At 67.4% G+C, this 56398-nt stretch carries 53 protein-coding genes, 1 pseudogene and 2 riboswitches; of the genes and pseudogenes, 25 read left to right on the forward strand and 29 right to left on the reverse strand.

The window, feature by feature from the left end:
* The first annotated feature begins 78 nt into the window (after positions 1 to 78).
* Positions 79 to 684 (forward strand): TetR/AcrR family transcriptional regulator, encoded by a 606-nt coding sequence (locus ACZYZ9_RS13515; protein WP_463826746.1) that lies wholly within the window; start codon positions 79 to 81, stop codon positions 682 to 684.
* Here the strand turns inward: ACZYZ9_RS13515 and ACZYZ9_RS13520 are convergent.
* The 5 genes from ACZYZ9_RS13520 to ACZYZ9_RS13540 form a co-directional block, all read right to left on the reverse strand.
* Positions 681 to 1766 (reverse strand): PE family protein, encoded by a 1086-nt coding sequence (locus ACZYZ9_RS13520; protein ID WP_463826747.1) that lies wholly within the window; start codon positions 1764 to 1766, stop codon positions 681 to 683. The two genes, ACZYZ9_RS13515 and ACZYZ9_RS13520, sit on opposite strands and share 4 nt — an antisense overlap.
* 152 nt (positions 1767 to 1918) lie before the next feature.
* Entirely contained in the window at positions 1919 to 4201 is a 2283-nt protein-coding gene (locus ACZYZ9_RS13525) for a PE family protein (protein ID WP_463826748.1), read from the reverse strand.
* Between the two features lie 205 nt (positions 4202 to 4406).
* Positions 4407 to 6287, reverse strand: coding sequence for an ABC transporter family substrate-binding protein (locus ACZYZ9_RS13530; RefSeq protein WP_463826825.1), 1881 nt, complete (start codon positions 6285 to 6287; stop codon positions 4407 to 4409).
* A 29-nt stretch (positions 6288 to 6316) separates the two neighbouring features.
* Positions 6317 to 8206 (reverse strand): translational GTPase TypA, encoded by a 1890-nt coding sequence (gene typA / locus ACZYZ9_RS13535; RefSeq protein ID WP_463826749.1) that lies wholly within the window; start codon positions 8204 to 8206, stop codon positions 6317 to 6319.
* 152 nt (positions 8207 to 8358) lie between these two features.
* Positions 8359 to 8742 carry a (deoxy)nucleoside triphosphate pyrophosphohydrolase gene (locus tag ACZYZ9_RS13540; RefSeq protein ID WP_463826750.1) on the reverse strand — a complete coding sequence of 128 codons (384 nt, stop codon included), beginning with the start codon at positions 8740 to 8742 and terminating at the stop codon, positions 8359 to 8361.
* Positions 8743 to 8768: 26 nt separating this feature from the next.
* On the opposite strand from ACZYZ9_RS13540, the gene ACZYZ9_RS13545 reads away from it, so the two are divergent.
* A complete protein-coding gene (locus ACZYZ9_RS13545) occupies positions 8769 to 9053 on the forward strand; it encodes a 4a-hydroxytetrahydrobiopterin dehydratase (RefSeq protein ID WP_463826751.1) in 285 nt (94 codons plus the stop codon).
* A 1-nt stretch (position 9054) separates the two neighbouring features.
* Here ACZYZ9_RS13545 and ACZYZ9_RS13550 read toward each other — a convergent pair whose 3' ends face one another.
* The gene (locus tag ACZYZ9_RS13550; RefSeq protein ID WP_463826826.1) at positions 9055 to 10305 is read right to left on the reverse strand and encodes a mannosyltransferase; all 1251 of its coding nucleotides are present in this window, start codon (positions 10303 to 10305) and stop codon (positions 9055 to 9057) included.
* Between the two features lie 203 nt (positions 10306 to 10508).
* Between ACZYZ9_RS13550 and ACZYZ9_RS13555 the strand changes: the two genes are divergently transcribed.
* Together ACZYZ9_RS13555 and ACZYZ9_RS13560 are read left to right on the forward strand one after the other, a co-directional pair.
* A complete protein-coding gene (locus ACZYZ9_RS13555; protein WP_463826752.1) occupies positions 10509 to 11255 on the forward strand; it encodes a hypothetical protein in 747 nt (248 codons plus the stop codon).
* 49 nt (positions 11256 to 11304) lie between these two features.
* On the forward strand, positions 11305 to 12342 hold the full coding sequence (locus ACZYZ9_RS13560) for an Rv1157c family protein (RefSeq protein ID WP_463826753.1): 1038 nt from the start codon (positions 11305 to 11307) through the stop codon (positions 12340 to 12342).
* A gap of 39 nt (positions 12343 to 12381) precedes the next feature.
* Here ACZYZ9_RS13560 and ACZYZ9_RS13565 read toward each other — a convergent pair whose 3' ends face one another.
* The 4 genes from ACZYZ9_RS13565 to ACZYZ9_RS13580 form a co-directional block, all read right to left on the reverse strand.
* A complete protein-coding gene (locus tag ACZYZ9_RS13565; protein WP_063892814.1) occupies positions 12382 to 12528 on the reverse strand; it encodes a hypothetical protein in 147 nt (48 codons plus the stop codon).
* On the reverse strand, positions 12525 to 13118 hold the full coding sequence (locus tag ACZYZ9_RS13570) for an HhH-GPD-type base excision DNA repair protein (protein ID WP_463826754.1): 594 nt from the start codon (positions 13116 to 13118) through the stop codon (positions 12525 to 12527). Before ACZYZ9_RS13570 ends, ACZYZ9_RS13565 begins: the two co-directional genes overlap by 4 nt.
* Before the next feature lie 116 nt (positions 13119 to 13234).
* Positions 13235 to 13408 (reverse strand): DUF5302 domain-containing protein, encoded by a 174-nt coding sequence (locus tag ACZYZ9_RS13575; RefSeq protein ID WP_463826755.1) that lies wholly within the window; start codon positions 13406 to 13408, stop codon positions 13235 to 13237.
* A gap of 10 nt (positions 13409 to 13418) precedes the next feature.
* Positions 13419 to 13862, reverse strand: a complete 444-nt coding sequence (locus tag ACZYZ9_RS13580; RefSeq protein ID WP_463826756.1) for a PPOX class F420-dependent oxidoreductase — start codon at positions 13860 to 13862, stop codon at positions 13419 to 13421.
* Positions 13863 to 13904: 42 nt separating this feature from the next.
* Here ACZYZ9_RS13580 and ACZYZ9_RS13585 point away from each other — a divergent pair, with 42 nt between their 5' ends.
* Entirely contained in the window at positions 13905 to 14420 is a 516-nt protein-coding gene (locus tag ACZYZ9_RS13585) for a DUF1697 domain-containing protein (protein WP_463826757.1), read from the forward strand.
* The gene (locus ACZYZ9_RS13590; RefSeq protein ID WP_463826758.1) at positions 14417 to 15256 is read left to right on the forward strand and encodes a class I SAM-dependent methyltransferase; all 840 of its coding nucleotides are present in this window, start codon (positions 14417 to 14419) and stop codon (positions 15254 to 15256) included. Before ACZYZ9_RS13585 ends, ACZYZ9_RS13590 begins: the two co-directional genes overlap by 4 nt.
* On the opposite strand, the gene ACZYZ9_RS13595 is transcribed toward ACZYZ9_RS13590, so the two are convergent.
* Complete coding sequence (locus ACZYZ9_RS13595) at positions 15234 to 15599, reverse strand: GntR family transcriptional regulator (RefSeq protein WP_463826759.1); 366 nt, start codon at positions 15597 to 15599, stop codon at positions 15234 to 15236. The genes ACZYZ9_RS13590 and ACZYZ9_RS13595 overlap by 23 nt on opposite strands.
* Positions 15600 to 15636: 37 nt before the next feature.
* Between ACZYZ9_RS13595 and ACZYZ9_RS13600 the strand changes: the two genes are divergently transcribed.
* Both ACZYZ9_RS13600 and ACZYZ9_RS13605 read left to right on the forward strand, forming a co-directional pair.
* Entirely contained in the window at positions 15637 to 16350 is a 714-nt protein-coding gene (locus ACZYZ9_RS13600) for an NAD-dependent deacylase (RefSeq protein ID WP_463826760.1), read from the forward strand.
* Positions 16351 to 16529: 179 nt separating this feature from the next.
* On the forward strand, positions 16530 to 17387 hold the full coding sequence (locus tag ACZYZ9_RS13605) for an endonuclease domain-containing protein (RefSeq protein ID WP_463826761.1): 858 nt from the start codon (positions 16530 to 16532) through the stop codon (positions 17385 to 17387).
* Between the two features lie 75 nt (positions 17388 to 17462).
* On the opposite strand, the gene ACZYZ9_RS13610 is transcribed toward ACZYZ9_RS13605, so the two are convergent.
* The 3 genes from ACZYZ9_RS13610 to ACZYZ9_RS13620 are packed head-to-tail and all read right to left on the reverse strand — an operon-like array spanning position 17463 to position 21146.
* Positions 17463 to 18095, reverse strand: a complete 633-nt coding sequence (locus ACZYZ9_RS13610) for a class I SAM-dependent methyltransferase (protein WP_463826762.1) — start codon at positions 18093 to 18095, stop codon at positions 17463 to 17465.
* Entirely contained in the window at positions 18092 to 18793 is a 702-nt protein-coding gene (locus ACZYZ9_RS13615; protein WP_463826763.1) for a TetR/AcrR family transcriptional regulator, read from the reverse strand. Before ACZYZ9_RS13615 ends, ACZYZ9_RS13610 begins: the two co-directional genes overlap by 4 nt.
* Positions 18786 to 21146: an MMPL family transporter gene (locus ACZYZ9_RS13620; RefSeq protein WP_463826764.1), complete on the reverse strand. Its 2361-nt coding sequence runs from the start codon at positions 21144 to 21146 to the stop codon at positions 18786 to 18788. The genes ACZYZ9_RS13615 and ACZYZ9_RS13620 overlap by 8 nt, the downstream gene beginning before the upstream one ends.
* A gap of 257 nt (positions 21147 to 21403) precedes the next feature.
* Here ACZYZ9_RS13620 and ACZYZ9_RS13625 point away from each other — a divergent pair, with 257 nt between their 5' ends.
* Positions 21404 to 21535 (forward strand): hypothetical protein, encoded by a 132-nt coding sequence (locus tag ACZYZ9_RS13625; protein WP_463826765.1) that lies wholly within the window; start codon positions 21404 to 21406, stop codon positions 21533 to 21535.
* A 249-nt stretch (positions 21536 to 21784) separates the two neighbouring features.
* Here ACZYZ9_RS13625 and ACZYZ9_RS13630 read toward each other — a convergent pair whose 3' ends face one another.
* Complete coding sequence (locus ACZYZ9_RS13630; RefSeq protein ID WP_463826766.1) at positions 21785 to 22537, reverse strand: 3-hydroxyacyl-CoA dehydrogenase; 753 nt, start codon at positions 22535 to 22537, stop codon at positions 21785 to 21787.
* A 47-nt stretch (positions 22538 to 22584) separates the two neighbouring features.
* Positions 22585 to 23664: a CaiB/BaiF CoA transferase family protein gene (locus tag ACZYZ9_RS13635; protein WP_463826767.1), complete on the reverse strand. Its 1080-nt coding sequence runs from the start codon at positions 23662 to 23664 to the stop codon at positions 22585 to 22587.
* A 102-nt stretch (positions 23665 to 23766) separates the two neighbouring features.
* Here ACZYZ9_RS13635 and ACZYZ9_RS13640 point away from each other — a divergent pair, with 102 nt between their 5' ends.
* Entirely contained in the window at positions 23767 to 24579 is an 813-nt protein-coding gene (locus tag ACZYZ9_RS13640) for an enoyl-CoA hydratase (protein WP_463826768.1), read from the forward strand.
* Between the two features lie 45 nt (positions 24580 to 24624).
* Complete coding sequence (locus ACZYZ9_RS13645; RefSeq protein ID WP_463826769.1) at positions 24625 to 26019, forward strand: DUF2867 domain-containing protein; 1395 nt, start codon at positions 24625 to 24627, stop codon at positions 26017 to 26019.
* Here the strand turns inward: ACZYZ9_RS13645 and ACZYZ9_RS13650 are convergent.
* The gene (locus ACZYZ9_RS13650; RefSeq protein WP_463826770.1) at positions 25982 to 26713 is read right to left on the reverse strand and encodes a lysostaphin resistance A-like protein; all 732 of its coding nucleotides are present in this window, start codon (positions 26711 to 26713) and stop codon (positions 25982 to 25984) included. The two genes, ACZYZ9_RS13645 and ACZYZ9_RS13650, sit on opposite strands and share 38 nt — an antisense overlap.
* On the reverse strand, positions 26710 to 27870 hold the full coding sequence (locus ACZYZ9_RS13655; protein ID WP_463826771.1) for an NAD(P)H-binding protein: 1161 nt from the start codon (positions 27868 to 27870) through the stop codon (positions 26710 to 26712). The genes ACZYZ9_RS13650 and ACZYZ9_RS13655 overlap by 4 nt, the downstream gene beginning before the upstream one ends.
* 289 nt (positions 27871 to 28159) lie before the next feature.
* On the opposite strand from ACZYZ9_RS13655, the gene ACZYZ9_RS13660 reads away from it, so the two are divergent.
* Both ACZYZ9_RS13660 and ACZYZ9_RS13665 read left to right on the forward strand, forming a co-directional pair.
* The gene (locus tag ACZYZ9_RS13660; protein ID WP_463826772.1) at positions 28160 to 28660 is read left to right on the forward strand and encodes an isoprenylcysteine carboxyl methyltransferase family protein; all 501 of its coding nucleotides are present in this window, start codon (positions 28160 to 28162) and stop codon (positions 28658 to 28660) included.
* Complete coding sequence (locus ACZYZ9_RS13665) at positions 28657 to 29673, forward strand: NAD(P)/FAD-dependent oxidoreductase (protein ID WP_463826773.1); 1017 nt, start codon at positions 28657 to 28659, stop codon at positions 29671 to 29673. The genes ACZYZ9_RS13660 and ACZYZ9_RS13665 overlap by 4 nt, the downstream gene beginning before the upstream one ends.
* A 188-nt stretch (positions 29674 to 29861) precedes the next feature.
* Here the strand turns inward: ACZYZ9_RS13665 and ACZYZ9_RS13670 are convergent, their stop codons facing one another.
* Together ACZYZ9_RS13670 and ACZYZ9_RS13675 are read right to left on the reverse strand one after the other, a co-directional pair.
* Positions 29862 to 30653, reverse strand: a complete 792-nt coding sequence (locus tag ACZYZ9_RS13670; RefSeq protein WP_463826774.1) for a crotonase/enoyl-CoA hydratase family protein — start codon at positions 30651 to 30653, stop codon at positions 29862 to 29864.
* Positions 30650 to 31798, reverse strand: a complete 1149-nt coding sequence (locus ACZYZ9_RS13675; RefSeq protein WP_463826775.1) for a thiolase family protein — start codon at positions 31796 to 31798, stop codon at positions 30650 to 30652. The genes ACZYZ9_RS13670 and ACZYZ9_RS13675 overlap by 4 nt, the downstream gene beginning before the upstream one ends.
* A 218-nt stretch (positions 31799 to 32016) precedes the next feature.
* Here ACZYZ9_RS13675 and ACZYZ9_RS13680 point away from each other — a divergent pair, with 218 nt between their 5' ends.
* The 3 genes from ACZYZ9_RS13680 (at position 32017) to ACZYZ9_RS13690 (ending at position 33668) form a co-directional block, all read left to right on the forward strand.
* Positions 32017 to 32268 carry a hypothetical protein gene (locus ACZYZ9_RS13680; protein WP_463826776.1) on the forward strand — a complete coding sequence of 84 codons (252 nt, stop codon included), beginning with the start codon at positions 32017 to 32019 and terminating at the stop codon, positions 32266 to 32268.
* A gap of 90 nt (positions 32269 to 32358) precedes the next feature.
* Entirely contained in the window at positions 32359 to 32898 is a 540-nt protein-coding gene (locus ACZYZ9_RS13685; protein ID WP_463826777.1) for a phenolic acid decarboxylase, read from the forward strand.
* Positions 32899 to 32924: 26 nt separating this feature from the next.
* The gene (locus tag ACZYZ9_RS13690) at positions 32925 to 33668 is read left to right on the forward strand and encodes an alpha/beta fold hydrolase (protein WP_463826778.1); all 744 of its coding nucleotides are present in this window, start codon (positions 32925 to 32927) and stop codon (positions 33666 to 33668) included.
* A gap of 10 nt (positions 33669 to 33678) precedes the next feature.
* On the opposite strand, the gene ACZYZ9_RS13695 is transcribed toward ACZYZ9_RS13690, so the two are convergent.
* The 7 genes from ACZYZ9_RS13695 to ACZYZ9_RS13725 form a co-directional block, all read right to left on the reverse strand.
* On the reverse strand, positions 33679 to 35163 hold the full coding sequence (locus ACZYZ9_RS13695; RefSeq protein WP_463826779.1) for an aldehyde dehydrogenase family protein: 1485 nt from the start codon (positions 35161 to 35163) through the stop codon (positions 33679 to 33681).
* A gap of 91 nt (positions 35164 to 35254) precedes the next feature.
* Positions 35255 to 36472 (reverse strand): cytochrome P450, encoded by a 1218-nt coding sequence (locus ACZYZ9_RS13700; protein WP_463826780.1) that lies wholly within the window; start codon positions 36470 to 36472, stop codon positions 35255 to 35257.
* Positions 36456 to 37460 carry an SDR family oxidoreductase gene (locus tag ACZYZ9_RS13705; RefSeq protein WP_463826781.1) on the reverse strand — a complete coding sequence of 335 codons (1005 nt, stop codon included), beginning with the start codon at positions 37458 to 37460 and terminating at the stop codon, positions 36456 to 36458. Before ACZYZ9_RS13705 ends, ACZYZ9_RS13700 begins: the two co-directional genes overlap by 17 nt.
* Complete coding sequence (locus ACZYZ9_RS13710) at positions 37453 to 38592, reverse strand: spirocyclase AveC family protein (RefSeq protein ID WP_463826782.1); 1140 nt, start codon at positions 38590 to 38592, stop codon at positions 37453 to 37455. The genes ACZYZ9_RS13705 and ACZYZ9_RS13710 overlap by 8 nt, the downstream gene beginning before the upstream one ends.
* A gap of 12 nt (positions 38593 to 38604) precedes the next feature.
* A complete protein-coding gene (locus ACZYZ9_RS13715; protein ID WP_463826783.1) occupies positions 38605 to 39717 on the reverse strand; it encodes an ABC transporter substrate-binding protein in 1113 nt (370 codons plus the stop codon).
* 84 nt (positions 39718 to 39801) lie between these two features.
* Positions 39802 to 40653 (reverse strand): AAA family ATPase, encoded by an 852-nt coding sequence (locus ACZYZ9_RS13720; protein ID WP_463826784.1) that lies wholly within the window; start codon positions 40651 to 40653, stop codon positions 39802 to 39804.
* A gap of 118 nt (positions 40654 to 40771) precedes the next feature.
* Positions 40772 to 42430 carry a nitric oxide reductase activation protein NorD gene (locus ACZYZ9_RS13725; protein ID WP_463826827.1) on the reverse strand — a complete coding sequence of 553 codons (1659 nt, stop codon included), beginning with the start codon at positions 42428 to 42430 and terminating at the stop codon, positions 40772 to 40774.
* A gap of 208 nt (positions 42431 to 42638) precedes the next feature.
* Here ACZYZ9_RS13725 and ACZYZ9_RS13730 point away from each other — a divergent pair, with 208 nt between their 5' ends.
* The 6 genes from ACZYZ9_RS13730 to metE all read left to right on the forward strand — a co-directional run bounded on the left by ACZYZ9_RS13730 (position 42639) and on the right by metE (position 50295).
* On the forward strand, positions 42639 to 43799 hold the full coding sequence (locus tag ACZYZ9_RS13730) for an acyl-CoA dehydrogenase family protein (RefSeq protein ID WP_463826785.1): 1161 nt from the start codon (positions 42639 to 42641) through the stop codon (positions 43797 to 43799).
* Positions 43796 to 44878 carry an acyl-CoA dehydrogenase family protein gene (locus tag ACZYZ9_RS13735; protein WP_463826786.1) on the forward strand — a complete coding sequence of 361 codons (1083 nt, stop codon included), beginning with the start codon at positions 43796 to 43798 and terminating at the stop codon, positions 44876 to 44878. Before ACZYZ9_RS13730 ends, ACZYZ9_RS13735 begins: the two co-directional genes overlap by 4 nt.
* Positions 44879 to 44880: 2 nt before the next feature.
* Entirely contained in the window at positions 44881 to 45528 is a 648-nt protein-coding gene (locus tag ACZYZ9_RS13740) for a nitroreductase family protein (RefSeq protein WP_463826787.1), read from the forward strand.
* 155 nt (positions 45529 to 45683) lie between these two features.
* On the forward strand, positions 45684 to 46943 hold the full coding sequence (locus ACZYZ9_RS13745) for a TetR/AcrR family transcriptional regulator (protein WP_463826788.1): 1260 nt from the start codon (positions 45684 to 45686) through the stop codon (positions 46941 to 46943).
* 41 nt (positions 46944 to 46984) lie between these two features.
* Positions 46985 to 47626 carry an NAD(P)H-binding protein gene (locus ACZYZ9_RS13750; RefSeq protein ID WP_463826789.1) on the forward strand — a complete coding sequence of 214 codons (642 nt, stop codon included), beginning with the start codon at positions 46985 to 46987 and terminating at the stop codon, positions 47624 to 47626.
* A 65-nt stretch (positions 47627 to 47691) separates the two neighbouring features.
* Positions 47692 to 47885, forward strand: a riboswitch (cobalamin riboswitch).
* Positions 47886 to 47943: 58 nt separating this feature from the next.
* Entirely contained in the window at positions 47944 to 50295 is a 2352-nt protein-coding gene (gene metE, locus ACZYZ9_RS13755) for a 5-methyltetrahydropteroyltriglutamate--homocysteine S-methyltransferase (protein ID WP_463826828.1), read from the forward strand.
* A gap of 255 nt (positions 50296 to 50550) precedes the next feature.
* On the opposite strand, the gene ACZYZ9_RS13760 is transcribed toward metE, so the two are convergent.
* Both ACZYZ9_RS13760 and ACZYZ9_RS13765 read right to left on the reverse strand, forming a co-directional pair.
* Entirely contained in the window at positions 50551 to 52275 is a 1725-nt protein-coding gene (locus tag ACZYZ9_RS13760) for a DUF3556 domain-containing protein (RefSeq protein ID WP_463826790.1), read from the reverse strand.
* 51 nt (positions 52276 to 52326) lie between these two features.
* Positions 52327 to 53799, reverse strand: a complete 1473-nt coding sequence (locus tag ACZYZ9_RS13765; protein ID WP_463826791.1) for a cobyric acid synthase — start codon at positions 53797 to 53799, stop codon at positions 52327 to 52329.
* Positions 53800 to 53885: 86 nt separating this feature from the next.
* Positions 53886 to 54103, forward strand: a riboswitch (cobalamin riboswitch).
* A 121-nt stretch (positions 54104 to 54224) separates the two neighbouring features.
* Between ACZYZ9_RS13765 and ACZYZ9_RS13770 the strand changes: the two genes are divergently transcribed.
* The 3 genes and pseudogenes from ACZYZ9_RS13770 to esxG form a co-directional block, all read left to right on the forward strand.
* Entirely contained in the window at positions 54225 to 55910 is a 1686-nt protein-coding gene (locus ACZYZ9_RS13770; RefSeq protein ID WP_463826792.1) for a PPE domain-containing protein, read from the forward strand.
* Positions 55911 to 55970: 60 nt separating this feature from the next.
* Entirely contained in the window at positions 55971 to 56279 is a 309-nt protein-coding gene (locus ACZYZ9_RS13775; RefSeq protein ID WP_463826793.1) for a PE family protein, read from the forward strand.
* A gap of 42 nt (positions 56280 to 56321) precedes the next feature.
* Positions 56322 to 56398 (forward strand): annotated as a pseudogene (esxG, locus tag ACZYZ9_RS13780) (type VII secretion system protein EsxG); the annotation flags it as partial.

A 56398-nucleotide genomic window follows, 5' to 3' on the forward strand; every position in this document is an offset into this window, starting at 1 on the left:
TGACGCTGGACGCTGGCGCCCACCCAGCTGCGGCCCCCGTAAACGACCAGTAGGAACGCCAACGGCTACTATCGTCAGATGTCGCAGGTGAGCCACACTGTCGGCCGGAGCCGCCGGCGCGGCGAAGTACTCGAGCGTGCGCTCTACGCCGCGACGGTGGCCGAACTGGCCGCTGTCGGATACGGCGGCCTGACGATGGAGGGCATAGCTGCGCGGGCCCACACCGGCAAGGCGGCGCTGTACCGGCGCTGGACCAGCAAGCACGACCTGGTACAGGCCGCGCTGATCCACACCGTGCCGCCACTGCCCGAGCCGAGACCCGGGCAGTCGGCCCGGGAGAACCTGCTGACGGTCTGCACGGCGCACAGCGACGTGCTGGCCGGCAAGACCGACTTTCCCGGCCTGCAGATCATCAGCCAGCTCATCCACGAACCCGAGTTGCGCGCGATCTTCGCCGACGCCGTGGTGGCGCCCCGCATGAAAATCATCGAGTCGATCTTGCAGACCGCGGTCCGCGACGGCGAACTGGATCCCGCCACCCTGACCCCGTTGACCGTGCGGATCGGCCCCGCCTTGATCAACCACCACTTCATGCTGACCGCCACGCCACCAACGCGGCGCGAGTTGGCGCTGATCGTGGATACCGTGATACCGCCCAAACCCGTTGCAGCGCAGGCGGATTAGGCGCTGAACGGCTCGGTGACCAGCCCGACGAAGTTGAGGCCGGCCGCCAGACCCTGACCGAAAGCTCCTGCAACGCCGCCGATTTGGCCGCCGTTGTAGGACTGCGCCCCGGTACCCTGCAACAGGGTGGACGTGAAGTTCGCCGGCTCCTCGACACCGAAGAACAGGTTCACCGCCTGCTCACCGGTACCCAGCAACAGGTTCCCGGCGTTGAAGCTACGGTTGAGCACCCCGTTGAAGGCGCTGTCGGTGCCGAAGAGTTGCTGCTCGAACGCCACCTGGTTGGCCACCAGCGCCTGATTGAAAGCGATCTCGTTGGCCAACAGGTTCGAGGTGAACCCGATGTGCGACGCCTCCAACTGTCCGAACGGGACCGACGGGATCCCCGCTATGGCCACCGTGGGCGCCAGACCCAGCACATTGGCCGGGACCGTCAAGCCTTGATAAAAGGCGCCGGCCAAACCGCCGACCTGCCCACCATTGAATGGTTGTGCGCCGCTACCCAGCAGCAGGCTGGAGGTGAAACCGGCCGGCTCGGGTGCACCGAAGAACAGGTTCACCGCCTGCTCTCCAGTACCCACCAACAGGTTGCCGACGTTGAAGCTGCGGTTCAGCACTCCGTTGAGTGCGCTGTCGGTGCCGAAGATCTGGCGCTCCAGCGCCACCTCGCTGGTCACCAGCGCTTTGTTGAACGCCAGCTCGTTGGCCACCAGGTTGGTGTTGAAACCGATGTGCAACTGCTCCAGCTGCTGCAGCGGCCCCGCGGCCGCGGCATTCGCGGCCGCCTGCAGCGGAGTGGCGTTGGCCGCCTCCGCACCGGCGTAGGCATTCGCGCCGGCCCGCAACACCTGCACAAACTGGTCGTGGAACTGCGTGGCCTGGGCACTGAGTTGCTGGAACGCCCGCCCGTGCGAATCGAACAATCCCGCGATCGCCGCTGAAATATCGTCGGCGCCGGCGGGTAGCACCCCCGTCGTCGCCCCCGCGACCGCCGAACTGGCCGCCCCGACCGCCGAACCGATACCGGCTAGATCGGTGGCCGCAGCCGCCACGAATTCCGGCACCGCCGCTACAAATGACATCGCACACCCCCGTTAGCGCCACTGCAGCCTCCCCGACTGCACATGTGGCTATCGACAATGAGCGAATGCTAGCGATATCCGTGGCGCCGGACCGGGGTTTTCTCTGAATTGCATTGGAAAATCCGGTGCAGCCCGCTGAGCAGCTGAGATCGCTACGTGCCGACCGAACCGCCGACGCTCACGCCGCCCGACAGGGCGGTGGACAGCTGGGTGAGCAACGCCGGCAATCCGCCGGTGAGCGTCAACTGAATCGGGAAGCCGAGCAGGCTGAGCAGCGCCGCGTCGAACAGCCACTTCTGTTCGAAGGCGCCGAGCAGGCCGCCGGTCTCCAACCCGCCGAAGACGTCGGCCTCGCCACCGAGTTGCAGGTCGCCGACGAATCCGCCGCCTACCGGCGCGCCGAGCAGCACATTGATGGTCTGCTGCCCCGCCCCGATCGTGAAGTTGATCATGTTCCCGAAGTTGTTCAGCGCGCCGTTCAGCGGACTGGCGGTGCCGAACAGGCCGACCTGCAACGCGATCTGGTTGGCCACCAGGTTCTGATTGAACTCCAGCTGGCTGGTGAGCAGGTTGGTGGCCAGGTCTGCCCGGAAGGCGCCGAACTGCTGCACCAGCGACGCATCGCCGCCCAGGGCCGCGTTGAGCAGCAACAGCTGGTCCACGATCCCGGTCAGGCCGCCGGTAGGGGCGATGCCCGGTACCGCGCCGCCGATGAGCAGGCTGCCAATGAAGTCGTAAGGCATCTCCGCACCCAGCAGCACGTTGACGGTTTGTTCTCCGGTGCCCAGCACCAGGTTGAACGCGTTGAAGCCGTTGCTGATGGCGCCGTTGAAGGCGAACTCGCTGCCGAACAGGGCCCGCTGCAGAGCGATTTCGCCGGAGACCAGGGCCTGGTTGAACGCCAGCTGCCCGTTGACAAAGCTGGCCAGCAAGCCGGTCTGGATCAGACCCGCCTGCGTCAGAGCCAAACTCGGCGCGCCGGCCGCGAGGTTCACCAGCGCGGCCACGCCGGAGAAGTCGCCGTTGACCGCCCCGGTGAAGGCAGCGTTGACCTGGGCGCCCAGCCCCGACAGCGCACCGTTGAAGTTGGCCGTCAGCGCCGGCAGATCCAGCCCGAACGAGCCCACCAGGGCGGGCAGGCCGACATTGAAGCCACCGCCCAGGCCGGCCAGTGCGGCATTGAAATCGCCGACCAGCCTGGCTCCGGTCTGGCTCAGCACGGACAGATCCGGCAATCCGAGGTTTCCGGACAACGCCCCGGTCAGGGCGGCGTTCAGTTGCGCGTTCAGACCCGAGAGCCCGGCGTTGAGGCTGGCCGCCAGGCCGGTGAGATTGAACGGGAATCCACCCGGCAGGGCGGGAAGTACCAAACCGAAGTTCAGCGCCGGCAGCCCGGCGATGAAGTCGCTGAACAATGCGGCGCCGGTCTGCGTCAGGGCCGAGAAGTCGGGCAGGCCGACACCGAAGTTGCCCGACAGGGCTGCGTTCAGCGCCGCGTTGAACCCGGCACCCAACCCGGAGAGCTGTCCGCTGACGTTCGCCGCCAGGGCAGGCAGGTTCACCCCGAAGCTGCCTGCCAGCGCCGAAAAGTCAGGCAGCCCCCCGGCAAACGCCCCGGTGAGCGCCGTACCCAACTGGGCGCCCAACGAGCTGCCGGTCTGAATCAGACCGTTCAGACCCGCGATCCCCGAATTCAATTGCGCGATCACCGAATTGCCCGTCTGCACCAGTACGGAAAGGTCCGGCAGACCCGCGCTGAGGTTCCCCGAGAGGGCGGCATTGAGTTGAGCGCCGAGGGCGGACAGGTTGCCGCCGAAGGCACCCGACAACCCGCCGAATCCGACGTTTCCGGTGCCGTTGACCGCCAGGCTGGCGTTGAAGTTAGCCGGAACCTGCGCTCCCACAAGAAGATTCAGGCCTTGCTGGCCCGCCCCCACAACGGAGTTGAATGCGTTGAAGCCGGCGTTGACCGCTCCGCCCAGTGCGTTGTCGGTACCGAAAATCAGTTGCTGTAAACCGAGCTCGGCGCCCACCAACGATTGGTTGAACCCGATTTCGGCGTTGACCAGGTTGGTGGTGAAAGCGGCGTGCGCCTGAGCGAACACGTCCAGCGGCGCGGCCGGCGCGGCTAACAGACCGGTCAGCGCCTGCGCGGCGCCGGCTTCGGCTGTCGCGTATGCGCTCGCCCCCGCGGCCACCGTCTGGACGAACCGCCCGTAGGACTGGGCCACTTGTGCGCTGAGCTCCTGGTAGCCCACCGCATTCTGGGAGAAGAGCGCCGCTATCGCCACCGATATCTCATCCTCGGCGGCGGACAGCAGCGCGGTGGTTGATCCCGCCGCGGCTGTATTGGCGGCGCCCAGCGCCGAGCCAATTCCTTCCAACTGCGACGCGAACGAGGCAACTATTTGTGGCTCGACAAAGACAGATGACATGGTGACCCCTCACCTAGCAAGACGCTGGTTGACCCCAACTCGCCATGTTGCCCCCGACGGCACCCGGGCGAACGTATCGCGGGTGTTGACCGCTCGAGCGAAATCCAAACCATATTTTTCGTAACAATTTGGCACGAGCGCAATTAGCCGCCGAAAGCCCCGGCCAGAGGGCCGTGTGGCGGTTGATTTTCCCTGGTGAGGGCCGTCAGGGGCCGGTCTTCACCCACTGGCCGGCGTCCCCGACGATGCCCACCGGGACCGCTCCGGTCAGGCTGACGTTCTGCACGCTCGGTCCCGCCCCGACGATCGTGGTGTCCTGCAGGATCGGCAGCACCGTCGACATGTTCCACAGCCGAGGTTCGACGGCGGTGATCACGTCGTTGATGTTCTTGCTGCCGTTGAGGGCGGCGTCGATATTGGACTCGAGGCTCGGATCGCAGGTTCCGGTGAGGTTGGACGGCGCCTTGACCAGCGCTCCCGGCTCCGGTGGGCGGCTGGAGGTCGTCGGTACCGGGGTCGTGGCCGGTCCGGCCGACGGGCTGGATGTCGTCGAGCCGGCCGGGCTGGTCGTCGACGCGATCGGCGGTGAGACCTGGGTCGCCTGCAGCGCGGCACAGCCGAACCGGGAGGCCAGCGACGCGGCAAGGTTTCCGCCGGCCTGATGCCAGCCGACCAGCGCGTCCACCTGGTGGTTGGTCAGGGCTTCGCGGTACAGCGTCACCGGATCCAGCGCCAGCACGCTGGCGGCGATGCCGACATTGCGCAGCTGGTCGGCAGCGGTGTTCGCGACTGCCACTGAGGTCGGGTCGTTGACCGCCACCCCGATCACCAGCGACAACTGCTTGCCGTCCCTGCTGATCCGGCCGTGAATGCCTTCCGATGGTCCGGTACTCACCGCAGCGCTGGGCGGCGTAGCGGATGCGGTCGTGGTGTCGACCTGGAAACCGGCGGCCTCCAACAGACCCAGCGCCGCGACCCTGCTCATCGCCGCGGGCGCCGTCGGGACATAGCCCGGGTCACTGGGCGAACGGATCAGAGCCTGGTCCAGGGTGACGGTGTTGTCACTGCCGGCCCCCACCGCCGCGAGCAGGTCGACGCCCAGCAGCCCCAGCACTGCTCTGCGGACCTGCACGTCGGCCAGCTTCGGTTCGTTCGCCCGCAGCGTCAGCTGCATGACGCGCGGTGTCACAATCCGCGCGGTCCGCACGTCGGGAATCGCCGACAGCTGGGCGAACGCAGCCGAACCACCGTGTACCTGGGCCACCTGGGTATCGCCGTTGCGCACCGAATCGGCCAGCGCGGCCGGCGCCCCGGCGCGGCGGAACTGGATCAAGGCGGGCTTGGCGGGGGCACCCCAGTACCGGTCGTTGCGCGCAATCAGGATCTCGTCGCGCTGCGGGTCGATGTTCTCCACCCGGAACTGGCCGCCCGTCACCGGCAGCGCACGGGCCAGCCCGGAGGCAAACCCGCCCGGCACGTCCTTGACGATGTGCGCCGGCAGCAGGTTGTTGAACAACTCCCGCCACGCCGGGTAGGGCTGGGCGAAGGTGACGACGGCCTGCTTACCGCCCTCGAGCGACTGCACCGACGTGATCAGGTCATACCCGGCCGGGTCGACCACTCCGGGCTGGCTGACCATTTGGCGCCACAGGTACCAGAAGTCGTCCGCGGCGATCGGCGCATTGTCGGTCCATTGCGCCTCGGGACGGATCTTGTAGGAGACGGTGAACGGGTTTTCGCTGGTCACTTCGGCGGACACCAGCAGGGTTGGATCCATTTCCCAGCGCGATCCCGTTGCGGCATTCGGGTCGGGCACCGGCCGGAAGGCGCTGGGCAGCACCAGCGCGCTGATCGCGGCGTTCACCGGGGACAGATCTGAGAGCAGATGCGGATTGAACCCGGCGCCGATCGAGTCGATGCCCATGATGATCTGGGTCGGGTGCTGCGGAGGGGGCGGCGTGTTGCGTGGGGTATCGGTGCTCTGCGGCGCCGGCGGCGGACTCACCGTGCAACCTGAGAGCACCAGACCGATCGCGGCCACCAGCACGCCGAGCACCACCAGGACGTAGCGGGCTCGGTGCAGCACGCCCCACAGCGTATCGAGCAGCACCCGGTTTAACCCCGAGCCTTCGCGCGCGACCGCGAGCGGGCCCGGGATGTCGCATCCAGTTCTACTTTGCGGACCCGGACGATCTCCGGGGTCACCTCGACGCATTCGTCGGCCGCACAGAATTCCATGGCCTGTTCCAGGTCGAGTTCCAGCGGCCTGGCCAGTGTCTCCATCACGTCGGCGGTCGAGGAACGCATGTTCGTCAACTTCTTCTCGCGGGTGACGTTGACGTCGAGATCCTCAGCGCGCGGATTGATCCCGACGACCATGCCTTCGTAGGTGTCCTGGCCCGGTTCGACGAAGAACTGGCCGCGGTCGGCGAGTTGCAGCATGGCGAACGGGGTGATGGTGCCGGTGCGGTCGGAGACCAGCGACCCGGTGTGCCGGGCGCGGATCTCGCCGGCCCAGGGCCGGTACCCGTCGAACACGGCGTTGGCGATGCCGGTGCCGCGGGTCAGGGTCAGGAAGTCGGTGCGGAAGCCGATCAGACCCCGGCTGGGCACGATGAAGTCCATCCGGACCCAACCGGCGGCGTGGTTCTTCATCTCCTCCATCCGGCCTTTGCGCCCGGCCATCAATTGGGTGATGGCGCCGACGAATTCTTCGGGACAGTCGATGGTCATCGCCTCGAACGGCTCGTGCAGCTTGCCGTCGATGGTGCGGGTCACTACCTGGGGCTTGCCGACGGTGAGCTCGAAACCCTCCCGGCGCATCTGCTCGACCAGCACCGCCAACGCCAGCTCACCGCGGCCCTGCACTTCCCAGGCGTCGGGCCGGCCGATGTCGACCACCCGGATGGAGACGTTGCCGACGAGTTCGGCGTCCAGGCGGTTGCGGACCATGCGGGCGGTCAGCTTGTGCCCGGAGACCTTGCCGGCCAGTGGCGAGGTGTTGGTGCCGATGGTGACCGAGATCGCCGGTTCGTCGACGGTGATGCGCGGCAACGCGTGCGCGTGGTCGGGGTCGGCCAGCGTGTCGCCGATCATGATCTCGGGCAGCCCGGCCACGGCGACGATGTCCCCGGCCACCGCCTCGCTGGTGGCACTGCGCTCGACGCCCTCGGTGGCCAGCAGTTCGGTGATCTTCGCGTTGGTGATGACCGGCAGTCCGTCCACCTCGCGCATCCACGCCACCTGCTGGCCCTTGCGCAGCTTGCCGTTGTAGATGCGCACCAGCGCGAGCCGGCCTAGGAAGGCTGACGCGTCCAGGTTGGTGACCAGGGCCTGCAGCGGCGCCTCGGGGTCACCGGTCGGAGCGGGGACGTGTTTCTCGAGGACTTCGAACAGCGGATCCAGGTTGGTGCCGTCCGGAACCTGTCCGTCCAGGGGTTGGGTGGTGCTGACGACCCCGGCCCGCCCCGATGCGTACAGCGTCGGCAAACCCAGCGCATGTTCGGCGGCGGCGGCGGCCTCGTCGTCGAGGTCGGTGGCGACATCGAGCAGCAGGTCGTGGCTGGCTTCGACCACTTCGGCGATGCGCGCGTCCGGCCGGTCGGTCTTGTTGACGACGAGGATCACCGGCAGATGCGCGGCCAGTGCCTTACGTAGCACGAACCGCGTCTGCGGCAACGGCCCCTCGGACGCGTCGACCAGCAGCAACACCCCGTCCACCATGGACAGTCCGCGTTCCACCTCGCCACCGAAGTCGGCGTGACCGGGGGTGTCGATGACATTGATTACGGTGACCGTCCCATCCGGACCGTGGCGGTGCACGGCAGTGTTCTTGGCCAGGATGGTGATGCCTTTTTCCTTCTCCAGGTCACCGCTGTCCATGATGCGTTCCTGGGTGTCGTCGCCGCGGTGGGTCAGGGCGCCGGACTGCCGCAGCATCGCATCGACCAGGGTGGTTTTGCCGTGGTCGACGTGAGCGACGATGGCGACGTTACGGAATGGCACGTCGGTGATTGTGGCAGCGGGGCTCGCGGATAGCGAACTGGGTGAGGCCTGGATGGGCTGATTGTCAGCCGATTCACTCTGCGGCCAAGGCGGAGAAGTGCGAGTTCAAGACGCCCCCAGCGCAGAATCAGCGCTGGGAAAGAGGTCGCGGGTCAGAGCGCGCGGGCCAAGTCGGCCAGCCAGGCGCGGTCGGCCGGCACCCAGTCGACGTCGGGCAACTCGTCGGCGGTCACCCACCGCAGCGCCTGGTGGTCGTGGGCGCGCGGTTCGCCACCGAGCAGCCGGACCCGGTAGGCCCGCAGCGTCGTCGCCGCATTCACGGTGATGTCTTCGCCCAGGCGCTCGACGACTGCCACGTCGACCCCGAGCTCCTCACTCAACTCGCGCACCAGCGCATCGGGCTCGGTCTCGCCGGGTGCCACCTTGCCGCCGGGCAGTTCCCAGCGTCCCGCCAACTCCGGTGGTCGATTGCGCTGCGCCACCAGCAGAGTCGCGTCGCGGATCAGGGCTCCCGCTACGACGATCTGGTTTGGCATGGGCAGTGAGGGTATACCTACGAGCCATGGCTGTGTTATCCGACGAGCAAGTAGACGCCGCACTTCCCGAGCTCAACGGCTGGGAACGGGTCGACGGCACCATCCGGCGGGCCGTGAAGTTTCCGAAGTTCCTGGACGGTATCGACGCGGTACGCCGGGTGGGCGAGCACGCGGAAGCCAAGGACCATCACCCGGATATCGACATCCGTTGGACGACAGTCACTTTCGCCCTGGTGACGCACGCCGAGAACGGCATCACCCAGCACGACATCGACATGGCGCGCGATATCGACGGGATCGTCGGCGACTGACTCAGCGATCGCCCGGCTGCGCGGGTGCGGGCGCCTCGGTTGACGTGCGGCGCGTCCCGGCGATCCAGACCAGCGTCACCATCGCGGCCACCGGGTAGACCAGGCCCGCCCACGCCAGATACCACGGCCGGCTGATCACCCAGATCGTCGGCTGGGCGAAGCTCAGCAGCCAGGGCACGCCGATGACGGTGAGTACCAGCCAGCCCCACCCGAGGATCTTCGCCCCCGGCCGTTCCCCTAGCGGCCCGTGGATCAGCCAGATCATCAACGGCACCAACCAGACCCAGTGGTGCGTCCAGGAAATCGGTGACAGCAGCAACCCGAATATCTCCACTACCAGCAACCTGCCCAGCTGGTCGGCGGCCGCCAACGCCCGCCACGCCAGGACCGCGACCAGGGCCGTCACCGCGATGGCGATCAGCACCAACGGCCCGTAACCGGCGTCGTAACCCAGGATCCGCGAGATGGCGCCGCGCCAGGACTGGTTGAACGACGTCGCGACCGGCCCGATCCGGTGCGCGTCGCCCAGCAGGTCGGTGAAGTAGTAGCGGGCCTGGTCGCCCACGATCAGTAGCGACACCCCGACCGTCGCCAGGAAAACGATCGCCGAGAACAGCGCCGCCGCCCACCGACGCGCACCCAGCAGGTACAACCCGGCCACCGCGGGAGTCAGCTTGACGCCGGCCGCAAGCCCGACCAGCAGGCCCGACCACCACCACCTGCTGGTGCACACCGCCCACAACACGGCAAGGACCAGGAAGACGTTGATCTGCCCGTAGTCGAAGTTGCTGCGCAGCGGCTCGATCCAGATGGCGGCCGCAGTCCACAGCATCGCCGCGCGCCGGTCTGCAGCCACCCCGAGCAACCGTTGGCTCAGCCGCACCACGCCATAGAGCGCCGCCACGGTCGCGGCCTGCCACAGGAAGGCCAGTACCCCAAACGGCAGGACATGCAGCGGGTAGAACACCACCGCAGCAAACGGTGGATAGGTGAAGGGCAGCGGAAAGTCGGGGGTCTGATCGGCGTAGACGTAGCTGTACAAGGTGCCGGGGTGGTTCAGAGCCGAGGCGCCTCCCACGTATACGTGCAGGTCGACGAAGTTCGCGCCGTGCGGGGCCAGGTACGTCCAGCCGAATCGCGCGCCGACGCTGAAGATCAGCGCCAGCGGTGCCAGCGAAGCGACCCATCGCCGGTTGGTGGGCATTGCCGCCGGGGCGGCCGAAGTGGTGTCTATCCGCCCGACTTTAGTCAGCGCACCATTCTGCGGGTGTGGCGCCGCGTTGCATCACGGCGGCGTAACGAATCCCAGGTGGCCGGTCACTGCTGCCACTCGTATCAGTAACGATCCCGTAAATGCCACACGTGTCACTTGAGTCACTTCTGTACCAGGCTAGCTTCGTCCACAGGGGCCTCCGGGGGCCTGCTGAAGCCAGTTGAAGACAACCAGGGAGAGTCATGCCATCCATTTGGACCTACGCACGGGCCGCCGCCGTTCTGGTCGGTTCGTCCGCCGCACTACTGACCGGCGGTATCGCCCACGCCGACCCCGCGCCGGCGCCGGCGCCGCCCAACATTCCTCAGCAGCTGATCGCTTCGGCCGCCAACGCCCCGCAGATTCTGCAGAACCTCGCCACCGCTCTGGGCGCCACCCCGCCGTTGGCGCCGGCGACGTCGCCGGCTCCGCAGGGTGTGCTGCGCGCACCGGACCCGGCGCCCGCCGCTCCGGGCGGGTTGAGCCTGCCCGCGGTGATCCCGGGTCAGGCCGCACCCGCACAGGCCGCACCCGCACCTGCCGCGCCCTCACCCGGGACGGTCCCGACGATTCCCGGGGTGAATGCACCGATCCCAGGGATCGGCGCTGCGCCTGCTCCCGTGGCACCTGCCCCGGCCAGTGTCCCGTCCATTCCGGGCGTCAACACGCCGCTGCCGTCCCTCGCCGCGCCGGCGGCTGCCGCCCCAGCCCCGGCCGCTGTGCCGGGCATCCCCGGTGTGACGTCGCCACTTCCGGGTTTGAGCGCTCCGGCGGCGGCTCCGGCTGCACCCGCGGCGTCGCTGCCCGGGCTGGCGTCGTCACTTCCTGGACTCGCTGGCGCGATTCCGGGTCTGAGCGGAGCGATTCCGGGGTTGTCGGGCGCCGGGGCACCCGCCGCCGCCGCGCCCGCGGCAGCAGGTCCGCAGACCCTGCTTGCGGCGCTGCCCTGAATCCTGTCCGCCGACGGCTGACCAACTACTGAAAACCGGGAGAAACACCGTGGCAAGCACTTGGAGTCTGTCCAGAGGTTTGGCCGCAGTCGTCGTCATATCGGCTGCCGCGTTCGCACTCAGTCCGAGCGCGGCAGCCGACCCGGCGGCACCGCCGACCGACCCTGCCCAACAGCTACCTGGGCTGCCGGCGTTGACCCAGTTGAGTCCGATCATTCAGCAAGCAGCCAGCGACCCGACCCAAGCCACGCAACTGTTGATGGCCGCGGCGCAGGCGTTCACCCGCAACCCGGCGGCACCCGCCGAATCCAAGAACGTCGCGTCGTCGGTCCATCAGTTCGTGGCCGAACCGGCCGTGCCGGCGGCCAACCCCGCCGAGTCCGGTCCGGTGCCGCACGTCCCCGCGCCCGGGGTGGTGCCCGGCGTCCCGCAGCACCTGCCGGCCGGCGTCGATCCCGTCTACGCCGCGGGCCCGCCACCGGTGGGCGAGCCGGTCAATCCCCGTCCGGTGTCGCCACCGCTGCCCGGACCCGCGCCGGTCCGTGCCGAGGTCCCGGCACCGAGTGCACCACCGGCCGCACCCGCACCCGTCGCCGCTCCGGCGGCCGCCGCGGCCACACCCGCACCCGCCCCTGCCCCGGCAGGCGCCCCCGCTCCCCCGCCGGGTTTCGGCCCGGACACCCCGCCCACCCAGGACTTCATGTATCCCTCGATCGGCACCAACTGCCTGGGTGAGGGCTCGAACGCCCTGGCCACGGCGCTGTCGGTGGCCGGTCCGGCCGCCATCCCGACGCCGGGCCCGGCGGCAGGCCAGACCGCCTACGTCTTCACCGCGGTCGGCACCCCGGGACCCGCCGAGGTGCAGCGGCTGCCGTTGAACGTCACCTGGATCAACCTCACCACCGGCAAGTCCGGCAGCGCCACGCTCAAGCCGCGCACCGACATCAACGGTGAGGGGCCGACGACGCTGACCGCGATCGTCGAGACCGGTTCGGGCAGCATCATGTCGACGATCTTCGGCCAGGTGACGACCAAAGACCGGCAGTGCCAGTTCATGCCCACCATCGGCACTACGGTCGTGCCCTAGCACGCAACCGCCTTCGCCAGGCGGCGCGGGGACCTGCAGCTAGTAGGCCATGAACAAGATCGCGTCGCGGTCGTAGTCCAACCCCGGGTGCACGCTGGCCAGGTGAGCCTGGGTCAACTCCACCAGCTCGTCCTCGTCCTTGCCGACGATGGCTTCACCGCACGGACACGTAATGTGCGTCTTCACTTGGCCGCCTTTCCTGTTGCGTTCTCTTTGGCCGCAGCTTTCATCTGCTTCTTGTACGACCGCACCCGGCCGAGCGACTCGGCGTCGAAGATGTCGGCGACCGACAGATGGCTGCCGGCCTTGCCGTACTCGCCCGCTGCAGCCCGCCAACCCGTCGGCGTCACGCCGTACTGCTTGCCGAGCAACGCCAGAAAGATCCGCGCCTTCTGCTCGCCGAAACCGGGCAGCGCCTTCAGGCGCTTCAACAGTTCCTTGCCGTCGGGGTCCCCGGCTTGCCACACCGCTGCCGCGTCACCGTCGTAGCGGTCCACGATGATCTGCGCCAACGTCTGGATCCGCTTTGCCATCGAACCCGGAAACCGGTGTATCGCAGGCTTTTCCGAGCACAGCGCGGCGAACTTGTCTGGGTCGTAGTCGGCGATCTCGGCGGCGTCGAGGCCACCCATCCGGTCGGCGATCTTCTTGGGGCCGGCGAAGGCGACCTCCAGCGGAATCTGCTGATCGAGCAACATGCCGACGAGCAACGCGAAGGGATTCTCGCTCAGCAGGCCGTCGGCGGCCGGCTCCTGGGCAAGCTGCAGCTTCGGCACGAGCTCAGTCTAGAACTGCACGGGCGCAACACCACAGGCTGACCGCGATCCGACGTCGACCCCGCCGTGAGTGCACCAGGACCATCTTGTCGGACAACAGCTTTCGCGGAGCCTGACTAGCCGCTCTTGCGGCGGAATTCCCGACGATTGCCGACGGCACCGTGCGCCCGTGCCTGCTTACCGCTGCCATCCTTGTGGTCAGATCCCCCCGCCGACTTCGCGGACTTGCGTTCCAAGGCTTCCCGAAACTTGCGCTTGGTCTCGTCCTCCGGGGATTGCGATTCAGCCATGCTCGGCAGCCTATCGCTTGCCGGGCGGCATCCCGTACACGTGCGAGATCGGCAACGTCAGCAGCACCCGCCGGTCGGTGACCATAGTTTCGCGGTATTCGTCCCAGTCCGGGTGTTCACCGGCGATGTTGCGGTACAAGCTGATCAACGCCTCGACCGTGGCGTCGTCGGGCGCGGCGGCCGGCGGGGTGAGTTCGGCGACGCCCTCTGCGACGGCGTAGGACCAGCCGTCGTCGGCGTCGACCAACAGCGAGGCGCGCGGATCGCGACGCAGGTTGCGCGTCTTGGCCCGCGGCTCGGTGACCGAGACCTGCAGCAGCAGCTGCCGCGGGTCGAAGTGGTACTGCACGTTGGACAGCTGGGGACGCCCGTCGCGTTTGATGGTGGCCAGCACCCCAATCGAATTGCAACTGATCACGGCAAGCAGCTTGTCGTCGAAGACTTGACGCCCCATGCCGAAAGCCTACGTCCGATACCGGCCTGGTGAAATTGAGCCATGACCAAGTACGCGGCATTCTTGCGGGGCGTCAACGTCGGCGGCGTCAATCTCAAGATGGCCGACGTGGCCGCGACCCTGACCGAAGCCGGGTTCGAGAACGTGCGAACCATCCTGGCCACCGGCAACATCCTGCTGGAGTCGTCGGCCGGGGTCGCCGCCGTGCGTGAGAAGGCTGAGGCCGCCCTGCGCGAGAGGTTCGGGTACGAGGCGTGGGTGCTCGCGTACGACATCGACACCGTGCGCGCCATCGACGAGGCGTACCCGTTCGAACGCGAGCGCGACGGGTACCAGTCCTACGTCACGTTCGTCAGCGACGCCGACATCCTCGACGAACTCGCCGACCTCGAGCCCGTCCCGAAGGAGCAGATCAGCCGCGGCGACGGCGTCATCTACTGGCAGGTGCCCAAAGGCAGCACCCTGGACAGCACCATCGGCGCGACCATGGGCCAGAAGCGCTACAAGTCGTCGACCACCAGCCGTAATCTGCGCACCCTGGGCAAGGTGCTCAGGTGAGCCAGCAGCCGCACCAGGTGACGCTCACCGGTGTCTCGGAAACGGCGCTGCTGACCCTGAACGCCAGAGCCGGCGAAGCGCGCCGCCCCGACGCCATCATCGAGGACCCGATGGCGGTGACCCTGGCGGATTCCATCGACTTCGACTTCGCCAAGTTCGGCCGCACCGGCCAGGACATCGCGCTGCGGGCGCGGGCCTTCGACAGAGCGGCCCAGGAGTATCTCAGTACCCACCCCTCGGCCACCGTGGTAGCGCTGGCCGAGGGTCTACAGACCAGCTTCTGGCGGCTGCAAGCCGCTCTGCCTGACAGTCAATTCCGTTGGCTCACGGTCGATTTAGCGCCGATCGTGGATATCCGACGGCAGCTGCTGCCGGCGTCGCCGCGGGTGTCGGCACTGGCTCAGTCGGCGTTGGACTACAGCTGGATGGACGCGGTGGACCCCACCGACGGGGTGTTCGTCACCGCTGAGGGGTTGCTGATGTATCTGCAACCCGAGCAGTCGATGGAACTGATCACCGAATGCGCCAAGCGGTTCCCCGGCGGTCAGCTGATCTTCGATGTGCCGCCGCGCTGGTTCAGCCTGTTCACCCGGGTGGGCCTGCGGACGTCGTTGCGCTACAAGGTTCCGGAGATGCCGTTCAGCCTGTCGGTGGCGCAGGCCGCCGACCTGGTCAACACGGTGCCGGGGGTGAGCGCGGTACATGACGTGAAGCTGCCACCCGGGCGCGGCCGGGTGCTCAATGCCGCCATGTCGACGGTCTACCGGGTGGGCCTGTTGGACTCGTTGCGGCCCAACATCACTCTGCTGGAGTTCAGTCGTCCGGGACGTTCGTGAGGTAGCGCATCGCGTCGTTCTTGGTCAGCCCCAGGGCGTGGGCCACGTCGACGTACTCTTTGGCGGCGGCGGCCATCGCGGCGTCGGTCGGATCGAACCGGGAGATGAAAGTGCCGAACCGCCCGCGCGTTTCGACGACGGCCGCGGACTCGAGTTCGCGGTAGGCGCGGGCCACGGTGTTGGCCGCCACGCCGAGCTGGCCGGCCAGCTCGCGCACGGTCGGCAGCCGGGTGCCCGGCGGCAGCGAACCGGCCCTGACCCCGTCGATCACCTGGGTTCTGAGCTGGTCGAACAGGGGCTTGCCCGCCTTGACGTCGACCCTCAGCAAATCGCGCAGTTCCACAGTCCCAGTATTGCCCACGCGCAGCTATGTTTGTGGGATGCGAGTGGCGGTGCTGAGCGGCGCGGGCATTTCCGCGGAGAGCGGGGTGCCGACGTTCCGGGACGACAAGAACGGTTTGTGGGCCCGCTTCGATCCGTACGAATTGTCCAGCGTGCAGGGCTGGGAACGTAATCCCGAGCGGGTGTGGGGCTGGTATCTGTGGCGCCACTACCTGGTGGGTGGCGTCCAGCCCAACGACGGTCACCGGGCGATCGCGGAGTGGCAGAACCATGCCGACGTCACCGTCGTCACCCAGAACGTCGACGACCTGCACGAGCGCGCCGGTAGCGCCCGGGTGCACCACCTGCACGGCAGTCTCTTCGAATTTCGTTGTGCGCGTTGTGGTTCACGGTATGAGCAGCAGCTGCCGGTGATGACCGAAGCCGCGATCGAAGTGGAGCCGCCGGTGTGCCACTGCGGGGGGCTGATCCGGCCCGACATCGTCTGGTTCGGTGAGGCGCTGCCGCAGGGGCCGTGGCGGCACGCGGTGGAGGCGACCGAGAACGCCGACGTGGTGGTGGTCGTCGGCACCTCGTCCATCGTCTACCCGGCCGCCGGCTTGCCCGAGCTGGCCATATCGCGCGGCACCCCGGTCATCGAGGTCAACCCCGAGCCCACACCGTTGAGCAGCAGCGCCACCCTGAGCCTGCGTGAGTCGGCGAGTACGGCGCTGCCCGGGCTGCTGGAACGCCTCCCGGCGCTGCTGAACTAGAGCCTGGGCGCGTCGAACCTGCACTGGAGGCGCCGACCCTGTACTCAGGCCGTCGGCTGGGCCGGGATAGCGCCCTCACTACAGGCTCGGCTGCGCACAGATCCAGGTTGGTGCACAGCAGCGCGTTCGCCGGGCTCATTCGGTCAGGCACCATCCTTCGAAGGCGTGATCCTGCCGTGATGACGAACTCGGAATCCTCCCCCTTCATCGGCAGCGAAGCGATAGCCTCCGGCCGGCTGCGGCGGTGTCAACTGCGGTCTCGGTATCGCGCGGCGCTGCCCGACGTCTACGTCGAGCGTGATGCAGTGTTGACGCTGCGGCAGCGTACCGAGGCGGCATGGTTGTGGTCGCTCCGCCGAGGCGTAGTGGCCGGGCTGAGTGCTGCAGCCTGGCACGGCTCGCGATGGGTGGACCAGCAATCGCCGATCGAATTGATCTGGCGAAACACCCGACCACCACGTGGTATCCGCACCTACGACGTGCGCCTTAGGTCCCAAGACCACTCGGTGGTTGCCGGGCTCGCTGTCACGACGCCGCGACGCACCGCATTCGACATCGGTCGACGCAAGCCACTCGGCACGGCGGTAGCTCAGCTGGATGCGCTGCTGCGGGCCACCGCCGTCACCGTCGAGGACGTTGACGCCATAGCGCAACAGCACCGCGGCGCCCGCGGACTGAGGCAACTGGAAGCGGCGATGCAGCTGGTGGATGCCGGTGCGCAATCGCCCCGAGAGACCGCGCTGCGGTTGTTGCTACTCCGGGCAGGCCTGCCCCGTCCCACTACCCAGATACCGGTGACCACCGACCGGGGGCAGCTGTACTACCTCGACATGGGTTGGCAGCACCTGATGGTCGCCGTTGAATACGACGGGGAACATCATCGCGTCGATCGTTGGCAGTACACCAGAGACAACCATCGGCGCGAAGCGTTGGAGCGGCTCGGCTGGATCGTTATTCGGGTGACAGTGACCGATAGTCCGAACCAGATCGTCGCGCGAGTGCGCGATGCGCTGAACTATCGGGCGGCGAGCCTGTAATGGTGACGCCGACGCGGTACCCAGGCCGTCCGTGGGTCCGAAAACACGGCCTCACTACAGGCTCGGCGCAATGAGTCAGGCCCGCCGCGCCCGGCCCAACGCCAACTCCGAGACCGGCAGCGGCGCCCAGGCCGGCAGCGTCCACTCCCGGCGCGACGTGTACACCTCGAACCCGGCGTCGACGATCGCCTGCTCGGTATCGCGGTGGGTGTGACAGTTTCCGAACAGCTTCGGCCAGAGGGTCGCGTCGGCGACCCGCTGCAGGCGACCCCGGCCGCCGGTACTGGCGATGTGCTCCAGGAACCGCAGCTCCCCACCGGGCCGCAGCAACGAATGCAGCCGGCGCAGCACGCCGGTCTGATCGTGCACCGAGCACAACACCAGCGAGCAGACGACCGCGTCGAACGTCTGCCCGTCGTCGAGGTCCTCGGCCGTCTGATCGGTGACGAGCACCGAGACCGGTGCATCCGCAGCCGCCGCCCGGGCCCTGGCCACCAGCCGTGGCTCGGGTTCGGCGGCGACCACCTGGGTCACGGTGTCGGGATAGTAGGCGAAATTCGTGCCGCAGCCGGCGCCGACTTCCAGCACCCGGCCCGAAAGCCCGGCCAGATTCTCCCGACGCAACGCGCGCACCGCTTCGGCTTCGTGGGCGGCGAACACCGGCCACACCCGGGCGAAAAACGGGTTCTGCACCTTCGCGGCCGTCATGACCGCTCCCGCGCACGGTGTCCCAGCACCCACTCCGCCGACTGCTGGGGGCTGGCACCCGCGCCGACGATCCCGGCCACCAGATGCCCGCACAGCACCGTGGCCAGCACCCGGTCGGCGAATGCGTCGATGTCACCGAACGGCAGATGCGGCTTGGCGATCAGGATCGCTGCCAGCCCGTGCATCGCGGCCCACATTTCCAGCGCGATCACGGTCGGATCGTCGGCCCGGTACACGCCCTCGTCCATCAACGTCTGCACCGACGCGCGCAGGTGCTTGAACGCCGCGCTGTCCAACGCCATATCGACGTTGCTGCCCGAGCGCCACTCACCCATGGTGGCCAACCGGTACAGCTCCGGGGTGTGCAGCGCGAACCGCACGTAGGCCCGCCCTTGCGCCCGCAGCACCTCGACGGCGGACGGCTGCCCGACGACGGCATGCGCCATCTCGTCGTCGAGCCGGTCCAGGTAGTGCGCGCACACCGCGTCCAGCAGTGCGTCCTTGTCCTTGAAATGCAGGTAGATCGACGGCGACGTGACGCCCACCCGCTCGGCGACCGAGCGGATCGAGACCGACCGGGCCTGGCCGGTTTCGAGCAACAGATCGGTGGCCGCAGCCAGGATTTCGTGGCGCAGCCGATCCCCCAGCCCGCGGGGAGCGCGCCGGCGGCGCAGTCCGCCCACCGCCACGTCAACCATTGCGGGTCACCGAGGCGTGGATCTCGCGGCCGTTGTTGCCGGGCTGAGCCGCGGCCGGGCCGGCGTCCGCGACCGCTGCGTCCCGAGCGGCACCGGTCTGCTCGGCGGCACCGCCTTCGCTGATCCCGAACCGCTCGTGCAGCCACACCAACGGCTTGGGGGCCCACCAGTTCCAGCGGCCCATCACATGCATGAAGGCCGGCACCAGGACCATTCGCACCAGGGTGGCGTCGGCGATCACGGCGAGCGTCAAGCCCAGACCGAACATCCGCATGAACGACACGTGGGCGGCAATCAGCGCCGCGAACGACATCGACATGACCAGCGCCGCCGCGGTGATCACCCGGCCGGTGCGGGCCACCCCGCGTGCCACACTCTCGTCATTGGCGGCGTGCGCCTCGGCGGGGGTCGGCGTGGCCGGTCTGGCCGCCCCGGACGCCAGCCAGTATTCGCGGATCCGGGATACCAGGAACACCTCGTAGTCCATCGAGAGTCCGAATGCGATACAGAACAACAGCACCGGCATGTTCGCGACCAGGGTGCCGCTGGGGGTCGTCCCGAGTGCGCCGAGATGACCGTCCTGGAAGATCCACACCAGCGCGCCGAACGCCGCGGTCAACGACAGCATGTTCAACACCAGGGCTTTCACCGGTAGCACCACGCTGCCGGTGAGCAGGAACAGCAGCACGACCGTGACCCCGGCCATCAGGCCGAGTACCAACGGCAGGCGGTCGGTCACCGCGTCGACGCTGTCGCGGTTGACCTGTGCGACGCCGGCCATCTCGACCACCCGGTCGCCCGGACCGGCCACCTGGTGCAGCCGTTTGAGTTGGGTGTCGGAGGCCTGCGAGAACAGCGGCGCGGTGCTGCTCACGGTCAGCAAGGCGCTGCCGCCGGACATCCCGGTGGCGCCGCCGGGCGGGCCGGCGGGTTTACCTGCCACGAAGGAACCGGTCGGGGCCGCTACCGCCGCCACGTCGGGAACCTGGGACAGCGCCGCGGCGTAGGCGCTCAGGTCGTCGGGATTCAGGCCGCGGGCATCGGGCACGACGATCGGCACCGCGGTGGCCGAATCACGCGCGAAGTTGGTGCGCAACTGGTCGCCGACCTGATGCGACGACGCCGACGTCGGCAATACCCGGTCGTCGGGAAAACCCCACTTCACCGAGAAGAACGGCAACCCGAGCAGCAGCAGCAATGCCACCACCGCGCCGCCGAGTGGCAGCCAGCGGCGCATCACCAGCTTGCTGGACCGGTACCAGAACAGCTGCTCGACCGGCTTGTGCACCGGTTCGGGGCGACGGAAAACGCGGCGCAACAGCCGTCGCACGTCGAGTGCGTCGATGCGCGAACCCATCAGCACGATGGCGGCGGGGGTGACCACGATCGAGGCGGTCGCCACGAAGGCCACGGTCGCAACGCCCGCGTAGGCGAAGGATTTGAGGAAGTACATGGGAAACAGCACGGTCGCCGCCATCGACAGCGCCACCGTGACCGCCGAGAAGATCACGGTCCGGCCGGAGGTGGCCATCGTGCGGATCAACGCCTGCTCGCTGTCGCACCCGTCGGCGAGTTCGTCGCGGTATCGGCTGATGATCAACAGCGTGTAGTCGATGGCCAGGGCCAGGCCCAACGCGGTACTCAGGTTGAGCGCGAAGATCGACACCTCGGTGGCGAAGGTGACCAGCCGCAGCACCGACATCGACCCCACCACGGCCAGCGCGCCGAGGGCCATCGGCAGCGCCGCGGTCAGCAGTCCGCCGAACACCCAGACCAGCACCAGGAAGCTGAACGGAATCGCGATCATCTCCATGACCAGCAGGTCGGCCTGGTTCTGTTTGTTGATCTGTGCGTATTCCATCGCCGAACCGCCGGCCTCGACCTTGACGCCGTCGCGATCGTGCACGATGCGGTCGGCGAGGGTCTGGGCGTTCTTCTGCGCGTCGTTCTCCCCGCCTTTGAGGTTGACGACGATCAGTCCTGCCCGACCGTCCTTGCTGACCAGTTCGGTCGCGGCGGCGGGCGGCGCGGTCCACGGCGACGTGGCGTTGTACACCAGCGGAGATTGTTTGAGTTCGTCGACGATCTCCGTGCCGACCTTGCGAGCCTGCTCGCTGTCAGCCCCGCCGGGGGCGGTGACCAGGATCAGCATCTGCTGGCCACTCTGCCCGAACTTGTCGGTGAGCACCGCGATAGCGCGCGCGGACTCGGAGTTCGGGTCCTGAAAGCCGCCCGGCGACAGACTGTTCGCGACCGGGATGCCGAAGATCGCCGCGGCGATGAAAACCAGGACGGCGATGCCGATGATGCGTCGTGGTGCCGCGATGGCCAGCCGGGCGATTCCCTGGAGCATGTCGATGTCCCTCCGTGGCTGCGTAAGCCACCCCGCCCGGACCCCGCACTATACTCCGCGAAAACTTAGCAACGTTAACTTACGAGTGTCAAATAGGACTCGGCGCCAGCGACGACTGCAGCTATCCGACGGTTCATCGGGTGCCGTATTGGGTATCCTCGCGCGGCTGTGGCGAACCTACCCGTGGGTAAGAATTGCCACCATTTTCCGAATCGTGACTCAAAGATCCCTTAATCCACGCCCTTACGCTCAGTGTCATGTGGATCGACGACACCAGTGCCGATGTCATCAAGGCTGACTTCGAGGCCCTCTACCACGGCGACATGCTTGTCGAGGGCGAGACCTCGGAGCAGTTCGAAGAGTGGCAACCCCTCCCGACCGCGAGCTGAGGTGAGAGTATGGGCGTCATAGCACGGCTGCTGATGGCCGAACCGACCGCGTCCCGCTGGTTCCGCCGATAGGCGAGCAACCGCGGTTCCCGAAGTAAGCCCCCCGCATAGCGCGGGGGGCTTTTTCGTGCCTGGGGGTGGGGCCGGTGCGCCGAGCCTGAACGGGTGGCGCCGAGCCTGAACGCAGGCCGCCATAGCGCGGAAACCTACGCCCTCACTACAGCCTCGCGGCTACGGGCGCGGAATGGGCTACCGCGGCGCCATCCGGATCGCACCGTCGAGCCGGATGACCTCGCCGTTGAGCATCGGGTTCTCCACGATGTGCACGGCCAGCGCACCGTACTCGTCCGGGTCGCCTAACCGGGCCGGGTGCGGCACCTGCTTGCCCAGCGATTGCTGCGCCTCCTCAGGCAGCGACCCCAGCAGCGGCGTCTTGAACAAACCCGGCGCGATGGTGACCACCCGGATCAGCTCCCGCGACAGGTCGCGTGCGATCGGCAGGGTCATGCCGACCACACCGCCCTTGGACGCGGAGTACGCGGCTTGGCCGATCTGGCCCTCGAACGCGGCGACCGAGGCGGTGTTGATGATGACGCCCCGCTCCTCTCCGATGGGTTCGGCCTTGGCGATGCGCTCTGCGGACAGCCGCAACACGTTGAACGTGCCGATCAGGTTGACCCCGACCACCTTCTTGAACGCGTCCAGCGGAAACGGTCCGTCCTTGGATAGCGTCTTGATGGCATTGCCGATGCCGGCGCAGTTGACGTTGATGCGCAGCGTGCCGAGCGATTCGGCGACGTCCAGCGCGGCGCTGACGGCGGATTCGTCGGTGACATCGGCCGCGACGAAGCGGGCGCGATCGCCCAGAGCGCTGACCGCGTCCTCACCGCGCAGGTCCAGCACCACCACCTGCGCGCCGGCGTCCAGCAACCGCTTCGTGGTGGCCAGGCCCAGACCCGATGCCCCACCGGTGACGACTGCGACGGCGTCCCTGATCTCCACGTGTATGTCCTTCCCGTCCCGCTTCCCTACCTACTGGTTGGTTGGGACTATACCCAGTCCCGCAGCACCGCTTCGACGTCCCCCAGCTCGGCCTGGCGTGGGGTGTCCGCCGGGGTCCGGGAGAACCGTGGTGCCGGCATCGGCTGCAGACCGCCATTCACCTCGTAGAAGGTGTTGCGTTCGGTGATGTGCGGCTCGGTCTCGACCTCACCGAACGCCAGGATCGGAGTCACGCAGGCGTCGGAGTCGGCGAACACCTTGGCCCAGTGGTCGCGGTCGTGGGCGGCAAACGTCCGGGTCAGCACTGCGCGCAGCTCCGGCCAGCGCGAGACGTCGTTCTGGTCGGGCAAATCGGCGGCGTCCAGGCCGAGCCCGGCCAGCAGCGCCGCATAGAACTGCGGCTCGATGGAACCCACCGCGACGTAGCGGCCGTCGGCGCACTCGTAGGTGTCGTAGTAAGGCGCCCCGCCGTCGAGCATGTTGGTGCCGCGCGTATCGGTCCACATGCCCGACGTGCGCATCTGCCACATCATCTGGATCAGCACGCTGGACCCGTCGATCATGGCGGCGTCCACCACCTGACCCTGGCCGGAGGTCTGTCGTTCGAACAGCGCCGACAAGATGCCCAGTAGGCAGAACATCGAGCCGCCACCGAAGTCGCCGACCAGGTTCAGCGGGGGTACCGGCCGCTCGCCCGCCCTGCCGATCGAATGCAGGATGCCGTTGAGCGAGATGTAGTTGATGTCGTGACCGGCTTGCTGGCTGCGCGGGCCGGTCTGTCCCCAGCCGGTCATCCGAGCGTAGATCAACCGCTCGTTGACCTTGGCGCAGTCTTCGGGTCCCAGACCCAGTCGTTCGGTGACGCCCGGCCGGTAGCCCTCGATCAGCACATCGGCTTTCGCGACGAGCTTGAGCACCAGCTCGCGCCCTTCGTCAGACTTCAGGTCGGCGGCGACGATCCGCCGGTTGCGATTCGTGGTGTCGTTGACGGCGCCAGCGGGGTGCGCCGATGGGCGGTTGATCCGTACTACGTCGGCACCGAGGTCGCCCAGGATCATCGAGGCGTGTGGGCCCGGGCCGATGCCGGCCAGCTCGACGACGCGCAATCCGTGCAGTGGTCCCGCCATGGTGTCCGACCTTTCGTCAGCTTCGTTGCCTAACAACCGGTTGATCACATATTCGCAGCCGCGGTCGACGGCGATGCAGCCCGGTCACTTAATCTGGGCCTCATGCCCGCATCTGCAATCGCCACCCTTGCGCCCGTCGACGGCCTCGACGTCCAGCTGACCGACGGCGTGCTGTCGGTGACCATTAACCGGCCGGACAGCCTCAACTCGCTGGTCACCCCGGTGATCACCGGCCTGGCCGACGCCATGGAGTCCGCCGCCACCGATCCGGCGGTCCGGGTGGTGCGACTGGGCGGCGCGGGGCGCGGTTTCAGCTCCGGCGCCGGGATCAGCGCCGACGACATGTCCGGCAGCGGTGGGGTGCCCCCGGACGAGATCATCCTGGAGATCAACCGGCTGATCCGGGCCATCACCACGCTGCCGCACCCGGTGGTAGCCGTCGTGCAGGGCCCGGCGGCCGGCGTCGGCGTGTCCATCGCACTGTCCTGCGACGTCGTCTTGGCTTCGGAGCAGGCGTTTTTCATGCTGGCGTTCACCAAGATCGGGTTGATGCCCGACGGCGGCGCGTCGGCCCTGATCGCGGCCGCGATCGGCCGGGTGCGCGCGATGCGGATGGCACTGTTGCCCGAGCGGTTGAGCGCCGCCGAGGCACTGCAGTGGGGGTTGGTGACGGAGGTCTATCCGGCCGAGCAGTTCGACGCCGAAGTGGACAAGCTGATCACCCGGTTGGTCGAAGGCCCGGCGGTGGCGTTCGCCAAGACCAAGACGGCGATCAACGCAGCGACGCTGACCGAACTGGACGCCGCCCTGGAGCGGGAATTTCAGGGGCAGTCCGGCCTGCTGCAGGCGCCCGATTTCAAAGAGGGCACCCGGGCTTTCCAGGAGCGCCGCTCCGCCAACTTCAGCGATTCCTAGCGATCACCGACCCGTCCACGCCGCTGTCGGCTCCGAATCACTGCCGTGACGACTGATCAAATTCGCTGCCTGGTGACCGGGGCGACCGGATATATCGGTGCCCGGCTGGTTCCGAAATTGCTCGACGAGGGCCACCGGGTGCGGGCGTTGGCCCGCACTCCGAAGAAGCTGGAGGACGTGCCCTGGCGGGACCGGGCCGAGGTGGCCAAGGGCGACCTCAGCGACGTGGACTCGCTGATCGAAGCGTTCGACGACGTCGACGTGGTCTACTACCTGGTCCACTCCATGGGCGGGTCGAAAGACTTCGCCGCCGAGGAGGACCGTGCGGTCCGCAACGTGGTGACCGCGGCGCAGCGCACCGGCGTCCGGCGCATCGTGTATCTGGGCGGCCTGCACCCGGAGAACGCCGACCTGTCACCGCATCTCGAGTCGCGCAAAGCGGTGGGCGATCACCTGATCGAGTCCGGCATCGAGACGGTGGTGCTGCAGGCCGGCGTGGTGATCGGATCCGGGTCCGCGTCCTTCGAGATGATCCGGCATCTCACCGACCGGTTGCCGGTGATGACCACCCCGAAGTGGGTGCATAACAAGATCCAGCCGATCGCGGTGCGCGACGCGCTGCATTACCTGGTCGAAGCGGCGACGGCGGCGGTGCCGGAATCCCGGACGTGGGACATCGGTGGGCCCGACGTCCTGGAATACGGCGACATGATGCGCACCTACGCCGAAGTCGCCGGCCTGCACACCCGGCGCCTGATCGTGCTGCCGTTCCTGACGCCGGGCATCGCCAGCCTCTGGGTGGGCACCGTGACTCCGATCCCGTCCACGTTGGCGCGGCCCCTGATCGAATCCCTGGAGTGTGACGCGGTGATGCGCAACTCCGACGTGGACTCCATCATCGAACCGCCGCCCGACGGTCTGATCGGCTACCGCCGGGCCGTCGAACTCGCGCTGGGCCGCGCCGCCCGCGGCCTGACCGAAGCGGACTGGGATTCGCTGTCGTCCGAGCCGGCCGACCCGCTTCCCGGCGACCCGGACTGGGCGGGCGAGATCTCCTACACCGATGTCCAGACCCTGGCGACCGCCGCGCAACCCGACGACGTCCGCCGCGCCGCCGAACTCGCCGCCGTCGACCGAGGCTGGCAGGTCGCGGTGCGCGGACCCGGTCGCACCGTGCGGTTGCGCGGTACCAGGCGCGCACCCGGACGGGACTGGCTGGAACTGACGGTCGAGCCCCGCAACGGCAGCGGCAGCCTGTATACCCAGCGCGCGGCATTCATCCCGATCGGCATTCCCGGCCGGGTCTACTGGTTCGCGGTGCGCCCGGCGCGCCGGGCGGCGCTGCGGGCGCTACTGCGCGATGTGCAGAGCCGCCTGACGGTGGTCAGGCACCTGACTGTCGTCAAACCCCAAACAGGGGAGGCAGTACAAGCACCATGATCAGACCCCAGAAGAAGTGCGTCAGCATTGAGGCCAGGATGCCGCCGGTGGCCCGGCGCAGCAGCGCGCTGACCGTGCCGAGGATGATCCCGGCGAAGCCCAGCATGAAGTTTCCGGCGGCCATGGTGGCCAGCACGTACAGCACGGTCGAGATCACCAGCGGATGGTGCCGGCCCAGCGCGGTGTAGAGCGCGCCGCGGAAGAACGTTTCCTCGGCCACCCCGTTGACCAGGGTGATCAGCACAACCAGCAGGAACGACCCCTGGTTGGCGTACTGCAGCACCCGGGTGATCAGGGCGGCCACCGGAGTTATCTCGCGGACGATCAGCGCGCCCACCACGAAGGCGCCGCCGAGCAGCAGCCCCACCGACGTGCCGGTGATCACCGGGCGCTGGTTGCGTCCGCGCCAACAGATCCCGCCCAGATGCAGCGGGCCGGAGACGAAGGCGCCGGCGAACCAGACCGCGGCCAGCGTCAGCGTCAGCCAATAGAAGGCCGGGTCGCCGGGCTTGCTGCGCAGCGAAAACCCGAGCACCACCGCACCGGCGACCAACGTGATGCCGACAACGATCCGCCGTCGCAACACGACGGCGGGCGGCTCGTGGTGCGGCACCGCCACTTTGAAGATCGCGTTGCGGAACTCTTCGAACGCGGAGGCGCGGCGCGGACAGGCGGCTTGGGCGGTCTGTGTCATGCAGGGCGGACCTTCGGGGTCAGGGCGAGCAGGATGTCCAGGTAGGTGCGCAGCGCACCGGCTAGCGGGCCGGGAACGCTGTTCACCAAACGCAGCGTAGGCCGCACCAGCGGCGGTGTCACCGACCCGGCCAACTGCCGGATGCGAAACGCGTCGCCGCCTGCCCACACCGGATCTGTGTCGGCGAGGTGATGTGGATCGGCCAGCGCGTTGACCGGGCGCGGCGGGGCGAAGGTGTGGCCGGAGAGCGCCAGCGCGATCGCCTGGTCGGCGGACAGCAGACCGCCGGGCGGGTCGGGGACGTGGTCGCTGAGCACGCTGGCCGAGGCTCGCATCGGGTGATCCAGCGACTCGACCAGGTCGCCGGCCAGGCCCTTGGGTACCGGCAACGCCACCGCGGTGAACAACGACGCCACCGAGGTGTCGACACCGGGTATCCGCACACCGGCGTGCCAGCGACCCGAGATACGGGCGTACTTCTTCAGCATTTCGCGGTAGGACGTGGTCTCCGGGCCGGCGATGTCGTAGGCGCCGGCCGGCACCTGCGCCGGGTCGGCCGCGGCGACCAGATAGTGCAGCACGTCGCGGATGGAGATGGGGTCCATCGGGTTGTACATCCACGCCGGCAGCGGCAGGAACGGAAACCGGTCGGCGACGTAGCGCAGGATCTCGAACGACGTGGAACCCGCGCCGATGATCATCGCGGCACCCAACCACACCAACTCCGGCCCGCCGTCGACCATCAGGGCCGCGGCCACCTCCGCACGGCTACTGAGGTGTTCCGACAGCGCCTCGTCCTCAGGCACGAACCCACCCAGGTAGATGATGCGGCGTACGCCCGCCTCCTTGGCTGCGGCGGCTACGTTGGCGGCCGAGATGTTGTCGGCGTCCCGGAAGTTGGCCTGTCCAATTCCGTGGATCAGGTAGTACACCGCGTCGATGATGCCGGACGCTTCGGTACCGCTGACGAAGGCGGCGCGCGCTGCCGCGGGGTCACTGGCGTCCAGCTTGACCGGAATGACCTGCTCGAACCAGCCGAACTGCTTGAGCCGTTCCGGATTCCGGGTGGCCGCCAGCACCTCGTGCCCCTCAGCCAGCAACGCCGTGATCAGGCGCGAGCCCACATATCCGGTGGCTCCGGTCACCAGAATCCGCATGTTGTCTACCTATCCGTCGAATGTCGGCGATCTCGTCGCCCCGAAAGTCCCCGTTGTTACGTACCCCGCCACGAGCCGTCGCAAATCGACGCAGGTCAGGACGTCGTTTGGACCCGGACCGGCCCGGCATCGTGACCCTGATCACCCAGTCGATACTGGGGGCCGAGTTAGGTTCCCGGACCAGGCAGCGCAAAGATAGCTTGGTGGCATTCGATCGGGACGACAGTGGCGGCGGCATCGCCCGTCGACCCGGAATCGGTGCCCGGCCTGGTGAAGCGATGGTAGAGCCGTGTATCAACTGCTGATCCTGGCGGTCGTGCTGGAACGCCTTGCCGAACTGCTGGTTTCGCAGCGCAACGCGAAGTGGTCTTTCGTCCAGGGCGCCAAGGAATTCGGTCGCGGCCACTACCTGGTCATGGTGGCCGTGCACACCGCGCTGCTGATCGGCTGCCTGGTCGAACCGTGGGCGCTGCACCGGCCGTTCATCCCGTGGCTCGGCTGGCCGATGGTGGTGGTGGTGGCGCTGTGCCAGGGTCTGCGCTGGTGGTGCATCAAGTCGCTGGGCAAACGCTGGAACACCCGGGTGATCGTGCTGCCGCATGCGCAGCTGGTGAAGCGCGGCCCGTACCGGTTGATGAATCACCCGAATTACGTTGCCGTCGTCGCCGAAGGAGTCGCGCTGCCGCTGGTGCACACCGCGTGGTTGACCGCGTTGTGTTTCACGCTGGTCAATGCCGCCCTGCTGGTGGTCCGGGTGCGGGTCGAGAACGCGGCCCTGGGTTACACGTGACAGGCTACGACGCGGATCTGCTGGTCGTGGGCGGCGGTCCGGGAGGTCTGGCTACCGCGTTGCACGCACGGGCGCAGGGGCTTTCGGTGATCGTGGCCGAACCGCGGGAGGGCCCGATCGACAAGGCGTGCGGCGAGGGCCTGATGCCCGGCGGCCTGGCCGAATTGACCTCGCTGGGCGTCGACCCGGCCGGCCTGCCGTTCCACGGCATCGCCTACGTCACCGAGCGCCGCCGCGCGGAAGCGCATTTCCGCACCGGTCCGGGGCGCGGGGTGCGTCGCACCACACTGCACGCCTCGCTGGCGGCGCGCGCCAAAGAGCAAGACGCCGAATGGATTCGGACGAAGGTCAGCTCTGTGCAGCAGGACGCACACGGGGTGAGCGCCGCCGGGGTGCGCGCCAAGTGGCTGGTCGGCGCCGACGGGCTGCATTCAGCGGTGCGCCGCGCCGTCGGCATCGCGGCGACGACGGGCACCCCGCGCCGCCATGGCCTGCGCTGGCATTACCGGGTGGCGCCCTGGTCGGAGTTCGTCGAGGTGCACTGGTCGCGGTGGGGTGAGGCCTACGTCACGCCGGTGGAACCGGATCTGGTCGGAGTGGCCATTCTGTCCCGGCAGCGGCCCGACATCGACTGGTTCCCGACGTTGGCCCCGCACCTGCGTGATGCCGTGCGCGGACCGGCCCGGGGGTGCGGGCCGCTGCGGCAGGTGGTCTCGCGGCGGGTGTCCGGGCGGGTGTTGCTGGTCGGCGACGCTGCCGGCTACGAGGACGCGCTGACCGGCGAGGGCATCAGCCTGGCGGTCAAGCAGGCCGCCGAGGCGGTACGCGCGATCGTCGAGGACGCACCGGCCTCCTACGAACGCGCCTGGCACCGCGTCACCCGCGACTACCGCTGGCTCACCCGGGGTCTGGTGCTGGCCAGCACACCGTGGCCGGCCCGACGCGCGATCGTGCCGGCCTGCACGCTGGTTCCACCGTTATTCCGTTGGGGCGTCAACACATTGGCATCCTGAGCGCCGGTCCCCGACGCGTGGTCTCTGCGCTTCTCTATCGCACGTGAAATCTTGGCATTGCCGGTGCAACTACGGTGGAAAAATCGACGAAATCCCACCCTGGACTCACTCGCAATGCCCTGATGTCACAATCAATGCCGGGACTTCCGCATACTTCCCGAGTGCAACTGATCAGGATCTGTCCGCCCCTAGCGCGCCTGCCAAACCGGCTCCCGTTTCTCCGCGAACGCCAACGGCCCTTCCTTGGCGTCCTCGGAGCGGATCAGCGTCTTCATCTCCCGCACGGTGCGGTCCCAGCCGGGTTCGTCCCCGGTGATGACGCCGTCGTCCACGCCGTAGGCGATGCGTTTGCTGGCCTGCACCGATAGCGGCGCATTGGCGGTGACGCGCCCGGCCAGCGCCAGCGCCGCGTCCAACACCGAACCTTCACCGACCACCTCGTTGATCAGACCCCACCGCAATGCATCCGCCGCGCTCAGCGGCTCCCCGGTCATCAGCAGTTCCATCGCCACCTTGCGCGGCAGGTGGTCCATGATCCGGAACACCCCGCCCGCCGCGGCGATCAGCCCGCGCTTGACCTCGGGCAGCCCGAACTGGGCGCGCTCGTCGGCCACCACGAGGTCACTGGCCAGCGCCAACTCGGTGCCACCACCGAGCGCTGTGCCGTTGACCGCGGCGATGGTCGGCTTGTCGATGAAATGGTGGACGTAGCCGGCAAAGCCGTATTCCGGGTGATCGGGGTGGTACAGGTTCTCCCGACGCGCGATGGCCTTGAGATCTGCACCGGCGCAGAACGACTTGTCCCCCGCCCCGGTGATCACCACCGCCCGCACCGCGGGATCGTGCTGTGCCTGCTCCAGCGCGTCACCGACGGCAATGCTGACCGAGGCGTTGATCGCGTTCCGCGCCTCGGGCCGGTTGATCGTGATGATCAGGACATTGCCGCGGCGCTCGGTGAGAGCGCCCGGCACGTCCGTCACAGCAGCTCGAGGATCGTGGCGTTGGCCTGCCCGCCGCCCTCACACATCGTCTGCAGTCCGTAACGAATCCCGTTGTCCCGCATGTGATACAGCAGCGTGGTCATGATCCGGGCGCCGGAGCCGCCCAGCGGGTGGCCCAGCGCGATCGCGCCGCCGTTGGGGTTGAGCTTGGTCTCGTCGGCGCCGATGTCCTTCAGCCAGGCCAGCGGTACCGGCGCGAACGCCTCGTTGACCTCGTATGCGCCGATGTCGCCGATGGACAACCCGGAGCGCTTGAGCACCTTCTGGGTGGCCGGGATGGGCGCGGTCAGCATGATCACCGGGTCGGCACCGGCCAGCGTGGCGGTGTGCACCCTGGCGATCGGCTTCATGCCCAGTTCCTTGGCCTTCTCGGCGGACATGAACAGCAGGGCCGCCGAGCCGTCGGAGATCTGCGAGGAGTTGCCGGCGTGGATGACGCCGTCCTCTTTGAAGGCCGGCTTCAGTGACGCCATCTTCTCCATCGGGGTGCCGCGGCGAATGCCCTCGTCTTTGAGGACGACGTTCCCCTCACTGTCCTTGATGCCCACGATCTGGTCGTCGAAGGCACCGGAATCCTGTGCGGCCGCGGCCTTTTCGTGTGAGTCGAGAGAGAACTGGTCGAGGGTCTGCCGCGACAGACCCCACTGCTCGGCGATCATCTCCGCGCCGATGCCCTGGTTGGGGATCTGGCCGTTATAGCGGCCCAGGAATCCCTCGGGGTAGGGACGTCCGCCGTTGGCCAGCGAGGCACCCATCGGGGTGCGCGACATCGACTCGACACCGCCGGCGACCACCACGTCGTAGTGGCCGGCCACCACGCCGGCCGCGGCGAAGTGCACCGACTGCTGGCTCGATCCGCACTGGCGGTCCACGGTCACCCCCGGCACGGTCTCCGGCCAGCCCGCGGTCAGCAGAGCGGTCCGGCCGATGTCGAGGGCCTGCTCGCCGGCCTGCATGACGCAGCCCCAGATGACGTCGTCAACCAGTTCGGGGTCCAGGCCTGCCTTATTGACCAGACCGTTGAGGACCTGCGCGGACAGTTCGGCCGGGTGCACCCCGGACAACCCGCCGTTGCGCTTGCCGACCGGGGAACGCACTGCTTCGACGATGACTGCTTCAGCCATGGGGATGTCTCCTTTGACACGTGTTATTTCTTCGATTGTCGACCAGCACGCTGCACGGTCCGGTGGCGGGGTGGGTTTAGCGGGTGTTGGTGACGGCGGTCACGCCGAGGAGCGCACGGTAGGCCGGCGGTCGACGAGACCAGGTCTTCGTCCGCGCGTTGAGCGTCGGTCACGTTTCGTTCACTTCGTGCAGGGCCGGCGAAGTAGGGTGCCGCCACATGACCACTCCCGCACCCGTGTCCCGGTGGGAAAGCTCGTTCATCTCGCATAAAAATGAGTCGCTGGAAGCGGTGATCGAAGAGGCACGGCACGCCGCGAACGCGCTGGGTGCGCAGGGATGGGAGATCGTCGGCTCCTCGGTGCAACGCACCCAGGTGGCCCACCACTTCAAGGACTACGACAAGGGCGGGGACCGCCTGCTGGAGTGGAGCATCGTGTGCACGTTGAAACGGCCGCTGCCGGCCGAGTAGCGGTCCGTCCTGGACTCGGGCTGGGCGGCGGTAGATTCGGGGGCGTGTCGGTCCAGACCTGACGCACCCTCGACGAAACGGAGTCCCACCATGCCATCCGTGGCCAATCCTGTTCCCGCGCAGGACCTTTCCGGAATCCTGGGCTGCCGGTTCATCTACACCTACGCCAACGGTTGGCAGTACGAGATGTACGTGAAGAATCAGCACACCATCGACTACCGGATCCACACCGGACACGTCGGTGGCCGCTGGGTCAAAGGCCAACAGGTCGACCTGGTGCAACTGGACTCCGACAGCTTCAAGATCTCGTGGACCGAACCCACCGGCACCAGCGTGGCCGTCAACGTCATGCCCGGCAAGCGGCGACTGCACGGCGTCATCTTCTTCCCGCAGTGGATCCGTCAACACGGCGAACGCACGGTGTGTTACCAGAATGACCATCTCGACGAGATGCACGCGTACCGCGATCAAGGACCGACCTACCCGATCTTCGTCGTACCCGAATTCGCCTACATCACCCTGTTCGAGCAGGTCGGTACTGACGACGAGTCAGTGATTGACCGGGCGCCCGCCGAACTCCCGCAAGGCTGGGCAGACCGCACCGACGTCCCGCACGCCTCGGACCGTTGATTCGACACGGATCGGGTGAGCCGGTCGTGCTGTTGCACGGCGTGACCGGCAGCGAGTTGATGTGGCGGCGGGTGGTGCCGTTATTGGCGCAGCAACACGAGGCGATCGCGTTGACCGCACTCGGTCACCGGGGTGGCCGCAACCCGACGGCCAGACCCGTCCGGATCGCTGACGTCGTCGACGACGCCGAACGGGCACTCGACGAACTCGGGCTCGACCGTCCACATCTGGCGGGCAATTCGATGGGCGGATGGGTGGCGCTCGAACTCGCCCGCCGGCACCGCGCACGAACGGTGTGCGCGCTGTCGCCGGCCGGTTGCTGGACGACGGGCACCGGCGACCAGCAGCACGCCACCACCGCGCTGCGGCGCGTCGTCTGGCTCACCGAGCACACCAGGCAGGTGCTCCCGGTCGCGGCACGAGTCCCGCTCGTACGGCGAATTGCCCTGCGAGACAACGTTGTTCACGGCAACCGTCTGACTCCGGAAGAATTCGTCGACCTCGCCGACGACCTGCTCGGCTGCACTGCCCGCACTGACCTCCTCAGCAGCGACGAACAACTGGAGCCGATGCACCCGCTGCCTTGCCCGGTCGTGCTGGCCTGGGCGGCACGCGACCGGATCTTCCCGCCCGCCGTCAACGGTGCGCGCGCGCGAAAGTTGTTCCCGCAGGCCCAATACCGGATCCTGCCCGATGTCGGTCACGTCGCGATGCTCGACGATCCCGACCTCGTCGCGCGCACAATCCTGGACACGACCCAGCTTCGCTGAGCCCGCCGGCTCAGCCCGCGGGGTACCCCACCGTCTTGACCTCGGTGTACTGGTCGAATCCGACGACGCCGTTCTGACGACCCACCCCGCTGTCCTTGTATCCGCCGAACGGGGCGTCGGCCGCATACGGAGCGCCGCCGTTGACTCCCATGAAACCGGCCTTGATCCGGCGCGCGACGGCCAGCGAGCGATCCAGCGATCCGGACATCACGTTGCCGGCCAACCCGTACTTGCTGTCGTTGGCGATGCGGATCGCGTCTTCCTCGTCGTCGAAGGGGATGACCGAGAGCACCGGGCCGAAGATCTCCTCCTGGGCAATCGTCATCGAGTTGTCGACGTCGGTGAAAAGCGTTGGGCGGACGAAGAATCCCTTGTCGAAGCCGGTCTCGGCATCCGGTCCGCCGACCAGCGCGGTGGCCCCTTCTTCGACACCCTTGCGGATGTAGCCCATGACGCGGTCGCGCTGCACCTGCGAGATCACCGGGCCGCACAAGGTGCCGGGGTCCTGCGGGTCACCGCAGGTGACGTTCTCGTAGATGCTCTTCAGGATCGCCACCCCCTCCTCGTAGCGGGATCGCGGCAACAGCATCCGGGTCGGGTTGGCACAGCCCTGCCCGGCGTGCATGCACGGCGCGATGCCGATCGCGCAGGCCATCCCGAAGTCGGCGTCCTCCAGCACGATGGTGGCCGACTTGCCGCCCAACTCGAGGAACAGCCGCTTCATGGTGGCGGCACCCTTCTCCATGATCCGTTTGCCGACCACCGTCGAACCGGTGAAGGAGATCAGGTCGACCTTGGGCGACAACGTAAGTTCTTCGCCGACAAGGTGATCCGATGCGGTGACGACGTTCACGACGCCGGCCGGGATGTCCGTCTTCTCGGCGATCAGCCGGCCCAGCCGGGTGGCGTTGAACGGCGTATTGGGCGCCGGTTTGAGCACCACGGTGTTGCCGGCGCCCAGCGCCTGGCCGAGCTTGTTGACGGTCACTTCGAACGGGAAGTTCCACGGCACGATCGCGCCGACCACGCCCACCGGCTCCCGCCAGACTTTGATGGTGGTGTTCGTGCCGGTCAGGCTGATCACCCGGTCACCCAGGTCGGTCTCCCACGCGTACTCGTCGATCAGGCGGGCCGGATACTTCAGCCCGTCGGCCAGCGGGGCGTCCAGCTGGGGGCCGAACGTAATCGCCCGGGGCGCGCCGACCTCGAGGATGAGCTCCTCGCGCAGCTCCTCCTTCTCCTCCTCGATCGCGTCGTGCAGCTGCAACAGACAGCGCTTGCGCAGCTCGCGGTTCGTCGACCAGTCGGTCTCGTCGAACGCCCGGCGGGCGGCGTCGATGGCCCGCTGCATGTCCTCCTTGGAAGCATCCGCGACCTCGCCGAGCGGCTCCTCGGTGGCGGGGTTGATGTTGGTGAAGGTGCCGGCCTGACCGTCGACGAGCTTGCCGTCGATCATCATCTTCGGCTCAAACCGGACCTTTACAGTTTCAGTCATACCTGTCACTCTCTTCTGACTCGTACGAGGGGCTACGGAGAGCCTTACCGGAAACTAGCCGATTGGCAAGTTGCGGCCGCTGCGGGGTCCGCTACCGGGGGTCGAACAGCACCGGAACCGAGGTGGGCGACCGGAAGACCTGCCCGCGGACGTGCGGGTCGTCGGCGTCGGGGTCCAGCCGCAGGTTGGGCAACCGGTCCAGCAGCAGATTGATCGCGGTGCGCATCTCCAGCCGGGCCAGGTGCATACCCAGGCAGACGTGGACGCCGTGTCCCCAGCCGAGATTCGCCTTGGGAGGGCGGTGGATGTTGAACGTGTCCGGGTCGTCGTACCGGTCTTCCTGCCGGTTCGCCGAACCCAGCATCGGCATCACCGTGGCACCGGCCGGGATGGCCACCCCGCCTAATTCGGTGTCACGGGTGGTCACCCGGGTGATGGTGAGCAGCGGCGACTCCCACCGCACGCCTTCCTCGATCGCCTGCGGCAGCAGCGAGCGGTCCGCGCGGATCGCTTCCAATTGGGCGGGGTCTTTCAGCAGTGCGAGCAGCAGACTGCCCAGCGACCGGTATGTCGTCTCCACGCCGGCCGGCAGCAACAGGCGCAGAAACGAGAAGATCTCCTCGTCGGCGAGCTTCTGCCCGTCGATCTCGGCCGCGCCGAGGGCACTGATCAGATCGTCCTTCGGCTCGGCGCGCCGAGCCTCGAGAATCGGCGCGAAGTACTCACACAGCGCCGCGGCGGCGGCGAGCCCGCGCTCGGGGTTCATCAGCCAGCTCAGCAGCGAGATCGACCACCGCTGGAACTGCGGGTAGTCCTCTTCCGGCAGGCCCAGCAACCCCGCGATGATCTGGCTGGGGTAGTCGAAGGTGAACTCCTTGACCAGATCCGCCCTGCCGTTGGGCGCGAACTCGTCGATCAGGCTGTTGGCCACCCGGGCGACCAATTCGTCTTGGTAGCGCGCCAGGGACTTCTGGGAGAACGCCTTGGAGACCAGCGACCGCAGCCGGCCGTGGACCGGCTCGTCCATGCCGAGCATCACCCGGTCACCGAGCACCGGACCGAAGGCCGCAATGACCGCTGCCGAGGAGTAGGTTTCGTTGTCGCGCAACATCTGCTGGATGTCCTCGTGCCGGTACACGATGAACATCGGCAGCGATTCCTCGTGCGGCAGCGCCCCCGACGTCTCGAGGCGCTGTACCGGCTCCTCGCGGCGCAGCCTCGCCAGTTCGGTGTACGGGTCGCGGACGTCTCCCGAGATCGCGTCGTCGAAAGCGCCGAAGTCGTCCAGATCGTCAAACAGCTGTTCCATGCGCATCCTCCCCATCACTTGCCTCCCGGCGGCGCGCCGCCAGGCGCTGCAGTACCGACTGCGGCAGCACCCGTGCCGCGAACACCATGGCGCGCTGATCGATCGTCAACGGCCATACCCCGTCCTGCATAGCCCCTTGTCTCGGTATGCCCAGGATGACCCGCGACATGTGGTGCATACCTGCTGCGGGCAGAATCCTGCTCAACGCCAACAACATTGACGCATCCGGCCCCACCCCGCGGCGCCGGAACGGCACCCGGTCGTCCAGTGCCTTAACCAGTCCGTCGGTGAAGCGCTCGGGCGGCCTGGCGAGTTTCATCGCAAAGCGCCCGCGGGTGTCCATCGTGGTGTGCAACCGGGCGTACGGCCCACTGAAGTCGCGGTCGTCGATGGTGCCTGCGTCGGTAATGATGTCGGTGTCGTAGGTGCCGGACACCAAGACGGTGACGCCGAGGCCGAATGGCGCGACCTCGCAGGCCATGGCTTCACCCCAACGCTCCAGTGCGCCCTTGGCCGCCGAATACGGCGCGGTGGCAGGCTGTCCGCGCACGCCGGCGGCGCTGGACACCAGCACGATGCGCCCCTGTCCGGCGGCGCGCATCGAGGGCAGCAACGCCTGCGTGAGCGCAACGGGTCCCAGGACGCTGGTGTCGAACATCCTCTGCCACAACGCCATATCGGTCTCTTCCACCATTCCGGCGGCGGAGATGCCCGCGTTGTGCACCAGCGCATACGGAGCGCCGACGGCTGCTTCGATCGACTTTGCAGCCGCCGCAATGGACGCGGCGTCGGTGAGCTCGAGCTCCACCCCGATCAGCCGGTCGTCCTCCGGTGTCGCCCCGGTGGCCTGTCGCAGCACCGCAAGTGCCGCTTCTGGCGATCGCATGGCCGCAACAACGCGCCACCCCTCACGGTACAACCGCACCGCGGAGGCGAATCCCAGCCCGCGGGACGCCCCGGTGATGACGACGGTGCGCGGCTCAGCCATGTTTGTCGGTGCCTTGCCCGACGGCGCACGCGCCCTCACCCGGCGGCGGCGGGTCGACGTGCGGCCGTCCGTTCGGCATCCCACTCGCCCACGTCGACCAGATGCCCACCGAGTACGGTCCCGGGGCACCGGCCTTCTCGTAAAAGCCCTGCGGGTCATACACTTTGGCTTCCGGGTACGGCCACGGACAGGCGACCGACGTGGCCAACCCGCTGGCTTTGATGGCGGCGAACCAAGCGCCGTAGGCGAAGTAGGACACGTTGATGATGGCGAACATGACCAGGAAGGTGCCCAGCACCGGTCTACTCGGGAAGAGCTTCGCTTTCGCGGCCAGCTTTTCGGCCACAGCTTTTCCGGTGTCGTCGCGATAGCAGAGGATCGCCGCGGGCACCATCACGAAGGTCACCGAGAACGATTCCCAGATCAGCGGGAACTGGAAGGTGGTCCCGGTGAACACCGATCCCCACGGAATCACCTGCGAGTAGATGTACATGCCCCAGTGCACAAGGGTGTTCTCCAGCAAGGCATCCATCACGAAGCCGATCGCACAGGTGATCAGACCCAAACTGACCAACGGGTGCTTGGACACGAAATGCTGGGGCCCTTTCCTGGCCTGCAGTTTGCGCAGAATCCACACCGCCGGGAAGTACGGGCCGAAATAGAACATCACGTAACCGAAGACGACGAACGGCTCCACCGTCGGCGACAACGACACCAGCGGCCAGGACTCCGGCCAGTGGATGAGGTCGGGGTTGTAGACCGCGAACGGCGCCCAGTTCATGATCGGGTCCTGCCACACAATCAGCGTGGTGCACAGGAACATCAGCATCGCCGGACTGCCCGGATTGCGTCGCCATCCCCTGATGAACACCACCAGCAGCACCACCAACGCCACCGCGGTAGCACTGTCCAGGAAGGTGATGTAGTCCAGGCCGAACATGAATTCGACGGGGCGTGGCCGGCCCTGCACGTTGGGGTTGGCCACCCGCGGATCAAGGGCGGTGCGACAGTTGACGATGAAGAACAGCGCGAACGCCGCCAGCGCGGCGCCCGCGACCCAGCCGCCCCACTTGCGCTTCTCGGCCAGCGCGGGTGACTTCTGTTCTGCCACAACGGTTTGATCAGTACTCATCGCTGGCGCGCCTCACTCTCCGAACCGATCGACCAAATGCGAGTTGACCCCATCGGCGTCCAGGGTTCGCGCCACCAGATAGCCGGCGCCCATCCACGCCCGACGGGTCCACTTGCCGAACGACACCCGAGTGCCGGGCGCGCCGGAGGCCGCAGGCATCATCTTGACCCGCTCCAGTGCTTCCTTGACCCCGCGTGGACTCAGCGGGTGGGCATCGGTGAACGCCCGCACCAGGGTGGCGGCGACATCGCGATTCACCACGGTCACACAGAATTCGGGGCGACTGCCGTCGTATTTCTGCGCATAGGCGTCCAGGAAGTCCTGCCCGATCTGGTTGGCCTCGTCGTACTGGTCCACCCCGGTCCAGCCCATGAACGCGTTCCACATGATCGGGTTGACCCACGCGTTCTGCCAGGCGGTGGTGGTGAAGCGGGGCGGGTCCCAGTCGACGGCCTGCAACGCGGGATTGATGAAGACGATCCCGAAGCCGAAGCCCAGGTGCACGATCGCTTCGGACTTGGCCTCGTGCAGGGTTCGCACCGCCTCGTTGATGTCCTGGGCGGTCTGTGCCACCGTCACCTCGGCGACGATTCGAATCCCTTTGCGCCGACAGGCACTTCGCAGGTTCTTCAGGTAGCTCTCACCGATCAGGCTCTGCTCCACCAGAACCCCGATCTCGGTGAGTTCGCGTTTCGCGATGAGGTCGGCCAGGAAGATGGGCTCGTCGGTCATCGAGCCCTGGGGGAACGCGAAGGTCCACTCCCCCAGCCAGTCGTCGGTGCCCGTCACACTGATGGCCGGAACCTTGAATCGCTCCTCGATCGCTTCGCGCAACGGAACGCAGTTGTCGGTGATGTTCGGACCGAAGACCACCAGACAGCCCTCGTCGACGAGTTCGCCGTAGGCGTCGATCACCGCTTTCACCGAACCTTTGGGTAGACCTTCGACCTCGCGGTAGATCATCTGCACCGGACGGTCCATCAGGCCCTGGGCGACGGCCTCTTCGAAGATGAGGTCGAAAGTCTGGGTGAAGGAGGCGAACAGGTCCTCCGGGAAGCCCGGCGGCAGCTTGAAATCCATCAGGTAGCCGACCTTGATCGGTTCCGCCTGGCTTTCGTAGGACATCTGACCTCCCCGGACGACTGCGTGGGACCGCAATCATCACAAACCTAATATTTGTTCAGACCCTAACGCCGGTGATATGCGGCGTCAATTGCCAGCCCCGTTGGCAGCGCCGAGGTACACCTCGATCATCTCGGCCAGGGCCTTACCCACTGCCGCGTCGTCGGTCAGCGGTCCGGCTATCGCGGCCAGCGCCGCCTCCGGCATGCTCAGCCCCTCCGCCACCAGCCTGCCGGCTGCGATGAGCACCCGGGTCGAGGCGACCTCGCGGAGTCCACCGGTCTCCAGCCGGCGGATGGCCTGTCCGAATCGCACCAGTTCGGCAGCCGTGTCCGCATCCACCCCCGCCTCGTGCGCCACGATCCCCTCTTCGACATCCGGTGCGGGGAAATCGAATTCGATGGCGACCATACGTTGGCGCGTCGAGTCCTTGAGATCCTTGAGCACGCTCTGGTAGCCGGGGTTGTACGACACCACCAGACCGAATCCGGGTGCCGCGTCCAGCGTTTCGCCCAGCCGCTCGATGGGCAGTTGCCGCCGGTAGTCTGCGAGCGGATGCAACACCACCGTGGTGTCCTGCCGAGCCTCCACCACCTCGTCCAGATAACAGATCGCGCCTTCGCGCACCGCCCGGGTCAGTGGGCCGTCCACCCACACCGTCTCGTCGCCGCGCAACAGATACCGCCCGACCAGATCGGCAGTGGTGAGGTCGTCGTGACAGGCGACGGTGATCAATGGCCGGCCCAGGTCGTGTGCCATCGCTTCGACGAACCGGGTCTTGCCGCAGCCCGTCGGGCCTTTCAGGACCAGCGCCAGGCCCTGGCGGTACGCCGCTTTGAACACGGCCTCCTCCCGGCCGACCGCCTTGTAGTAGGGCCGCAAGTTCTTCACCTCAGGGGTTGCGCCGTTCCGGTAAGCGAGTCCGGACTCGTTGGCCATGGCTTCCCTTCTCCCGCCGTAGGTAGCAGCGTAGCCGGAACAGATGTTTGTTTCAAGTGCGAGGGCCGCTGCTGTACCGATCGGCGTGAACACGCGAACGCTGTTCTGGGACAACAGATCATGACACGCGGCGCTGGACCTCCGCGGCGCGCAGGGCGGACCTAAACAGTGGACCGATCACTCCGGCGAGCTGATCCGGGCGGGCGATTGTCGCGTGCGCGGTGCTGCCGAAAACACGGCGCAACGACTGCACATCAGTTCCCGCGCCGATCGTCAGACACACGCATCCGGTGCCTCGCCGACGCGCTTCGGACAATGCGCGGCGCGCGTCGGCCGCACCGTAGGGCCGCTCGTAGCCGTGGTCATAGGCCAGGCCGTCGGACAACACCACCAGCAACCGTCGCGCCGTGCCGCCGCGCGCCTCCAGCACCGTCGAACCGTGCCGGATCGCCGCGCCCAACCGTGAATACGCACCCGGCTCCAGGCTGTTGAGCCGTCTCATCACGCGCGTGTCGAAATGGTCATCAAACCGCTTGACCGGCACCATGTTCACCGCACCCCGCCCTTGCGAGTAGTACGCGTAGAGCGCCACCCGGTCCCCCAGGTCGTGCAGCGCAACGGCCAGGTTGGCGACCGCCGCGCGCTGCTGCTCGTGCACCGTGCGCCCCACCGTGCCGGGCTCGGCGGTCGACCCTGACACGTCAAGCAACAACAGCACCGACAGGTCCCGCCGTCGCCGCAGACTGTCCAGGTACACCGCTTCCTCGGGCGCCGAGCCGGCCCGTATCTCGACGCGGGCCTCCACCGCTGCGTCGATGTCGATGTCGTCGCCCTGCGACTGACGATGGCGGCGGTGCAGACCCATGCCGAGTCGAGACAGTGGACGCCGCACGAAGATCGCGCCGTCGATCGCCTGGGTGGCGGCGGCCTTGATCGTGGGTTCGACCTCGCGCACGGTGCACCAGGCAGGCCGATAGCGTTTGTTGCCCGCATCCCATTCGGGATATCGCGCACCGCCGGCCTGCGCCTGATGAATCCGGTCGTCCTCACTCGACGTCGACGCCAGCGACGACACGGCGTACGCCCCGCGCTTTCCGGAGTCGGTGTGATGCGTCGGGTCGTCCGCGCCGGGCGGTCCGCCCCCGCCGCCGGTCTTGCGTGCGGACGACAGCATCTTCTTGAGCCACTTGCCGATGAAACCGCCGCCGCCGACCGGGCTGGTGAACAGGTCGGGATCGTCGGAATCGTCGATCTCATCGTCGTCCTGCTCCTCGAGCCGCTCCGGCTCCTGCGCCTTCGTGCTCCGCGGAACATGTTGGGCGCCAGCCTGTTCCGTGGCTTCCACCTGCCGCTCGCACGCGGCCAGCACCTTAGCGGCGCGGAAAACACCGAATACTTGCGCGGGGTCGTCGAGCACGGTGCGTCCTTCGGCGATTCGCAATGAAGCGGCCGGCGAGTCGCTGCGATCGGCGATGTCGCGATCACCCAGGGAAGCCAGCGCTGTCGGCAACAGGTCGCGGTGGGCGACCAGGGCGCGGTGTGCTTCGATCGACAGATAGCGGTTGGCCAGTCGTCGGTGCCGGACCAGTGCTCGCACGACCTCGGGTTGGAGGCTGCCCGCCGCGATCAAAGAGGCCTGCACCGCAACCATCTCGCGCTGACGGCGGACGGTGTCCGACGGATCCAGATAGATCGTCTGGCCATCGGTCCACGCCGCCGCACCCGATTGCAGGGCCACGACCGCTACCGGACGACCGGCCAGGGCGGAGGCGAGCATGCCCAGCCCCGCACCTACTGGTGCGTCCTTCCCCACCCGCGACCACCACCTTTCGATGACCAAATATCTGTTCCACCGTAAGGTCGGGTCGCGGCGCAGTCAACGAGAGTCGCTCCACCGACGGGGATCCGCCGTGATTGACCAAATATCTGTTCCAACGTAGAGTTCGGCTTGGCCGTAGCCGATCGCATGGGGTCGAATAGGAAACGTGGACTTCTCATACCCGGTGGAAGTTGAGCGCTTCCGCGACGAGTTGCGCAACTGGTTGTCGACGAATCTGACCGACGAATTGCGCGCCGCCCGGCGACCGTCCGCCCGTGATGACGCGGTATTCGAACAGCTGCGCGCCTGGGACGCGACCGCGGCCGACGCGGGCTGGGGTGCCGTCGCCTGGCCGCGGGAATACGGTGGCCGCGGTGCCACCGTCCTCGAACAACTGGTGTACACCGAGGAGACCACCCGGGCGCGAGCGCCGTTGCCGCTCAATGTGATCGGGATGAACAATATTGCGCCGGCGATCATGCAGTACGGCACCGAATCGCAGAAGACCACCCTGCTGCCCCGGATGATGCGAGCCGACGACATCTGGTGCCAGGGCATGTCCGAACCCGAGGCAGGTTCCGACCTGGCCGCACTACGCACCAAGGCGGTTCGCGACGGCGACGAATTCGTGGTCACCGGGCAGAAGATCTGGACCTCGCTGGGCCATAAGGCCAAGTGGTGCCAGCTCTACGTCCGCACCGATCCGGACGCCCCGAAACACAAGGGCATCTCGTGCCTGATCGTGGACATGACGCTGCCCGGCATCGAGGCGCGTCCGCTGGTGACCCTCAACGGCGACACCGATTTTGCCGAGGTGTTCTTCCACGACGTGCGGGTGCCCGCCGACGCGCTGCTCGGGCCGCTCAACGCGGGCTGGCAGGTCGCCACCACCACGCTGAGCCACGAACGTGCCGGTGCGGCGCGGCTTTACGCCGAATTGCATGTGCGACTGGACGAGCTGATCGCCGACCTGGCGGCGGTGGATGGTGGCGCCGCGCTGCAGGACCCGGTAGTGCTGCGCCGGCTGGGTGAACTCGGCGTGCGGATCAAGTATCTGGAAGTGCTCTGCCTGCGCGGCATTTCCGCGACGTTGCACGGCGGATCCGAGCAGCAGGCACTTGCGGCGGCCAGCCTGGCCAAGACCGTATGGGGTGAGGTCGGGCAGAGCCTGGCCGCTCTGGCTTTCGACGTACTGGGCACCCGCGGCGTGCACGGCCACTGGGCCGACTACCGGTTGTCGTCGCGGTCGCTGACCATCGCCGGCGGCACGAGTCAGATCAACAAGAACATCACCGCACAGCGCGTCCTGGGGTTGCCGCGCCGATGAACCTCGAACTGACCGAAGAGCAACTCGCCCTGCGTGCCACGGTGCGACGATTTCTCGTTGAGCGGGCACCGATTTCGGAGCATGTGCGTCTGCTGCTCGACGATCCCACCGGTACCACCGATGCGGTGTGGCGCGGCCTGGCCGAGCTGGGGGCCACCGGCCTGCTGGTGCCGGACGAACTCGGCGGCGCCGGGATGACGATGGTGGAGGCCGGCATCGTCGCCGAAGAACTCGGCGCCGCGCTGCACCCGGGCCCCTGGTTGTCCACTGCCGTGGCGGCCGCGCGGATCCTGACCCGTCTCGGCGGCGATCCGGCCGGGCGGATCCTGCGCGGGATCGCCGACGGCACCACGGTTGCGGTCTTGGCCGAGCAGTCACAAAAGCCCCTCATTTCGTCCCGAAACGGGGGCGTTTGTGTCTGCTCGCCGCCGTTGACGGTGCCCGACGCGGCGGCGGCCGATCTGCTGCTGGTCCTTGCCGAAGACGAGGACGGCACCGCGCTGTTCGCGGTCGAGACCACCGACCCCGGCGTCACCATGACACCCGAGCGCGGTATCGACAAGACCCGCAAGCAGTTTCGGGTCGATTTCGACAACGCCGGCGCACAGCGGCTCGGTACGCTGACCCCCGACGCCATCGACGCGGTGATCGACGACGTCCTCATCGCGATGGCCGCCGACGCACTCGGGGCCGCGCGGGCCGTGCTGGACATGACCGTCGAATATGCCAAGACGCGAAGGCAATTCGACCAGCCGATCGGGTCTTTCCAGGCCGTCCAACATCTCTGCGTCGACATGTATGAGACGGTGGAGCTGGCGCGCAGCGGTGTGGTGCACGCACTGTGGGCCGCCGACTCGTGTCCCGAGCAGCGGCACCTGGCGGCGTTGCGGGCCAAAGCTTTCGCCGGCCGGTTGGCCGCCGTCGGCGACACCGCGATTCAGGTTTTCGGCGGCATCGGTTTCACCTGGGAACACGATGCGCACCTCTACCTCAAGCGGCTGCTCAGTTGGAGCGCGTATCTCGGCAGCCCCGATCGTTATCTCACCGAGGTGGGCGTACAGCTCGCCGGAAGCACCTGATCATGGATATCGATTACCTGCTCAGCGCCACCCGGTCCGCGCGCAAGTCCCTGGACCTGGATGCTCCCGTCGATCCGGCCGAGATTCGCGCCTGCCTGCAAACCGGGCTGCAGGCCGCGAACGGCTCGAATTCGCAGACCTGGCGGTGGCTGGTGGTCACCGACCCGGATGTGCGCGAGCAGATCGCACAGTTCTATCGGGAGGCCTATCTGCGTCGGGTCGGCGGCCAACTGCTCGCCAAGTTCCTGCCGGCCGGGACGCCGGAGAGTCGGCTGATGTCATCCACCGGGTGGCTGGTCGACAACATGTCCCGGGTGCCGGTGCTCGTCATCCCGTGCTACCAGCCGTATCTGCCTCGCATCGAGGGTGACGAGTCGTTCCATCTGGCGACGCTGTACGGCTCGATCTTCCCCGCGGTATGGAACTTCCAGCTGGCACTGCACACCCGCGGCTACGGCACGTGCATCACGACGCTGCACCTGCATCACGAGGCCGCGGTCGGCGAGTTGCTCGGCATTCCAGCGAGCTACGTCCAGGGTTGTCTGCTACCTGTCGGGCGGCTGCGCGCCGGCCACACGTTCCGGCCAGCTCCGCGAGTGCCGATCGAGAAAGTCGTTGCATCCAACCACTGGACCGGCCCGCCCATTTAGCATGGTCAACGCGTCCGTCGCGGGTCTGTAAGCAGCGCGTTTGCCGCGGCCAGTCTGATAACCTCTAACAAAGATTTGGTTCGGCGGGAGGACGCGATTCGCATGGTGTTCGCTCTGCGATCCGCGTCGTCCGGCAGGCTGGCGCGCCGCCGACCATGACCGACAGCGCAATCGAAAGCGGGACCCGGCGGACCGAGATCCTCGAGACCGCTGCTTCGCTGATCGCTTCCTCGGGTCTGCGTACCTCGCTGCAGGAGATCGCCGATGCGGCAGGCATTCTCCCGGGTAGCCTCTACCACCATTTCGAGTCCAAAGAGGCGATTCTGGTCGAGCTGATTCGTCGCTACCAGGCCGATTTGGACCGCATCGGGCAGAGCGCTCAGGCCAAGCTGGACGAGCCGGATCCGCGTCCGCCCGCCGAAAAGATCGTCGAGTTGGGCCGCGCGATCGCCAACTGCGCGGTGCGACACCGGGCTGCGCTGCAGATGTCGTTCTACGAGGGCCCCAGCGCGGACCCCGAATTGATGAAGCTGACCCGCCAGCAGCCCACCGCAGTGCAGGAGGCGATGCTGCAGACGCTGCGCGCCGCTCGATCCAGTGGCTACATCACCGACGCCGATCTGCCGATCCTGGCCGATCGGATTTGTCAGACCATGCTGCAGGTCGGTCTGGACGTCATGCGGCACAATTCCTCAGCCGACCAGGTGGCGGCATTGCTGTGTCGAATCATCTTGCAGGGCTTGGCATGCCGACCACCTGCGGATCGGGTGCTGGATCGGTCGAAGGCTTTCAGCGCGGCCACCGACGTCATCGACACATGGGCCGACGACAACGAAGCCGACCCGAGCGATAAAGCGGCTCACTTACGTGCGGTGGCCCGAACGGAGTTCGGCCGCAAGGGGTACGAAGTCACCACCATCCGCGACATCGCATCGGCAGCCGGATTGGGTACCGGCACCGTCTACCGGGTGATCGGTTCCAAAGACGAACTGCTGGCGTCGATCATGCGCTCGTTCGGCCAGAAGGTCGAAGCCGGATGGGTCGCCGTGTTGCGTGCGGAGGCGACGACCATCGAAAAGCTGGACGCGCTGAGCTGGGTCAATGTCAACGCTCTGGACCAGTTCTCCGATGAGTTCAGGATTCAACTCGCGTGGATGCGTCAGTCTCCGCCCCGCGACGCGGTCAACCCGGGTTGGTCCTACACGACCCGGTTGCGTCAGATGAAATCGCTGCTCTCCGAAGGCATCCGGTCTGCAGAGATCCGCCTCGAGGCGCCGTCGGCCACCATGTTGGCGCGCTGCGTCATCGGCATGCAGTGGATACCGGAGAACATCCTGCGCGAGGTGGGCACCCGCACGTCGCTCATCCTGGCGCGGGACACCGTGTTGCGCGGCGTCGCGGTGCGCGGCAAGTAGACCAGTCATCCGTTTCGGGTGCCACGCGTAACGTCGACGTCATGGCGAACATCATCATCATCGGCGGCCACGGCAAGGTCGCATTGCAGCTGGCCCGAATCCTGACCGAGCGTGGCGACCAGGTGACCTCGATCGTCCGCAATCCCGGCCACACCAGCGACGTTGCGGACACCGGTGCCGAACCGACCACGGCCGACATCGAGGAGCTCGGCACCGACGACATTGCCGGCCTGCTGGCGGGTCACGACGCCGTCGTCTTCGCCGCCGGGGCCGGTGGCGGCGACGCGGCGCGCACCTATGCCGTGGACCGCGATGCCGCGATCCGGGTGATCGACGCGGCAGCGCAGGCCGGCGTCAGCCGGTTCGTCATGGTGTCCTACTTCGGCGCCGGGGCGAACCACGGTGTGCCTGAGGATGACTCGTTCTTCGCCTACGCCGAGGCCAAAGCGGCCGCGGACGAACACCTGCGCGCCACCGACCTGGACTGGACCGTGCTGGGACCGGGCCGACTCACCGAAGACCCGGGAACCGGGCGCATCGCGATAGGCGAAGCCAAAGGATCGGTAGCGCGGGCCGACGTGGCAGCCGTCGCCGCCGCCGTCCTCGCCGACGACTCGACAATCGGCCGGACCGTCGAGTTCAACAACGGCGACGTCCCGATCGCCGAAGCGCTGGCGACCTGAAGATCGCGCACAGAGTAGCCTTGGCGACGCAGCTGGTCTGCCGTCGTCGCACCTGTGGCGCCGGCATCAAGCGAGGCCTTGATGGCTCGCGAGAGGGAATCCGGTGAGAATCCGGAACTGTCCCGCAGCGGTATGCAGGAACGACCGCCGTCTTTGACAAGCACTGGTCCCGTGAACGGACTGGGAAGCGACGGCCAGTAGGAGCACCACCCGGTGCGCGCCTGTGAGTCCGAAGACCTGCCAGCTGTGCCGGACGCGCCGCGTTCGGCGGCACATCGCCTCGTGGAATGGGCGTTTGGCCGGGGCCGTTGCGGTTGATGCATGCCGTAGCGCGATCGGTTGCGCGTCCGCGGGCGGTGTCCACACCGTCGAATCCGAAGGACCAGCTCGTGACCGCACCAACTTCTCCGAAATTCACCGCCACCATCACCGGCTCCCCCCGCATCGGCCCGCGCCGCGAACTCAAGCGCGCAACCGAGGGCTACTGGGCCGGCCGCACCAGCCGATCCGACCTGGAGTCGGTCGCCGCGTCGCTGCGCCGCGACACCTGGACTCAGCTGGCCGCCGCCGGCCTGGACTCGGTGCCGGTGAACACGTTCTCCTACTACGACCAGATGCTCGACACCGCGGTCCTGCTCGGCGCGCTGCCGGCCCGCGTCGGTGGGGTTTCTGACGAGCTGGACCGCTACTTCGCGGCGGCGCGCGGCAACGACGAGATATCGCCGCTGGAAATGACCAAGTGGTTCGACACCAACTACCACTATCTGGTCCCTGAGATAGGCCCGTCCACCCGGTTCGGGCTGCACCCCGACAAGGTGCTCGCCGAGCTGGAGGAAGCCCACGAGCTGGGCGTCCCCGCGCGTCCCGTCATCATCGGTCCGGTCACGTTCCTGCTGCTCAGCAAGGCCGTAGACGGCGCTACGGCTCCCATCGAACGATTGCAGGAACTGGTGCCGATCTACACCGAACTGCTGGCGCTGATCGCCGACAGCGGCGCCCTGTGGGTCCAGTTCGACGAGCCCGCCCTGGTCACTGACATCTCCCCCGACGCTCCGGCACTCGCGGAGGCGGTCTACAACGCTCTGGGTGGAGTGGCCCACCGGCCGTCGATCTACGTCGCCACCTACTTCGGCAACCCGGGCGCGTCGCTGGCAGGGCTGGCCCGCACACCCGTCGAGGCCATCGGTGTCGACCTGGTCTACGGCGCTGACACGGGGATCGCGGCCGTTCCAGAACTGGCCGACAAGACGCTGGTGGCCGGCGTGGTGGACGGCCGCAACATCTGGCGCACGGACTTGCAGTCCGCGCTGAGCAAGCTGGCGAGTCTGCTGGGCTCGGCGGCCACGGTGGCGGTGTCGACGTCGTGCTCAACCTTGCACGTCCCGTATTCGCTGGAACCCGAAACCGGCCTGGACGATGCACTGCGCAGTTGGCTGGCGTTCGGCGCCGAGAAGGTGCAAGAGGTCGTCGTTCTCGCGCGTGCACTGCGCGAGGGACGCGAGGCGGTCGCCGATGAGATCGAGGCATCCAATGCGGCGGTGGCCTCGCGCAAGCAGGATCCGCGCTTGCACAACGATCGCGTCCGCGCCCGCATCAATGACATCGTGGCGTCCGGCACGCATCGCGGTGACCCGGCTGAGCGGCGGGCCAGTCAGGAGGCGCGGCTGCAGCTGCCTGTGTTGCCCACCACGACGATCGGTTCTTACCCGCAGACCTCGGCGATCCGCGTCGCACGGGCCGCGCTGCGATCCGGCGAGATCGACCAGACGGAGTACGAGCGTCGGATGAAAGCCGAGATCGCCGACGTCATCAAACTGCAGGAGCAACTCGGGCTGGACGTGTTGGTGCACGGCGAGCCGGAACGCAACGACATGGTGCAGTACTTCGCCGAACAGCTCGACGGCTTCTTCGCCACCGACAACGGCTGGGTGCAGTCCTACGGCAGCCGCTGTGTCCGCCCGCCGATCCTGTTCGGCGATGTGTCCCGGCCGCACCCGATGACGGTCGAGTGGATCACCTATGCGCAGTCGCTGACCGAACAGCCGGTGAAGGGTATGCTGACCGGTCCGGTGACCATCCTGGCGTGGTCATTCGTCCGCGACGATCAGCCGCTGGCCGACACCGCCAACCAGGTCGCCCTGGCGATCCGGGACGAGACGGTGGATCTGCAGTCGGCCGGGATCGCGGTGATCCAGGTCGACGAGCCGGCGTTGCGGGAACTGCTGCCGCTGCGACGCGCCGAGCAGGACGAGTATCTGCAGTGGGCCGTGGCGGCTTTCCGATTGGCCACCTCCGGGGTGGATGACTCCACCCAGATCCACACCCATCTGTGCTATTCGGAGTTCGGCGAGGTGATCGGCGCCATCGCCGACCTGGACGCAGACGTCACCTCCATCGAGGCGGCGCGGTCGCACATGGAGGTCCTCGACGACCTCAACGCGATCGGATTCTCCAACAGTGTCGGCCCCGGCGTCTACGACATCCACTCACCACGGGTGCCGAGTACGCAGGAGATGGTCAAGTCGTTGCGGGAAGCATTGAAAGCTGTCCCCTCACAGCGTCTTTGGGTAAACCCCGACTGCGGCCTCAAGACCCGCCGGACCGATGAGGTGACCGCGTCGCTGGAGCACATGGTGGCCGCGGCGCAGGAGGTGCGCGCGGGTCTGTAGCGCCCACGCTCGCCGAGCGTCACGCCAGCGTGACGTTCGGCGTCCACCGCCACCCCAGCGTGACAGTCGACGCGAGGAGAGTCTTGCCACGCTCGCCGAGCGTCACGCCAGCGTGACGTTCGGCGTCCACCGCCACGCCAGCGTGACACTGGACGCGAGGAAAGTCTCGCCACGCTGCCACGCTCGCCGAGCGTCACGCCAGCGTGACGTTCGGCGTCCACCGCCACGCCAGCGTGACACTCGACGCGAGGAGAGTCACTCCGACAGCACCTGGACCGGCACGTCGTCGGCCCAGGGCTGCCGGGTCACCATGTCGGCCACCCGCAGGTAGCCGTGCTCGAATTCCCCTGTGGCGGCGTCGTACAGCCGATAGCGCTGGGTTTGCCGGTGGATGGGCTGCGCGTCGAGCAGCACCACCCGCACCTCGCCGGGTTCGAATTGGCACCGCCGCTGCATGGCCTGGATCAACTGTTCGTTGTGCAGGTGGCCGTCGCCGAAATTCCAGCCGATCGCGGTGCTGCAGATCCGCTCCCCGTCGGTGATCACGTAGTCGTCCTCGTTCTGGCCGGCCATCGCCCGGTGCGCCAGCGTGAACAGCCCTCGGCCGTGGGTGTTGAACCCACGAAACGCATAGCCCATGTAGATCGGTATCTGCGCCGCCTCCGGACTGCCGTAATACCGCTCCAGCTGTGCCTGCGGCATGCTGGCGATGGCGACAATGCCCCGCGAGATCTTCTCGCTCGCAGAGGGTTTCATGCACCACAGGGTGGTGTCCCAGTTCCCGGCGTAGTACCGCATGCCGGGCAGGAAGGAGATCTTGCGCGGCACCAGGTTGCCCGCGATGACAATGCCCACCAACAACGCGAACAGAATGGCAACCGGCACAGGGTGTCTGAGGTCACCCAGCCCGAGCTTGGGATGGCCGACGAACAGCGTCAGCACCCCGAAGATCATGAAGACGTTCCATTCGAGCGGCACCCCCATCGGGATTGCGGACAAGATCCCCAGGTGGAAGAGCACCATGACGGTGGCGGCCACCGTCAACGGCCACCCGCCGCCGGCGAAGAACAGCACCGGCGGCACACACATCTCGATGAATGTGCTGATGTGGGCGATGATCCGGGACAGCCGGCCGGGGCGCAGGTCGTCGGGAAACTTTTCGAAGAAGCGCCGCTTGAGCCAACGGGTCCGCATCAGCGGGTTGTTGGACATCATCGTCGAGATGACGAACGGGAAGTGCTTGTTGAGCTTTGAGGTGGCCGCCCCCATCCAGATCACCAGGAACACCAGCTTGGCGGCGACGATCATGTCGATACCGCCGAACAAGAAGGTCACCGTCAGCGATCCGTAGACCTCGCCGCGCGCGGCCAGGAAAATGACTTTGTCGCGCAGCCCACATGCGCCCAGCACCAACAGGATCGCCACGATCTGCCACATCGGCAGCAGCCCGACCTTGCTGCCCACCTCCGGTATCGGGCCGCTGCCGTCGGTGAACAACGCGGTGAACAGCAAGATCAGCAGCAGCGCATACAGCGCCACGTCGACCGGCTTGCGTTTGGTGCCAAAGGTCAGCGGCACCCGATCCGGCCACGGTGGCAGCCGGATGGTGCCGAACCGTAGCCAGTACAGGATCGAACCCAGCGGCGGGAAGAACCGGTTGTTCAGCGGCCCGAAGCCGCAGCCCAGCCCGACCACCTCGAACAACATGGTGTAGAGCACGACCTTCTCGAACACGATGGGCTCGGCGTACCACGACCGGACATTGGTGAACCCGTCGATTCCCTTGGTGCTCAACACGATCAGCCACCCGATGAGGATGTACAGCAGGATCTTGCCGACGTAGAACAGGTGCAGCACCACCGGCGTGCCGAAACCCACCTCGGCCCAGTGCCGGGCCATCGGACGGATCTTCTCAGCGCGCGTGCCCTTGCTCCACTCGGCGAAGTCGACTTCCGGCAGTTGGGGCTTCAGGAATCCCATAAATTGACACACTAGAACGTGTTCTAGAAGTTTGGGACCTCAAGGCCGACCTCACGGCGCTCCCGGCGGGAGGAAGGGCAGCGCCGGCGGGCTCCCGCGCCGGGCCAACTCGAGTAGTGCGTCGACGTCGAGGTGCTGGTCGACGAGATCGCCGAGCAGGTCGAGGCGGCGCTCGCGGGCAGTGCCGAAGCGGGTGCCCGACGGGGCGATCCCGAGTGTCTCACGCAGGAAGACCTCGCGCAGGGCGTCACCTTCCAGAGAACCGTGCCACATGGTGCCGAACACGGCAGCGGCGCGCGCACCGCCGGGAAACGGGTCTGCGGCGCCGACCTCCACCCGGCCGTGGTGAATCTCGTACCCGGACGCCGGCACCCCCAGCCCCTCACCGCGCGGCAGCCGCAGCACCTTCTGGGCGTCGAACGTCGTCGTCACGTCGAGCAGACCAAGGCCGGGGACCTCGGCAGGTCCAGCCCCTTCGACGCCATGCGGGTCCCGGATCACCCGGCCCAGCATCTGGAACCCGCCGCAGATCCCCAGCAGTGGCTTACCCGCCGCGACGTGCAGCCGCACCGCGCGGTCCAAGTCCCGCGAGCGCAACCAGGCCAGGTCGGCGATCGTCGCGCGGGTACCCGGCAGCACGATGAGGTCCGCATCGCCCAGCGCCCGGGGGTCTGCGGCGAACACGACGTCCACTTCGGGTTCCAGCCCCAAAGCGTCGATGTCGGTGAAGTTGCTGATCCGGGGAAGCCGCACCACGACCACCCGGCGGGCCGGCCCGGCTGCGCGCCGGCCCGTCAGATCGAGCGCGTCCTCCGAGTCCAGCCACAGGTCGGGATGCCACGGCAGGGTGCCGTACGCCCGTCGCCCGGTGAGCCGTTCCAGGTCACGCAGACCCGGCGCGAGCAGGTCGAGGTCACCGCGGAACTTGTTGACCACGAACCCCGCGATCAACGCCTGGTCCTCGGCGGACAGCAGCGCGACGGTGCCCAGAAACGCTGCGAACACCCCGCCGCGGTCGATGTCACCGACCACCACAGTCGGCAGTCCCGCGTGCCGGGCCAGTCCCATGTTGACGTAATCGCCTGCGCGCAAGTTGATTTCGGCCGGACTGCCGGCCCCTTCGGCGACAATGACGTCGTAGCGGCCGGCGAGGTCGTCGAAGGCGCGGTGTGCCGCCGCGGCGAGCGTCCGGCGTCCTTGGAACCAATCCGTCGAGTCCAACTCCCCCCACGGTCTGCCCATCAACACCACGTGGCTGCGGTGGTCGCTGCCCGGCTTGAGCAGCACCGGGTTCATGGCGGGCTCAGGCACGACTCGAGCCGCGAGTGCCTGCACCCATTGCGCGCGCCCGATCTCTGCTCCCGCGCCGTCCGCACCAACACAGACCATCGAGTTGTTGGACATGTTCTGCGCTTTGAAGGGCGCCACCCGCACTCCGCGCCGCACCAGGGCGCGGCACAGTCCGGCGGCGACGGTGCTCTTGCCGGCGTCGCTCGTCGTACCCGCCACCAGCAGCCCAGACATCAGCACGAGCATGCCAGTCCTTCGCGACGACTGGCCTCAAGGGCGGGGTGTCAAGTATTCTGATGCCCGCAGCTGGTTTGCTGGTGGCAACGTGAGGAGTCGCCGGCATCGAGCGGCGAACGCTCCTTCAGGTTCGTCGCAAGAGGGAACCCGGTGGAAATCCGGGACTGTCCCGCAGCGGTATGCAGGAACGAACGCCGTCATAAGCACTGGCCCATAGCCCGGGCCGGGAAGCGACGGCCAGTAGGTGCACCGAAGGTGCGTGCCTGTGAGTCCGAAGACCTGCCAGCTGTGCCGGACGCGTCGTGTCCGGCGCACGTCGCCTCGTGGACTGGGCGGACGGCCTTTGCTGGAATGTCATCGTTCCAGCGGCTGGGCGTTCTGGGAGTGGCGACGGGCATCCCGTCGTGTCAAAGGAACGTTCGATGACCGCCCCGATCTGGTTGGCTTCGCCGCCGGAACTGCATTCAGCGCTGTTGAGCAGCGGGCCCGGACCGGGCCCATTAGAGGCGTCCGCGGCGGAGTGGACCGCACTCAGCGTGACCTACACCGAAGCGGCCGACGAGTTGTCCGCGCTGCTGGCCGATGTGACGGCGGGCGCTTGGGCCGGCCCGACGGCGGCCGGCTATGTGGCCGCCCATGCGCCGTATCTGGCGTGGCTGACGCAGGCCGGCGCCGACAGCGCAGCGAAGGCGGCCCAACAGCACGCCACCGCCGTCGCTTACACGAGCGCGCTCGCGGCGATGCCGACCCTGGTGGAACTGGCCGCCAATCACGCCACGCACGCGGTGTTGACGGTCACCAACTTCTTTGGCATCAACACCATTCCGATCGCACTCAATGAGGCCGACTACGCACGCATGTGGATCCAAGCCGCAACCGTGATGGGCACCTACGAGGCGTTGTCCACGGCGGCGGTGACCGCCACCCCGCAAACCGGTCCGGCTCCGGAGATCCTGCGAGCCGAGGCGCAGCGGGCCGCCACAGCAGCGGAATCCAGCACTCCATTCGAGCAGTTCCAGCAGTGGTTGTGGCAGACCTACACCACTTTCTACAACGACGTCATCCAGCCGTTCATCGACGCGATCGCCAATCTCCCGTACTTCCAGGCGATGTTCGGCGGTTTCGACCCCTACCTGGTCATCCTCGGCAATCCGCTCACCTACTTCAGTCCGCTGAACATCGCGTTCGCCCTCGGCTACCCGATGGACCTCGCGACCTATGTGGCACTGCTGTCCCAGATGTTCTCGTTCGTCGCGCTCGACCTCACCGCGGCGTTCGCGTCCGGCAATCCGGCGACCATCGGTTTCACCATCTTGTTCGTCACCGTCGAGATCATCGGCACCGTGGTCACCGACACCATCGCCCTGCTGAAGACGACGTTGGAGAGCACTCTGGTCCTGACGCTGGCCGTCGTGCCGCTGCTGACCGCTCCGCTGGTGCCGCTGGCGGCCGGAGCGGTACTGGCGCCGCTGGGTGTCAAAGGTTTGCTGGCATTGGCCGCGGCGGCGCCGCCTCCGCTGCCCGGCGCGACTCCCCCACCGCCGGTGGCGGCGTTGGTCCCCAGCGTCCCGTCTTCCACGCCAGGCCCGACGCCGACTGCCGTGGAAGCGGTGACGCCGTCGCCTGCCCCCGCACCGGTGACGCCACCGACTGCCGCGCCCCCGTCGGTCACCGGTTCGGGCATCGGTCTGGGTATGCCGGACTACGGCTACCTGGTGGGGGGTTTGAGCTTGGCGGCCAAACGGGGGTCGGCCAGCGCAGCGCGGAGGAAGGCATCGGAGCCCGACGATGCCGCTGTCGCGGCGCCGGCGCCCGCACCCGAGGAGCCCACCGGTGCGCCAAAACGCCGTCGCACCAGAGCTTCTGTGGTGGGCCGCGGTCGGGAATACGCGGATCTGGATCCGACGGAGAACGTGGCCGTCGACGACCGGTTGGCCTTGGTCAGTGCGTCGGGCAGAAACGCGGGCACACTGGGATTCGCCGGTGTCGCACCCGAGCGCGGAGCCAGGCCGGTGGGGTTGATCGCCGACGACGATCCCGCGCCACGCGTCCCGATGTTGCCGAACACGTGGGAACCTGATGATCAATCGGAGGTGAACCATCGTTAAGCGCACGAAATAGCCCGCTTTCCCCGATAATTGGACAAACCTGGCAGAGGAGTGTGACTCATGACGTTGCGAGTGGTTCCCGAAGGACTGGCCGCTGCCAGCGCTGCGGTGGAAGCGCTGACCGCGCGGCTGGCCGCCGCGCACGCCGCAGCGGCGCCGTTGATCACCGCGGTGGTGCCGCCGGCGGCCGACCCGGTATCGCTGCAAACTGCTGCCGGGTTCAGCGCTGCGGGCCAGCAGCATGCGGCCATCGCGGCCCAGGGCGTCGAAGAACTCGGGCGGGCCGGCGTCGGCGTCGGCGCCGCGGGGGCGAGCTACATCGCCGGTGATGCGGCGGCCGCCGCGACCTATGGGATTTCCGGCGGCTAGCCGTACAAAGAATTCGAATCGACAAGGGAGAGAAGGAGAGTCATGAGTTTGTTGGATGCTCATATTCCGCAGTTGGTGTCGTCGCAGTCGGCGTTCGGTGCCAAGGCGGGGTTGATGCG

It is taken from the genome of Mycobacterium sp. IDUB_28 (genome assembly GCF_055419285.1).

Bases quoted from the DNA above. Each gene is read 5' to 3' on its own strand.
- ACZYZ9_RS13515 (WP_463826746.1), top strand. From the start codon at position 79: ATGTCGCAGGTGAGCCACACTGTCGGCCGGAGCCGCCGGCGCGGCGAA.
- ACZYZ9_RS13520 (WP_463826747.1), bottom strand. From the start codon at position 1,766: ATGTCATTTGTAGCGGCGGTGCCGGAATTCGTGGCGGCTGCGGCCACC.
- ACZYZ9_RS13525 (WP_463826748.1), bottom strand. From the start codon at position 4,201: ATGTCATCTGTCTTTGTCGAGCCACAAATAGTTGCCTCGTTCGCGTCG.
- ACZYZ9_RS13540 (WP_463826750.1), bottom strand. From the start codon at position 8,742: ATGCCAAACCAGATCGTCGTAGCGGGAGCCCTGATCCGCGACGCGACT.
- ACZYZ9_RS13545 (WP_463826751.1), top strand. From the start codon at position 8,769: ATGGCTGTGTTATCCGACGAGCAAGTAGACGCCGCACTTCCCGAGCTC.
- ACZYZ9_RS13555 (WP_463826752.1), top strand. From the start codon at position 10,509: ATGCCATCCATTTGGACCTACGCACGGGCCGCCGCCGTTCTGGTCGGT.
- ACZYZ9_RS13575 (WP_463826755.1), bottom strand. From the start codon at position 13,408: ATGGCTGAATCGCAATCCCCGGAGGACGAGACCAAGCGCAAGTTTCGG.
- ACZYZ9_RS13580 (WP_463826756.1), bottom strand. From the start codon at position 13,862: ATGGGGCGTCAAGTCTTCGACGACAAGCTGCTTGCCGTGATCAGTTGC.
- ACZYZ9_RS13585 (WP_463826757.1), top strand. From the start codon at position 13,905: ATGACCAAGTACGCGGCATTCTTGCGGGGCGTCAACGTCGGCGGCGTC.
- ACZYZ9_RS13600 (WP_463826760.1), top strand. From the start codon at position 15,637: ATGCGAGTGGCGGTGCTGAGCGGCGCGGGCATTTCCGCGGAGAGCGGG.
- ACZYZ9_RS13605 (WP_463826761.1), top strand. From the start codon at position 16,530: ATGACGAACTCGGAATCCTCCCCCTTCATCGGCAGCGAAGCGATAGCC.
- ACZYZ9_RS13610 (WP_463826762.1), bottom strand. From the start codon at position 18,095: ATGACGGCCGCGAAGGTGCAGAACCCGTTTTTCGCCCGGGTGTGGCCG.
- ACZYZ9_RS13615 (WP_463826763.1), bottom strand. From the start codon at position 18,793: ATGGTTGACGTGGCGGTGGGCGGACTGCGCCGCCGGCGCGCTCCCCGC.
- ACZYZ9_RS13620 (WP_463826764.1), bottom strand. From the start codon at position 21,146: ATGCTCCAGGGAATCGCCCGGCTGGCCATCGCGGCACCACGACGCATC.
- ACZYZ9_RS13625 (WP_463826765.1), top strand. From the start codon at position 21,404: ATGTGGATCGACGACACCAGTGCCGATGTCATCAAGGCTGACTTCGAG.
- ACZYZ9_RS13635 (WP_463826767.1), bottom strand. From the start codon at position 23,664: ATGGCGGGACCACTGCACGGATTGCGCGTCGTCGAGCTGGCCGGCATC.
- ACZYZ9_RS13640 (WP_463826768.1), top strand. From the start codon at position 23,767: ATGCCCGCATCTGCAATCGCCACCCTTGCGCCCGTCGACGGCCTCGAC.
- ACZYZ9_RS13650 (WP_463826770.1), bottom strand. From the start codon at position 26,713: ATGACACAGACCGCCCAAGCCGCCTGTCCGCGCCGCGCCTCCGCGTTC.
- ACZYZ9_RS13655 (WP_463826771.1), bottom strand. From the start codon at position 27,870: ATGCGGATTCTGGTGACCGGAGCCACCGGATATGTGGGCTCGCGCCTG.
- ACZYZ9_RS13675 (WP_463826775.1), bottom strand. From the start codon at position 31,798: ATGGCTGAAGCAGTCATCGTCGAAGCAGTGCGTTCCCCGGTCGGCAAG.
- ACZYZ9_RS13680 (WP_463826776.1), top strand. From the start codon at position 32,017: ATGACCACTCCCGCACCCGTGTCCCGGTGGGAAAGCTCGTTCATCTCG.
- ACZYZ9_RS13685 (WP_463826777.1), top strand. From the start codon at position 32,359: ATGCCATCCGTGGCCAATCCTGTTCCCGCGCAGGACCTTTCCGGAATC.
- ACZYZ9_RS13695 (WP_463826779.1), bottom strand. From the start codon at position 35,163: ATGACTGAAACTGTAAAGGTCCGGTTTGAGCCGAAGATGATGATCGAC.
- ACZYZ9_RS13700 (WP_463826780.1), bottom strand. From the start codon at position 36,472: ATGGAACAGCTGTTTGACGATCTGGACGACTTCGGCGCTTTCGACGAC.
- ACZYZ9_RS13705 (WP_463826781.1), bottom strand. From the start codon at position 37,460: ATGGCTGAGCCGCGCACCGTCGTCATCACCGGGGCGTCCCGCGGGCTG.
- ACZYZ9_RS13710 (WP_463826782.1), bottom strand. From the start codon at position 38,592: ATGAGTACTGATCAAACCGTTGTGGCAGAACAGAAGTCACCCGCGCTG.
- ACZYZ9_RS13715 (WP_463826783.1), bottom strand. From the start codon at position 39,717: ATGTCCTACGAAAGCCAGGCGGAACCGATCAAGGTCGGCTACCTGATG.
- ACZYZ9_RS13720 (WP_463826784.1), bottom strand. From the start codon at position 40,653: ATGGCCAACGAGTCCGGACTCGCTTACCGGAACGGCGCAACCCCTGAG.
- ACZYZ9_RS13725 (WP_463826827.1), bottom strand. From the start codon at position 42,430: ATGCTCGCCTCCGCCCTGGCCGGTCGTCCGGTAGCGGTCGTGGCCCTG.
- ACZYZ9_RS13735 (WP_463826786.1), top strand. From the start codon at position 43,796: ATGAACCTCGAACTGACCGAAGAGCAACTCGCCCTGCGTGCCACGGTG.
- ACZYZ9_RS13740 (WP_463826787.1), top strand. From the start codon at position 44,881: ATGGATATCGATTACCTGCTCAGCGCCACCCGGTCCGCGCGCAAGTCC.
- ACZYZ9_RS13745 (WP_463826788.1), top strand. From the start codon at position 45,684: ATGACCGACAGCGCAATCGAAAGCGGGACCCGGCGGACCGAGATCCTC.
- ACZYZ9_RS13750 (WP_463826789.1), top strand. From the start codon at position 46,985: ATGGCGAACATCATCATCATCGGCGGCCACGGCAAGGTCGCATTGCAG.
- metE (WP_463826828.1), top strand. From the start codon at position 47,944: ATGCATGCCGTAGCGCGATCGGTTGCGCGTCCGCGGGCGGTGTCCACA.
- ACZYZ9_RS13760 (WP_463826790.1), bottom strand. From the start codon at position 52,275: ATGGGATTCCTGAAGCCCCAACTGCCGGAAGTCGACTTCGCCGAGTGG.
- ACZYZ9_RS13765 (WP_463826791.1), bottom strand. From the start codon at position 53,799: ATGTCTGGGCTGCTGGTGGCGGGTACGACGAGCGACGCCGGCAAGAGC.
- ACZYZ9_RS13770 (WP_463826792.1), top strand. From the start codon at position 54,225: ATGACCGCCCCGATCTGGTTGGCTTCGCCGCCGGAACTGCATTCAGCG.
- ACZYZ9_RS13775 (WP_463826793.1), top strand. From the start codon at position 55,971: ATGACGTTGCGAGTGGTTCCCGAAGGACTGGCCGCTGCCAGCGCTGCG.